Below are 57,671 nucleotides of genomic sequence, written 5' to 3'. Positions count from 1 at the left end.
AGTGGTTGCCGTATCCGAAGTAGGCGAGGCCGGCGAACACGCCGGTGTCGCTGCCGCGCAGGGACTCGGGGTCGATGCCGGCGCGTTCCAGGGACTCCCAGGAGGTCTCGAGGAGCAGCCGCTGCTGCGGGTCGGCGGACAGCGCCTCGCGCGGGCTGATCCCGAAGAACTCGGCGTCGAAGTCGCCCGCGTCGTACAGGAAGCCGCCCTTGCGCGTGTAGCAGGTGCCGGGCCGGTCGGGGTCCGGGTCGTACTCCAGGTCCCAGTTGCGGTCGTCGGGGAAGTCCGACACGACGTCGGCGCCCGCCCGCACCAGTTCCCACAGCTCCTCGGGGGACGCCGCTCCTCCGGGATACCGGCAGGCGACGCCGACGATCGCGATGGGCTCGGCAGCGGCGTCCGTCAGCTCCTGCAGGCGCTTTCGTGTCTCGATCAGCTCGATCGACGTCCGCTTGAGGTAGTCCAGAACGTCGGCGTTGTTGTCGTTGGTCATCGCTCTCCCCTAGCCGAGCTCTTTGTCCAGCAGCGCGAGAAGCTCTCCCGCCGAGGCCGAACTGATCTGGTCGGCGAGGCCGGCCGGTGCCCCGGCGCCCGCCAACGAACGGACTCGGCCCTGCAGTTCGCCGAGCAGACTGGAAATGGTGGCCTGGTCCTCCTCCGCGAGCCCGAGGAAGGCCTCCTCGAGCCGGGCGCCCAGTCCTTCGATCTCCTTGACCAGGTGACCGGCCGGGGACTGCGGGCCGGGACCGGGGTCCGGGGTGATGCGCGCGGCCAGGAACTGGGCGAGGGCGGCCGGGTTCGGGTGGTCGAAGACGAGCGTGGCGGGCAGCTTCAGGCCGGTCACCGCCGCCAGTTTGTTCCTCAGCTCCAGCGCCGTGAGCGAGTCGATCCCCAGCGCCTTGAACGTCGCGGCGGGGCCGATCCGCCCGGTGTCGGCGTGACCGAGGACGATCGCCGTCTGCGTGCGTACGGCATCCAGCAGGGCCGCCTCCGCCTCGTCCGGCGGCAGCGACGCCAGCGCCTTTGCGAGGGCGATGCCGGTGGACTCCCGGCCCTCCGGGCCCTCGGGGCCGGCAGCCGCTCCGGCCAGGGTGCGCAGCAGCGGCGAGGCCATCGGGCCGAGCGCCGTCAGGTTCAGCCGCGCCGGCACAAGCACCGGCTCGTCCACCGAGACCGCCGAGTCGAAGAGCGCGAGCCCCTCCTGCGACGACAGCGGCTGCACGCCCTGCTGTTGCATGCGGACCACGTCCGCGTCGGTGAGGCCGGCGCTCATCTCGCTGCGCTCCGCCCAGAACCCCCAGCCCAGTGCGCGCCCCGCCAGTCCCTCGGCCCGGCGCGCCTGCGCGAGGCCGTTGAGGAAGGCGTTGGCCGCGGCGTAGTTGGCCTGTCCTGCGAAGCCGAGCACGCTCGCGATCGAGGAGAACAGCACGAACGCGGACAGGTCCAGGTGCCGGGTCAGCTCGTGCAGGTGCCAGGCGCCGCGCACCTTCGGCGCGAGGACCGCGTCCAGGCGGTCCTCGGTCAGGGCCTCCACGACGCCGTCGTCCAGCACGCCCGCGCAGTGGATCACCGCGGTCAGCGGGTGCTCGGACGGCACCCCGGCGATCAGTCCGGCGACGGACTCGCGGCTGGTCACGTCGCAGGCCACGAGGTCGACGTGGGCGCCGGCCGCCGTCAGCTCCTCCCGCAGCGCCGCCGCGGCCGGGGCGTCCGGCCCGCGCCGGCTGGTCAGCACCAGCCGGCGCACCCCGTGCCGTGCGACGAGGTGCCGGGCCAGCATGGCGCCGAGGCCGCCGGTGCCGCCGGTGATCAGCACCGAACCGGAGCCGAGTGCGTCCAGTGTCCCGTCGGACGCGCCCGTGGCGTGGACCAGTCGAGGTGTGGTCACGCTGCCGGCCCGGATCTTGAGCTGGGCCTCCCCGGTGGCGGCCGCGGCCGGGACCAGGGCCCACGAGGCGTCCCGGTCGTCCGTGTCCACGAGCGTGAACCGGCCCGGGTTCTCGGTCTGCGCGGTACGCAGGAAGCCCCAGACCGCGGCGGCCGCGGGGTCGGGGTGCGGCACCTGCTCGTCGTGGAACGCCTCCCGCGTCACGACGACCAGGCGGGAGTCGCAGAACCGTTCGCCGGAGAGCCAGGTCTGCGTCCAGCGCAGCACACGGTGCAGGTTCCGCTCGACGTCGGCGGGGGTGTCGGCACCGTCCGCACGGTCGATGCCGACGATGACGACCGGGGGTATCTCCCCGGCCAGAGCGGCGAGTTCGTCGAGGTCGGTGAAGACGGCCCGGTCCTGGCCCAGGAATGCGGTGACCGTGTCGGATCCGCCCACCACCGTGTACCGGTCCGCGGCCGGACCGGACGCGACCGTGAGGGGGGTCCAGTCCACCTGGAACAGCGCGTCCTGGTGTTCGAAGCTCAGCTCGGTCAGCTGCGCGACGTCCGCGGGCCGCAGGCTCAGCGATGCGACGCCCCCGACCCATGCTCCGCCGGCGTCCGCGAAGGTCAGAGACAGGGCGTTCTCGCCGGCGGGGGCGAGCCGGACGCGCAGCGCGGCGGGCCGGCCGGAGCCGATGCGCAGGCCCGTCAGCCGGTACGGCAGCCAGCCTTCGGGCCGGGAGGTGTCGACGAACCGCCCCAGGCCGGCCGGGAGCAACGCGGCGTGCAGCAGCGCCGGGTGGATCCGGAACCGGCCCTGGTCGGCGCCGTCGGCTGCGGGCAGCTCCACCTCGGCGTACAGGGTGTCGTCCTGGCGCCACACCTGCTTGAGTCCTCGCAGCAGGGGGCCGTGGTCGAACCCGAGGGCGGACAGCCTGGTGTACTCGTCCTCGAAGGGCACGCCGGCCGCGCCCGCCGGCGGCCACGAGGCGAAACCTTCCTCCCCGCCGGTCGTCCCGGTGCCGGACGCGACGGCCCCGACGGCGTTCCGCGTCCACCGGGCTTCGCCCGCGCCGCGGGAGTGCACGCTGAGCGCACCCGTGCCGTCGACCATGACGCGGATCTCGCGCTCGGCCGTCCGCGACAGCACCAGCGGTGTTTCCAGGGTGAGTTCCTCGACGGCGTCGCAGCCCGCCTTGTGCGCCGCCCACACCGCCAGCTCCGCCAGCACCGCGGCGGGCACCAGGACGGCGCCGTGGACCACGTGCTCGGCGAGCCACGGGTGGCGCTCCAGGGACAGGCGCCCGCTGCCCACGACTCCGCCGCGCCCGCCGTCACCGGGCAGCTCGATCACGGCGTCGAGCAGCGGGTGGTCGGACGCGCTCGCGGTGGTGGTCTCGGCGGGTGTGTTCAGCCAGTAGCGCTGCCGCTGGAAGGCGTACGTGGGCAGCTCGGCCCACCGGCCGCCGCTGTGCGGGAACGCCGCCTCCCACGACACCGCCAGGCCCGCCACGAAGGCCTCGGCCGCGGACTGGTACAGCCGTGCGAGGCCGCCCTCGTCGCGGCGCAGCGAGCCCACCACGAACCCGGTGGCGCCGGGCGCGGTGTCGAACATCTCCTGGATGTTCATCACGAGCAGCGGGTGCGGGCCGAGTTCGACGACCGCGCTGCCCCGCTCCTGCTCGACCAGGCGCTGCATGGCGGCCGCGAACTGGACCGGTTGCCGCAGGTTGCGGTACCAGTAGCCGGTGTCGAGGTCCGTGGGGTCGATCAGGTCGCCGGTCACCGTCGAGTAGATCTCGACCGGCGTGGACCGCGGGGTGATCCGGCCCAGCTCCTCCTGGAGCCGGCCGTCGAACCGGTCCAGCAGCGGCGAGTGCCCGGGCACGCTGGACTTGATCAGCCGGGCGCGGGCGCCCTCGGCCTGGCAGGCGGCGACGACCTCCTCGACCGCCTTCGTCTCGCCGGAGACCGTCGTCGAGTTCGGGCCGTTCACCGCGGCGATCCCGATCCGGGACCCGTACGGTTCCAGCAGCTCCCGCACGCGCTGTTCGGGCAGCAGGATGCCGGCCATGGTGCCCTGCCCCGTGACGGTGGCCAGCAGCCGGGAACGCAGGGCCACGATCCTGGCCGCGTCCTCCAGGGTCAGGGCGCCCGCGACGTAGGCCGCGGCGATCTCGCCCTGGGAGTGGCCGATCACCACATCCGGGGTCACCCCCAGCGAACGCCAGACCTGGGCCAGCGACACCATCACCGCGAACAGCACCGGCTGGACGACGTCGATGTCCTCCAGGTCCGCCGCGTCCGGCCCGCCGCACACGGTGTCGATCAGCGACCAGGACACCCACGGCTCGAGCGCCTTCGCGCAGGCGCGCAGTTCCTCGGCGAAGACCGGGGAGGTCTCCCACAGCTCCCGGCCCATCGCGGCCCACTGTCCGCCCTGGCCGGGGAAGACGAACACCGTCTTGCCGACCGGCCTCGCGACGCCGGACACCGCACCGGCGACGCCGGCGGTGTCGCCCGCGGCGACGGCGGTCAGGGCGGCGAGGAGCTCGTCCCGGCCGGCGCCGATCACCACCTGGCGGTGTTCGAACAGCGAGCGCGTGGTGACCAGTGCCCGCCCCACGTCCGCGACCGGCAGCTCCGCGTGCGCGGCCACGTGGTCCCGCAGCCGCAGCGCCTGCTCCCGCAGCGCCTGTTCCGACTTCGCCGACAGCACCCACGGCACCGGCCCGGCGGCGTCCCCGGCCGCCGGAGCCGGTGCCTGCTCCTGCTCGGGGATCCCGGGTGCCTCTTCGAGGATCACGTGCGCGTTGGTGCCGCTGATGCCGAAGGACGACACGCCCGCGCGGCGGGGCCGGCCCTGTGCCGTGGTCCACTCCCGGGCCTCGGTCAGCAGCTCCACCGCCCCGGCCGACCAGTCCACGTGGGTGGAGGGACGGTCCACGTGCAGGGTCTGGGGCAGCACCCCGTGCCGCATCGCCATGACCATCTTGATGATGCCGCCGACGCCCGCGGCCGCCTGCGTGTGGCCGATGTTCGACTTCAGCGACCCCAGCCACAGCGGGCTTTTGCCGTCCCGGCCCTGGCCGTAGGTGGCCAGCAGGGCCTCCGCCTCCATGGGGTCGCCCAGCCTGGTGCCGGTGCCGTGCGCCTCCACCGCGTCCACGTCGCCGGCCGACAGCCCGGCGTCGGCCAGCGCCGCCCGGATGACCCGCTGCTGCGCCAGCGGGTTCGGCGCGCTGAGCCCGTTGGACGCGCCGTCCTGGTTGATCGCCGAACCGCGGATCACCGCCCAGATACGGCGCCCGTTGCGCCGCGCGTCCGACAGCCGCTCCAGGACCAGCACGCCCGCGCCCTCGGAGAAGCCGGTGCCGTCCGCCGCGTCCGCGAACGCCTTGCACCGGCCGTCCACCGACAGGCCCCGCTGCCGGGCGAGTTCCACGAGCATTCCCGGAGTCGGCAGCGCCGCCACCCCGCCGGCCAGCGCCAGCGTGCACTCCCCGGACCGCAGGGACCGCACGGCCTGGTGGACGGCGACGAGCGACGCCGAGCACGCGGTGTCGGTCGACACCGCCGGGCCCTCCAGACCCAGCACGTACGCCACCCGGCCGGAGGCCACGCTGAGGTAGTTGCCGGTGAGCTGGAAACCCTCCACTTCGCCGGCCGCGCCGCCGCCCACCCGTGGGCCGTAGTCGACGCCGTAGATCCCGGTGAACACCCCGGTCGCCGAGCCCCGCAGCCCGGCCGGGTCGATACCCGCCCGCTCCAGCGCCTCCCACGACGTCTCCAGCATCAGCCGCTGCTGCGGGTCCATCGCCAGCGCCTCGCGCGGGCTGATGCCGAAGAACTGCGCGTCGAACTCCGCCAGATCGGGCAGGAATCCGCCGGTGCGCGTGTACGTCTTTCCGTGCGCCTCGGGATCCGGGTCGTAGAGGGCCTCCACGTCCCACCCGCGGTCCAGGGGGAAGTCGCCCATCGCGTCCACGCCTTCGGACACGACCGACCACAGTCCTTCGGGGGACGTCACCCCGCCCGGGAAGCGACATCCCACACCCACGACGGCGATGGGTTCGCGCGCGGACTGCTCCAGCTCGCGCACCCGCTCGCGCAGTTCCTGCGCGTCGCCGACGGCGCGTCGCAAGTAGGACCGGAGCTTGTCGACATCCTCCACCAGGGCCTCCCCCAAAGGTTGTTTAGAAGAACGGTGTGGCTATACGTATCCGCGTTCGATCAACGCGTAGAGATCGTCATCGCTGCGGCCTTCCAGGCCTTCCGGACTCGTTTCCTCCGCCGTTTCGGGGGCTTCGGGCGCCTCGGGCTCGAGGAGGGAGAAGAGGTGGCCGGCGAGCGCGTGCGGAGTGGGGTAGGTGAACGCGACGGTGGCCGGGAGCCGTACCGAGGCCACCGCGCCCAGCCGGTTGCGCAGTTCCACCGCCATCGAGGAGTCGAAGCCGAGAGCCTTGAAGGTCTCGGTGGACCGCGCCTCGAGATCGGCGCCGGTCAGACCCGCGCCCTTCGTGCTCAGCAGCGCCGCGGTTTCGGCGCACACGAGGGTGAGGACCGCTGACGGCGAGTCCAGGGCCGCCGCCCTGGTGTGTGCGCCCGTCCCGTCCGCCTGCGCGGCGGGGCCGTTCAGGGTGTCCGGGCCGGCGGGCGCGGTCAGCCAGTACCGCTGCCGCTGGAACGGGTAGGTCGGCAGGCCGATCCGGCGCGGCCGGCCGGCGGCGAAGACCGCCTGCCAGCTCACCGGCACCCCGCGCACGTGCAGCTCGGCCAGGGACGTCAGGACCTTGCCCAGGCCGCCGTCGTGCTTGCTCAGGGTGCTCACCACCAGGGGCGGGCTCGCCAGCGCGTCGGCGGCCTCCTCCATCGCCACCTGGAGCACGGGATGCGGGCTGACCTCGACGAACACGCCACCGCGCTCGCGCATCAGGTTCTCGACGACCTCGCCGAAACGCACCGTCGAACGCAGGTTGTCGTACCAGTACGAGGCGCCGAGCGCGCGCGTGTCGAGCAGCCCGGCGGTGACCGTGGAGTGGAACTCCACCGCCGTCTCCCTGGGCGTGATGCCCGCGGCGGCCTCGAGCACCTGGTCACGGATGCGTTCGACCTGGTGGGAGTGGGAGGCGTACTCGATCCTGACCCGGCGCACCCGGACTCCGTCGCCTGCGGCCAGCGCGGCGAACTCCTCCAGTGCCTGAAGGTCCCCGGCGATCACCACGGAGGCCGGCCCGTTGACCGCGGCCACGGACAGCCGCCCGGGCCACCGGCCCAGCCGGTCCTCGACCCACTCCAGCGGCGCGGCCACCGCGTTCAGCCCGCCCAGGCCCGCCAAGGCGGTCAGTGCCCGGCTGCGCAGGGCGACGACCCGCGCCGCGTCCTCCAGGGAGAGCGCACCCGACGCGCACGCCGCGGCGATCTCACCCTGCGAGTGCCCCACCACCGCGTCGGGGACCACTCCCAGCGACCGCCACAGCCGCGCCAGGGACACCATCATCGCGAACAGCGCGGGCTGGACCACGGCGTCCCCGCGCTCCAGCGACGGCGCCGACTCCGCGCCGGTCACCAGGTCCAGCAGCGACCAGTCCAGCCACGGCTCCAGAGCGCGCGCGCACTCGTCGATCGCGCGCGCGAACACCTCCGACTCCGCGTAGAGCTGCCGGCCCATGCCCAGCCACTGCGACCCCTGGCCGGGGAACACGAAGACGACCGGACCCGCGTTCCCCGTGGCCACGCCGCGCACCACCCGGGCCGCGTCGCCGCCGGCCGCCACCAGGTCGAGGCCGGCCAGCGCCTCTTCACGGTCGCCGCCGAGCACCACCGCCCGGTGCTCGAACGACGACCGCGTCGACACCAGCGAATGTCCCACGTCGGCCGCCGACAGCGAGGGGTCGGCGGCCACGAGGTCCCGCAGCCGCGCCGCCTGCTCCCGCAGGGCCGGCTCCGAGCGCGCCGACAGCACCCACGGCACCACCCCGGTGACGGACGCGGCGGCCGGTTCGGTCCGGGCCCGGGGGGCCTGTTCGAGGATCACGTGCGCGTTGGTGCCGCCCATCCCGACCGACGACACCCCGGCCCGCCGCGGCCGGCCCGGCTCGCCCGGCCAGGGCCGCGCGGCCCGCAGGACGTCGAAGTCCCTCTCGAAGTCCTCGATGGCGGGGTTCGCGGAGCGGAAGTCCGGCTGCGGGACCAGTTCGGCGCGGTCCACGCACAGCGCGGCCTTCACGAAGCCGACGATCCCCGCGGCGGGCTCCAGGTGCCCGACGTTCGCCTTCACCGAGCCGATCGCCAGCGGCCGGCTGCGGCCGGTCTCCCGGAACACCTCGCGCAGCCCGGCTATCTCGGCCGGGTCGCCGAGCCGGGTGCCGGTGCCGTGGGCCTCGACGTAGTCGACGTCGCCGAAGTCGACCGCGGCCCGCTGCAGGGCGGACCGCACGGCCGCCGCCTGCCCGGTGGGGCTGGGGTCCGGCATCCGGGAGGTCGCGCCGCCGCTGCGGACGCCCCAGCCGCGCACCACCGCGTAGATGTGGTCACCGTCGGCGACGGCGAGGTCGAGCCGCTTCAGCAGGACGAACGCCCCGCCCTCTCCGCGGATGAAGCCGTTGGCCCGTGCGTCGAAGGGGAAGCAGCGGCCGTCGGGCGACAGGGCGCCCAGATTCGCCAGGCCGGCCCCCGCTTCCGGATCGACGATCAGGTGCACGCCGCCGGCGATCGCCATGTCGACGGCGCCGGACCGTATCCGGTCGCAGGTCAGCGCCAGGGACACGAGGGAGGAGGACTGGCCCGAGTCCGCGCACAGGCTCATGCCGCGGACGTCGAACAGGCCCGAGATGCGGTTCGCGATCAGCGCACCGCTGGAGCCGAGCACCGTGTAGTGGTCGTCCTGGTCGCTGCCGGACAGCCTGCGCAGCAGCTCGTAGCCGGAGGGCGCGGCGCCGACCACGACGTCGACCTCGCGGCCCGCGAGCGCGCTCGCCGGGATGCGGGCGTCCTCGACGGCCTCCCAGGCGAGCTCGAGTCCCAGCCGCTGCACGGGGTCCATGGCGGCCGCCTCCGCCGGCTTCGTTGCGAAGAAGGCGGCGTCGAAGGCGTCGATGGAGTCGAAGAACGAGCCCGAATTCAAGGTGGCGGCGTCCGGGTGGGACAGGTGCTGCGCGTTCGCGTCGGCCGCCCGCTGTCCGGGGAACGTTCCGATGGTGGACTCCCCCTCGCGCAGCAGGCGCCAGAACGCGGCCAGGTCGTGCACACCGGGAAAGCGGCACGACATCCCGATGACGGCAATATCGGTGGCTGCGCCACTCATGGCATTCCTTCCGGTTCCCTCGGTGTACGGCTCTTCACTGGCGTGAGGTGCGCTCACAGCCAACGGGTCAGCAACTTCCGCAGCTCGTCCGGCGCGTCCATGAAGTCGTAGTGGCCGCCGTCCACCACCCGGAACTCGACGGAGTCCGCGTACCGGCGCCACCCCTGCAGGTCGGCGAGGCTCACGTCCGCGTCGTCCCGCCAGTGCAGTACGACGACGGGGCAGTCCACCGCGACCGGCTCGGCCCGCCGGTACGCGGCCGCGGCCGCGTGATCGCGCAGCAGCACCATGAGGCCGAGGTCGAGCATGTCCGGCCGCGGCTCGATCCCCCGGCTGCGGACGAACGACTCCACCTCCGCGCGCAGTTCGGACTCGGTCATGGTGAGCATCCGGTCACGCGAGGCGTCGTGCGGCGCCGGCTGGCCCGACACGAACAGGCAGTCCGGGGTGGGCAGGCCGCGTTCGGCGAGCCGGAGCACGGTCTCGTACGCGGGCAGCGCGCCAGCGCAGTGCGCGAAGAAGGCGTACGGCCGGTCGAGCAGCGGCGCCAGGGCCTCGGCCAGGTCGGCGGCGAGGTTCTCGTAGGTGCCGTAGTGGGGGTGGCCCAGCCGGTTCTCGCGGCCGGGGAACTGCACCGGGCAGACCTCGACGTCGTCGAGCGCGGCAGGCCAGCCGCTGAAGGCCGACGCCCCGGACCCGGAGAAGGGGAAGCAGAAGAGGCGGGCGGGGTGGTCGGTGGACGGCGGCCGGACGAACCACGGCGACGGGGCGGTGGTGGAGCCGGATGTCATGGCGTCTTTCGTTTCTGGGCGACGATGGGAAGGTGGGTCATCCCGGCGATGAAGTACGACCGCAGGTGCTGCGGTTCGCCGGCGAGTTCGATCGAGCCGAACCGCTGGAGCAGCTCCTCGAAGAAGACGCGCAGGGTCATGCGGGCCAGCGGCGCGCCGATGCAGAAGTGCGGCCCGAACCCGAAGGCGACGTGGCGCTTGGCGTTGCTTCGCGTGATGTCGAACGTGTGCGGGTCGGTGAACTGGGAGGCGTCCCGGTTGGCCGAACCGATCCACGCGACGACCGCCGCGCGGGCCGGGATCGTGCCCCCGGCGATGTGCACGTCGTCCACCGCGTACCGCATGAAGTTGCACGCGGCCGATGTCCAGCGCAGCCCCTCCTCGACCAGGTTCGGGATCAGGGTCGGGTCTGCTTGCGCCTTCTCGAACTGCTCGGGCCGCTCGATGAGGGCCTGCACCGTGCCGGAGACGGTGTGCGGTGTCGTCACGTTGGCGCCCAGGAGGATGCTGTAGCCGTCGAGGGCGATCTCCTCGTCGGTCAGCGGCACGCCGCCCGCGCGGACGCTCATGAGGTGGGCCAGCAGGGTGTCGTCCTCACCGCCGGCCGCCCGGCGCCGTGTGACCCACTCGGTGACGTAGTTGACCAGCTCGTGGTGGGAGATGGCCAGCGTCGCGGGCTCGTTGCCCACCATGAAGTGCGGGTCCGAGGGAGCCGTCACCATCGCGGTCAGCTGGACGAGCTCCGCCCAGTCCTTCTCCGGGATGCCGAGCAGGGGGCCCGTGACCATCGCCGGGAGGAGCAGCGCCCGCTCGGCCAGGTCGAAGGTCTCGCCGTCGAGCGCCGGCTCGAGGAAGCGCTGGATCGTCCCGCGGATCGAGTCCTCCCAGGACTTCACCGCCCGGGCCGTCAGCTTGGACCCGAGCGGCCTGCGCACCTCGGTGTGCCGCGGCGGGTCGGTGGACGTCATCAGCTTGCCCGCCGCGGGGTCGTCCACCCCGACGTGGGTGGGTGTCGTGCCGCGCTCGGAGGTGAACTCCCGGTGGTCGCCGAGCACGCGGCAGACGTCCTCGTGCCGGGTCACCGACCAGAACTCCCGTCCGTCCGGGAGGACTTGGTGGTGCAGGGGGGCCTTCGCCCGCATCACGTCCCAGATCGGGTGCGGATCGCCCGAGGTGTACAGGTCCAGGTCGAACAGGTCGACGCTGTCGAGGTCGACGTCGCGCCCGGGACCCGGCGTCAGCCTCACGCCGCTGCCCTCCCCTGCTCGATCAGCTCGGCGACCCGGGCCGGGGACTGCGCCAGGTAGAAGTCGCGCACGGACAACTGGACGCCGTATTCCTCCGCGATCCGCTCGATGATTTTGATTCCGGCCAGCGAATTGCCGCCGAGCGCGAAGAAGTCGTCGTCCACTCCGACCTCCTGAAGGCCGAAGTGTTCCGCCCACAGCTGAGCTATTTCCTGCGCCGGCGGCACGGGCGTGCGCAAAGGCGCGGCGTGCCGTTCCGACGTCTCGTCCTGTCCACCTCGCTGGGGGACGACCTGCGGCGACGAATCCATTGCCAGTCATTCCTTCCTCCGCCGACCGGGAGTGCCGCGGCGAGACACGTTCTCTGAATGGCCGAATCAAGTGTGGTGTGCATTCGAAGCCGCTCACACCGTGCCGGTGGTGTCCTGTGCGCGCCGGCCGATGGGGTTGAGACATCTCCTGCGGCGATTGTCGGAGACGTTTCCGCCCCGTGGGACCGTCCCGCCGGCGGGACAGGGCACGCCCGCAGCGGCTTGCCCCGCCCCCGCACCGTCGTGTGTCCGACCGGCTCGTCCACGTTCCGTGAACGCGGTGCAACGACGTTAGAGGCGCGGTGGAACGAGACATGAGAGGGGAGCGGCGGGCGGCTGCGGGGGTGGCACGCCGCGCGGGGTCCACGCAGGACGGCGGCCGTCACGACCGGTGCTGGTCGTGACGGCCGCCGTCGTCGTGCCGGGGTGGTTCAGCAGCGACCCCGGGCAGCCGAGTCGGTCGAGGTCAGGCTCGCTTCTTGAACGTGGACAGCGCCCACACGTACCCGAGGACGGCGAACCCGACGCACCAGGCGAGGGCCGCGATCGCGTGGCCGCTCGACACGTGGCCCTCCAGCAGCCCGCGCAGCGTCTCGATGATCGGGGTGAAGGGCTGGTACTCCGCGAACTGCCGCACGCCGGCCCCCATCGTCTTCGCGGGCACGAACGCGCTGCTCAGGAACGGCAGCATGATCAGCGGCACGGTGGCCAGGCCCGCCGACTCCGTGCTCTTCGCGGCCAGGCCCATGGCGACGGTGAGCCAGCTGGTCCCCACGGCGAGCAGCACGAACAGACCGAGCACGCCGAGCCAGTCGAGGGCGCTCGCGTGCGGGTGGAACCCGAGCGCGAAGGCCACCCCGACGATGGCCGCGGCGGCCACCAGGCAGCGCACCGTGGTGACGACGACATGTCCGGTCAGCATGGCTCCGCGGGAGACGTCCATGGTCTTGAACCGGTTGATGATGCCCTTCGTCATGTCGTCGTTCACGGCCGTCGCGGTGGCCCCGAGGCCGTAGCTGACGGCCATCACGAGCAGACCCGGCGTCGCGTAGTCGATGTAGTCCTCGCCGACGCTGAAGGCGCCACCGAACACCTTGACGAACATCAGCATGATGACGATCGGGAACAGGACCGCGTTGAACACCGTGGTCGGGTTCCGCAGGGTGTGCTTCACGTTGCGGCGCAACATGATTCCGGAGTCGGCAAACGCCGTCGAGACCGTGCTCATCGCGCGATCGCCTCCTTGTCCTTGCTCGGGTGCCCGCTCGTGCGCTCGGTCAGGGCGAGGAAGACGTCGTCGAGGTCCGGTGTGTGCACGGAGAATTCCTGGGCGTTGAGCATGTGTTCGTCGAGCCGGTCCAGCAGGGCCCGCAGCGACCTCGACTCGCCGTCGCTGGGCACCCGCAGGGCCAGCTCCTCGTCGTCACGCGTGGAGCCGGCGAAGACCCGGGCGGCCGCGTCGAGTTCGAAGGCGTCGGCGAACCGGAGCTTCACATGGGTGCCGGGGATCTGCCGCTTGAGCTCCTCGGGGGTGCCCTGGGCGACCAGGCGGCCCTGGTTGAGCACCGCGATCCGGTCGGCGAGCTGGTCGGCCTCCTCGAGGTACTGGGTGGTCAGGAAGATGGTGGCGCCGTCGGCCACCAGCTCGCGGACGATCCCCCACATCGTGCGCCTGCTGCGGGGGTCGAGACCCGTCGTCGGCTCGTCGAGGAAGATGACCTGCGGGTTGCCGACCAGCGTCATCGCGAGGTCCAGCTTGCGGCGCATACCGCCGGAGTAGGTCCCCGCCAGCTTGTCCGCCGCCTCCACCAGGTCGAACCGCTCGAGCAGCCGCGCCACCACCTGGTCACCGGAGCGCACGCGCTTCAGGTCCGCCATCAGCTGCAGGTTCTCCCGGCCGGAGAGGAGCTCGTCCACCGCGGCGAACTGGCCGGTCACGCCGATGGCCGCGCGCACCTGCTTCGTCGCGGTCGCCGCGTCGTGCCCGGCGATCCGCACCGTGCCGGCGTCGGCCTTCATCAGCGTCGTCAGGACGTTGACCGTCGTCGTCTTGCCCGCACCGTTCGGGCCGAGCAGGGAGAAGATCGATCCTGCGGCGACATCGAAGTCGATGCCGTCGAGCACGACCTTGTCGCCATATGCCTTGCGCAGCCCTGAAACTGCGATCGCTGAACTTCTCATGCCTCCACTTTCCTCTCCGGGCCTGTCACGCCCCTGTCAGACCCGTGCCGCGGCGCTCAAGCGCCTCCTTCCTTGACGGAAGGCGGCTGATCTGGCCGGATGCGGCCTGGCTAGCGGCCGCGGGCGTACTGCGCCTCGATCACGTCCAGCACCTCCCGGCCGAGATCGACCAGGTACATGTGATCGCCCGGGAATTCCGCATAGCTGAACTCGTCCGTGGTGGCGTCCCGCCACTGCCGGGCCTCTTCCGCGCTGACCAGGCCGTCGGAGTCGCCCCGCAGCGAGCAGATCGGCACCGTGACCAGGTCGTCGGTGCTCGGGACGTAGTTCTCGTGCATCTCGCAGTCGGCCTGCAGCGTGGGCAGGATCAGTTCCCGCATCTCCGGGTGGTCGAGGGCCTCGTGCCGGAACCCCGCGAACTCCTCGACCCGGGCGAGGAACTCCTCGTCCGGCAGGCCGGCCGCCCGCCGCTCGCGCTGGGTCCACGGCCCCGGCGAGCCGCTGACGATCAGCCGCTCGACGTGCACACCGCGCGCGCCGAGCAGATGCACCAGCTCGTAGGCGAGCACCGCACCCAGGCTGTGCCCGAACAGCACGGTCCGCGTGCCCGCACCGAGCTGCGCGACGATGCCGTCGACCTCGCTCTTGGCCGCCTCGACGACGTTGCGGTACGGCGTCTCCAGGATCCGCCGCTCCCTGCCGGGCAGTTCGACCGAGAGCACGCGCCAGCGGTCGCCGGCCAGCTTCTGCCACGGGTGGAAGAAGGACGGACCCGCTCCCGCGAACGGCACGCACAGCAGCGTGGTCCGCTCCCCGTGTACCTCCGACATGCCGGGTGCTGTCACCCCGGCCACCCCCAATCATCCATGAGTCGGTTCGTTGCGCCGGCGCCGCAAAGCGATGCCCGGTCAGACACGGTCCGCCAGCTTGTGGTTGATGACTTCGAAGGCCTCGGCCACGGGTCCGGGCAGGTTCATCTCGTGGTGCGTGGAGTGCACGTCGTGTTCCTCGATGGTGCCGAGGATGTACGGCCGCCACAGGTGGGCGTACAGCTCGTCCTTGTCCACCGCGTTGAAGAACAGCACATCGCCGCGGTACACCGGCGATTCGAACTCCATCATCAGGTTCGTGTTGTTGGCCAGGACCTTCGCCATGGCGTCGATGAAGTCCTGCTGGTTGTCGGTGCCGATGTACTTGCCGAAGTACTCCTCCAGCTCTTCGCGGTAGTCCTCCACGGTCTTGTTGGCGTGGATCTCCGTCCACCCGTGTCCGCCCGGCTGGGCGTCCAGGATGGCCACGAGGCCGATCTCCTTTCCGCGCCGGTCGAGCCCCGCCGCGACGGCCTGCACGACGGTGCCGCCGTAGGACCAGCCGATGAGGTAGTACGGCCCTTCCGGCTGGATCTTCAGGATCTCGTCGATGAAGTCGTCGACCATCTCCTCCACGGACCCCGCCAGCTCGTCCTTGCCGTCGGAGCCGCGGGACTGCAGGGCGTAGGCCTTCCGGTCGCGTACGTGGGTGACGAAGCTGAAGTACGCCCAGCCCAGCCCGCCGCCGCCGTGGAAGAACCACAGGGGCTTCTTCCCGGTGCCGGGATCGGTGTTCAGCGGCAGCACCACCGCGAGCGGGTCGACGACCTCGTCGGGGACGGCGCCGGCCAGCAGCAGCGCGGCCAGCTCGGCCACCGTGGGGAACTTGATGATCGTCCTGAGGGGCATGTCGACGCCGAACTGCTTGCGGATGCGCACGCTGAGCCGGGTGGCCAGCAGCGAGTGCCCGCCGAGCGCGAAGAAGTCCTCGTCGACCCCGACCTTCTCCAGACCGAGCAGCTCGGCGAAGAGGGCGCACAGCTTCTCCTCGTGGGCGTTGCGCGGCTCTCCGCCCGCCTCGGTGCTCGGCTTCTCCGACGGCAGCGCGGCCCGGTCGAGCTTCCCGTTCGGCGTCAGCGGCAGCTCCGCCAGCGGAATCACAGCGGCGGGCACCATGTAGTCCGGCAGCCGCCCCCGCAGGTGTTCGCTCAGCGCGGCGAGCAGCTCACCGCTCGCCGCGTCGTCGTGGGCCTGGCGCTCGACGGGCACCACGTAACTGACGATGCGCTTGTCGCCCTCCTTGTTCTCGTTCACCACGACCGCCGCCTGCGCCACCGCCGGGTGTCCGGCCAGCACATGCTCGATCTCGCCGAGTTCGATCCGGAAGCCGCGGACCTTCACCTGGAAGTCGGTGCGCGCGACGTACTCCAGGTGCCCGTCCTTGTTCCACCGCACCAGGTCTCCGGTGCGGTACATCCGCGCACCGGCAGGGCCGAACGGGCACGGCACGAACCGCTCGGAGGTGAGGTCCGGCCGGCCCTGGTAACCGCGGGCCAGCCCGTCGCCGGCGATGTACAGCTCGCCCTGCACCCCGCTGGGCACCGGGCACAGCCGCGAGTCGAGCACGTACACCTGGGTGTTCCCGACCGGCGTGCCGATCGCCACACCCGCCCCGGCCTTCAGGGGCGCCATGGTCGACCACGTCGTCGTCTCGGTCGGGCCGTACCAGTTGCCCACCTCGGCGGCCTGCTCCGCGAGTGTCTCGGCCAGCCGTACCGGCACGGCCTCCGCGCCGGTCATGATCCGCAGGTCCTTCGCGGCGTCCGGCTCCTGCGTCAGCAGCATCTGCCAGAAGCCGGGCGTGGCCTGCACGGCGGTGACCCCGTGGCGGCGTACCAGCGCCACCACGGCCGACGGGTCGGTGACGGTTTCCTTCCGCGCCATGACCATGGTCGCGCCGCAGACGAACGGCAGGTACAACTCGGTGTTCGCCATGTCGAAGGACACCGTCGTGCTGAACAGCATCCGCTCCGCCGGCGCCAGCGGGAACCGCCGCTGCACGGAGGCCAGGAAGTTCGCCACCGCCCCGCGCGGGATCGCCACACCCTTCGGGGTACCGGTGGAACCCGAGGTGTAGATCACGTACTGGGTGTTCTCCGGGCGGACGGCCACCTCGGGGGCCGTGTCCGGATACCCGGAGCAGTCCGCGCCCGCCAGCGTGTCGGCGTCGAGCACCAGCACCGGATCCGCCTGCTGGAGCACGTAGTCGATCCGGGAGCGCGGGTGGTCCGGGTCGATCGGGACGTAGGCTCCGCCGGCCTTCAGCACGGCCAGCAGCGCCACCATCAGGTTCACGGTCCGCGGCAGGCACACGGCGACCAGCGACTCGGCCCGCACTCCGCGGGCGGCCAGCCAGTGCGCCAGCCGGTTCGACCGCGCGTCCAGCTCCCGGTAGGTGAGCGACTCCTCCTCGCCGATGACGGCGAGCGCCTCCGGCGCCGCCTGCGCCTGCCTGCGCACCGCCTCCACGAGTCCCTGCTCCAGGGTCGGCTCGGCGGTGTCGTTCACCTCCACCAGCAGCCGCTGCCGCTCCGTGGCGAGCAGCACGTCGATGTCCCCGACGCACACCTCCGGATCGGCGGCCACCTGCTCGAGAACGAGCGCGAACCGGGCGGCCATGTCCTCGACCGTGTCCCGGTCGAACAGCTTGGTGCCGTACTGGATGTCGCCGTACAGCGACCCGGCCTCGTCCACGGTCATGCTGAAGAACAGGTCGACCATGGTCTTCTGGGTGAGCGCCTGCTGGAACTCCACGTCGAGGCCGGGGAAGTCGAGGACCGGCTTCTCGAAGTTCTGCCAGCCGCACATCACCTGGAACAGCGGCCGGTACGTCGCGGAGCGGTCGGGGTTGAGCTCCTCGACCAGCACGTCGAAGGGCACGTCCTGGTGCTCGTAGGACGCCAGTGCCTTGTTCCGCACCTGGGTGAGCAGGCCGGCGAACGAGGGGTCGCCGGAGAGGTCCACGCGCAGCACCAGGTTGTTGACGAAGCATCCGACCAGGTCGGCCAGCGCCTCGTCGGTCCGCCCGGCGATCGGGCTGCCGATCGGCACGTCCTCCCCGCCGCCGAGCTTGCACAGCAGGACGGCCAGCGCGGCCTGCACGACCATCGCCATGGACATGCCGCGCTCGCCCGCCAGCTTCTCCAGCCCGGCCGTCACCTCCGGCTTCACGGCGAATCCGACATTGTCGCCGTGCGTGGTCACTTCCGCGGTCCGCGGGCGGTCCAGCGGCAGGCTCAGCGGCTGCGGCACGCCGGCCAGTTCCTCGCGCCAGTACGCGAGCTGGGCCGCGGCGAGGCTGTCCGGGTCGGCCACGTCGCCGAGCACCTCGCGCTGCCACAGCGTGTAGTCCTTGTACTGCACGGGCAGCGGCTCCCACTGCGGCGCATCGCCGTCGCGGCGTGCGGCGTAGGCCGTGGCCAGGTCGCGGGCCAGCGGCGCGCTGGAACTTCCGTCCGTGGCGATGTGGTGAACGGCCAGGACGAGCACGTGGTCCTCGGGCGAGGAACGGATCAGCGTGGCCCGGAAGGGTATTTCGGCCGCGAGGTCGAACCCGTGCGCGACGGCCTCGTCGACCGCCCCGGTCACGTTCTCGGGCGCCACCTCGACCACCGGCAACCGCGCCTGCTCCGCCGCCCGAGCCATCGGCAGGATCCGCTGGTGGGGCTCACCGTCGTCGTTCGTCACGTATGTGGTGCGCAGGATCTCGTGCCGCTCGACCACATCGAGGATCGCCGCGGCGAGGGCGGCCTGGTCCAGTGGCCCGGCCAGCCGCAGCGCCGCCGACATGTTCCAGGTCTCGCCACCCTCCAGTTGGTGCAGATACCAGTAACGACGCTGGGCGAATGACAGCGGGATCATGCTTCACTCCTCTACGAACATCTTGCGCAAACGGGGGCGACGGGGAGCGGCCGGCTCCTGCGACCACGGAGCGAGCGCGGCGACCGTCGGCAGGTCGAAGATCTTGCGGATGGGAATCTCCACCCCGATCTCGGCACGGGCCCGGCTGATCAGCCGGGTGGCGAGCAGAGAGTGTCCGCCGAGCGCGAAGAAGTCGTCGTCGATACCGACCCGGTCCACGCCGAGCACCTCGGCGAACAGCTTGACCAGGGCCTCCTCACGGACGGTGCGGGGCGCGCGGTAGGGGGCGCCGGTGAACTCCGGCTCGGGCAGCGCCGCCCGGTCCAGCTTGCCGTTGGGCATCAGCGGCAGCCGGTCCAGGATCACGAGGGCGGACGGCACCATGAACTCGGGCAGCCGCCCGGCGACGAACCGGCGGATCTCGTCGGCGCCGGTCTCGCCCGACGGCACCACGTACCCGACGAGGTGGCTGCCGGTGCCCGCCGCCTGCCGGGCGATGACGACGGCCTGGGCGACCTCGGGGTGCGCGGTGAGCGCGGCCTCGACCTCGGCGGGCTCGATGCGGAAGCCGCGCACCTTGACCTGCGCGTCCCCGCGGCCGGCGTACTCCAGCTGTCCCTCGCCGTTCAGGCGGGCCAGGTCGCCGGTGCGGTACATGCGCGCGCCGGGCGGGCCGAACGGGTCGGCGACGAAGCGGTCGGCGGTCAGTTCGGCGCGGCCGTGGTAGCCGCGGCCCACGTTCCCGCCGACGTACAGCTCGCCGACCGCGCCCGGCGGCACCGGAGCGAGGTCGGGGCCGAGGACGTAGGCCCGCATGTTGCCGAGCGGGGTGCCGACGGGCGCGCTGCCCGCCCAGCCCCGCGTGCCGCCGCCGACGGTGTGGGCGGTGGCGTAGAACGACTCGCTCTGCCCGTAGGCGTTGACGACGCGTACGCCCGGGAAGGCGTCCCGCACCTTCTCGACGAGCGAGGCGGGCAGGGCCTCGCCGGCGAAGACGACCGTCTCCACGCTGGTGCGGCCGGAGATGTCGTCGACGAGTTCGGCGAAGGCCGACGGCACGGTGGAGACGACGCCGCCGCTCCAGCCCTTCCGCTCGCCCAGAACCAGGACGTCCCGGACCAGTTCCACGACGCCGCCGGCGGCGAGGGTCGTGAAGATCTCGAACACCGAGACGTCGAAGTTGACCGACGTGCCCGCGAGGAGCCGCTTGCCCGGTTCCATGCCCACCTGGGAGGCGAGCCGCAGCACGCCGTTGACCACGTTCGCGTGGGTGATGGCGACGCCCTTGGGCTTGCCGGTGGAGCCGGAGGTGTACATCACGTACGCCAACTGCCCGGGATCCAGCGTGACTTCGGGGCGGGTGTCGTCGCCGGACAGGTCGAGCGTGTCGAGGAGGACGTCCAAGGCGTCGTGCTCCGGCAGCGCCTCGACCGTCGCGGAGTCCGTCAGGACCAGGCGCGGCCGGGCCTCCTGGAAGATGGCGTCCAGGCGGTGGCTGGGGTACTTGGGGTCGACCGGCAGATACGCGCCGCCCGCCTTCAGGACCGCGAGCAGGGCGACCACCAGGTCCGCCGACCGCGGCAGCGACACCGCGACCACCGACTCCGGGCCCACGCCGCGGCCGGCCAGCTCGCGCGCCAGGCGATCGGCCCGGGTGTTCAGCTCCCGGTACGTGAGCGACTCGCCCTCGGCGACGACGGCGGTCGCGTTAGGCGTCCGTGCCGCCTGCGCCTCGACGAGCCCGGTGATCGTGACGTCCGGGGTCGGGACGGCCGTGTCGTTGAACTCGGCCAGCAGGCGGTGGCGTTCGGCCGGTTCCAGGATGTCGAGCTGGGCGACCTTCAGCCCGGGGCCGGCCGCCAGCTGCCGCAGGACGCGCACGAGGCGGGCCGCGAACGCCTCCACCTCCGCCCGGGCGAAGACACCCGGCGCGTACTGGAAGACGAGCTGCAGGTGCGGGTCGGCCGCCGCCATCAGGGCCAGCGGGTAGTTGGTGGCCGTGGACGGGCGCAGGCCGGTGAAGGCGATCCCGCCCGCGGCCTCGGTGGCGGCGCCGAGGGCCTCCCGGTCGACCGGGTACGACTCGAAGACGACCAGGGTGTCGAAGAGGGACTGCAGGCCGATGCACTGCTGGATCCGGGTGAGCCCGAAGTGGTGGTGCTCCAGGAGACCGGCCTGCCGGTTCTGGAGCCGGGTGAGGACCTCGGCGAGGGTGTCGCCGGGCGCGAACTCGACGCGCACGGGAAGGGTGTTGATGAAGATCCCGACCATCGAGTCGACATCCGTCACCGCGGGCGGCCGCCCGGAGACGGTGGCGCCGAACACCACGTCCTGGCGGCCGGTGAGCCGGCCGAGCAGCAGCGCCCAGGCACCCTGGACCAGGGTGTTGACGGTGACGCCCAGCTCGGCGGCCCGGCGGGCCAGTTCGCGCGCCTCGTCGGCCGGGAGCGGGACCTCGACCTCGCCGACGCCCTGCTCCCCCGGGTCCTCGGAGCCGGCGGCGAGCAGGGTCGGCTCCTCGACCCCGTCGAGTTCGGCCGCCCACACCCGGGCGGACTCCTCCTCGTCCTGCTGGGCGCGCCAGGACAGGAACTCGCCGTAGCTGCGCGTGGCGGGCAGGCCGGCCGGGTCGCCGTGGGACGCGTAGAGCAGCAGCAGGTCCCGCATCAGCAGGGGCATGGACCAGCCGTCGAGCAGCACGTGGTGGCAGGTCAGCACGAGTTCGGCGCGGCCGGGCTCGAGGAGGACGAGGGCGAGCCGCATCAGCGGTGGGGCGCCCGTGTCGAAGTGGGCGGCGCGGTCCGCGTCGAGGAACCGCTCGAACGTCTCCGTCCGCTCCGCCTCACCGGCCGCGGTCAGGTCCAGGTGCCGCCAGGGCAGGGTCGTCCCCGCCGCCGGCACCACCTGCGCGACGTCGCCGTCGGCCCGGTCGACGAACGCCGCGCGCAGGTTGGTGTGGCGCTCCAGCAGGGCCTGCCCGGCCCGGCGCATCCGTTCCGGGTCGACCTCGCCGGAGAGGTGGAACACCATCTGCATGTGGTACGGGTCGAACGACGTGTCGGCGAGCATCGTGTGGAACAACATCCCGGACTGCGCCGGGGTCGTCGGCCAGATCTCGGCCAGCCTGCCGAACCGGGCCTCCCAGGTGTCGATCTCCTCCTGGCTCACCCGGACCAGGGGCGCGTCGCTCGGGGTCAGCCCGCCGGCGCCGGGGGTCTCGGCGTGCCGGGCCAGGGCGGTCAGCGCCTGGACCCACAGCCCGGCCAGCTCGGTCACCTCCTCGCGGGAGAGCACACCGGTGGCGAAGCCGAAGGAGGCGGTCAGCTCCTCCCCGCCGGGGGTGGCCGCGGCGACCGCGTTGATCTCCAGCGCCGAGAGCACCGGCATGTCCGCGTCCGGCGCGGCGATCAGGTCCCGGTGCGTGGTGTCCGGGGTCCAGCCCAGGCCGCGCAGCTCCTCGGGGAGGTCCGCGCCAGAGGTCCGGCCGAGGTAGTTGAACCCGATCTGCGGTTCCCGCTCGGCGGCCAGCGCGGCGGCGGTGCCGGGGTTGAGGTGGCGGAGCAGGCCGTAGCCGATGCCGTGGTCCGGCACCGCCCGCAGCTGCTCCTTGACGGCCTTGACCGCCCGGCCGGCGGCCGGCCCGCCGGCGAACGCGTCCGCCACGTCGATGCCGGTCACGTCCAGGCGCACCGGGAACAGCGAGGTGAACCATCCGACCGTCCGCGACAGGTCGGCGCCGGGTATCAGCTGCTCCTCGCGGCCGTGGCCCTCCATCCGCACCAGCGTCGGGGCCCCCGCCTCGCCGCGCGTCTGGCGCCAGCGGGCCAGCGCCAGCGCGAGACCGGCCAGCAGCGCGTCGTCGGCGCCGCCGCGGAACACCGCGGGCACCCGGGTCAGCAGGGTCTCGGTGACATCCGCCGGCAGGGTGACCCGCACCGTGTCCACGGTGGACGAGACATCGCGCGCCGGGTCCAGCTCCCGTGCCCCCAGCACGGGTTCGTCCCCGCGCAGGATCTCCTGCCACAAGGGCAGTTCGCGCGCCACCCGCTCCGGGTCGGCCGCCGCGTCGACGAGGGCGTGCGCCCAGCGGCGGAACGACGTGCCCGCCGGGGCGGGTTCCGCGGTGCGGCCGCCGTGGACCTGCTGCCAGGCCGCGACCAGGTCCGGCAGCAGGATCCGCCACGACACCCCGTCGACGACCAGGTGGTGCAGCACGATCAGCAGCCGGTCGGCGTCCGTGTCCGTGTTCGTGTTCGTGTCGGAGGTGAACCACACGAACTGCGCCATGACGCCGGCGTCCGGGTCCAGCCGGCCGGCGGCCGCGTCCAGTTCGGCGTGCACGTCGGCGCCGGCGCCGGGCACCTCCCGCAGCAACGCGCCGGCGTCCACGCCGCCGGGCGGCGCGATCAGCAGGCCCGGCTTCGTCCGGTCGAGCCGGGAACGCAGCACGTCGTGCCGGTCCAGCACGGCCCGCACCGTGGCGAGCAGCCCCGCACGGTCGACACCCTCGGGCAGGGTCAGCATCCCGGACATGCAGAACCGGCCGACGCCGCCGCCGCGCGCGAGCACGTGCGCGGCCATCGGAGGCAGCGGCGCCCAGCCGGTGCCGCCGCCCGGCAGCTCGGCGAGGGCCGGGAGTTCCTCTTCGCGTCCCGCGACCAGCGCCGCGAGCCGCGCGACCGTGCGGTGCTCGAAGACCTCCCGGGTGCTGACCGCGATGCCGAGCGCCTTCGCCCGTACGACGACCTGGATCGAACGGATGCTGTCTCCGCCGATGGAGAAGAAGTCGTCGTCGATGCCGACCGTCTGCAGGCCGAGCACGTCGGCGAACAGCGCGCAGAGGGCCTCCTCGCGCTGGTCGCGCGGCGCCCGGCCGGCCGACACCTGCGCGTAGTCCGGTGCCGGCAGGGCCCGCCGGTTCACCTTCCCGGCCGGGGACAGCGGTATCTCCGCGAGCGGCACGAGCGCGGTGGGCACCATGTAGTCCGGCAGCCGTCCGCGCAGGTACTCGGGCAGCTCGGCGAGCAGCTCATCCGTCTCCGCGGCGGCGCCGGACTCGGGCACCACATAGCCCACGATGCGCTTGTCCTGCTGGTCCTCCCGGACGACGACCACCGCCTGGGCGACACCGGGATGCCCGGCCAGCACGTGCTCGATCTCGCCCAGCTCGATCCGGAAACCCCGGACCTTCACCTGGAAGTCGGTCCGCCCGACGTACTCCAGCCGGCCGTCCTTGCCCCACCGCACCAGGTCCCCGGTGCGGTACATCCGCGCACCGGCCGGACCGAAGGGGCAGGCGACGAACCGCTCCGAAGTCAGCCCGGGGCGGCCGAAATAGCCCCGGGCCAGCCCGTCGCCGGCGATGTACAGCTCGCCCTGCACCCCGCGCGGGACCGGCCGCAGCCCGGCGTCGAGCACGTACACCTGGGTGTTGCCGATCGGCGCGCCGATCGCCACGCCCTCCCCCGCCCGCACGGGCGCCATGGTCGACCAGATCGTGGTCTCGGTCGGGCCGTACACGTTGAGCACGTCGGCGGCCTGGCCGGCCAGGGTCTCGGCCAGCCGGGCCGGCAGCGCCTCACCGCCGACGAGGACCCGCAGGCCCTTCGCGGCGCTCGGCTCGTGCATCGCGAGGATCTGCCAGAACGCCGGGGTCGCCTGGACGACGGTGACGTCGTGGCGGCGCATCATCGCCACGACGGCCGGCGGATCGGTCACGGTGTCCTTCGTCGCGAGGACCACCGCCGCCCCGGAGATCAGGGGCAGGTACAGCTCGAGCGCGGCGATGTCGAACGAGACCGTCGTCACCGCGAGCCACCGGTCCGCGGGCGACAGCGGGACCCGCCGGCCCATCGTGGCCAGGAAGTTCGCCAGCGCGCCGCGCGGGATCGCGACTCCCTTCGGGTTTCCCGTCGAACCCGAGGTGTAGATGACGTACGCGGTGTTCTCCGGCCGGACGGCCACCTCGGGCGCCGCCTCCGGGTACGGCGAGCAGTCGGCACCGGCCAGGGTCCCGGCGTCCAGTACGACAGCGGGGCGGGCGTCCTGAAGGATGTAGTCGATCCGGGAACTCGGGTGCTCCGGGTCGATCGGGAGATAGGCGGCGCCCGCCTTCAGCACCGCCAGCAGCGCGACGACGAGGTCCGCGGACCGGGGCAGGCGGACGGCCACCAGCGACTCCGGCCGCACCCCCTGGTCGATCAGCCAGTGCGCCAGCCGGTTCGCCCGGGCCTCGAGCTCCCCGTAGGTGAGCGACGTCTCCTCGGCGATGACGGCGAGCGCCTCCGGTGCCGCCTCGGCCCGCCGGGTCACGGTCTCCACCAGGCCCGGCTCCAGCGTCGGCTCGACCGTGTCGTTCGCCGTCCGCAGCAGCCATGTCCGCTCGTCCGCGCCGAGCACGTCGACGTCCGCGACCCGCGCACCCGGATCGGCGGCCATCCGCTCCACGATGCGCACGAACCGGTCGACGACGGCGGCCGCCGTGTCGTGGTCGAACAGGTCCGCCGCGTACTCGAGCCGGCCGTGCGCACGGCCGGAGGCGTCCGGGACGATGTTGACGTACAGGTCGAACTTCGCGGTGTCGGTGCCCACGGCGACGGGGGTGACCCGCAGCCCCGGCATCTCGATCTCGGGCCACACGAACTGCCAGGCCAGCATCACCTGGAACAGCGGTGAGTACGAGGTGGAACGCTCCAGGTCGAGCAGCTCCACCAGCCGCTCGAACGGCACGTCCTGGTTGTCGTACGCGGCGAGGGCCTTGTCCCGCACCTGCTCGACCAGTTCGCCGAACGACGGGTTCCCCGACAGGTCGGCGCGCAGCACCCAGGTGTTGACGAAGAAGCCGATCAGATCGGCCAGGGCCTCGTCGGTGCGCCCCGCGATCGGGCTGCCGATCGTCACGTCCTGGCCGGCGCCCAGCTTGCTCAGCAGCACGGCCAGCGCGGCCTGGGCCACCATCGGCGGCGTGGCACCGTGCTCGGCGGCCAGCTTGCCGAGCCCGGCGACCAGGTCGGGCTCCAGCACGAACTCGACGTGGCCGCCGCGGTGGCTGATCACCTTCGGTCGCGGCCGGTCCAGCGGCAGCTCCACCGGCTGCGGCACCCCGTCCAGCTCCCGCTGCCAGTAGGCGAGCTGAGGCGCGGCGACACCGTCCTCGTCGCCGTCCTCGCCCAGCAGTTGCCGCTGCCACAGCGTGTAGTCCTTGTACTGGACCGGCAGCGGCTCCCACTGCGGCGCGCTCCCGCCCCGGCGGGCCGAGTACGCCGACACCAGGTCCCGCAGGAACGGCGCCATCGACGAACCGTCCGCGGCGATGTGGTGGAACACGAACGCAAGGACGTACTCCCGCGGGGAGAGGCGGAACAGGGTGGTCCGCAGGGGGAGTTCGGTCTCCAGGTCGAAGCCCTGGCCCACCGCCTCCTCCAGGGCGGCGTCCACCGCGCTTGCGGTCACGTCGACGACCCGGAACGGCAGGACCGCTTCCTCGGCGGACAGGATCCGCTGCTCCGGCGTGCCGTCCGCGTTCTCCGCGATCAGGGTGCGCAGGGTGTCGTGCCGGCCGGCGACGTCCGCCACCGCCGCGGCCAGGGCCGCCGTGTCCAGCTGCCCCTCAAGGCGCAGCACGAGCGGGATGTTGTAGGTGGAGGTCGGGCCTTCCAGATGGTGGAGGAACCACATCCGGCGCTGGGCGAAGGACAGCGGGATCATCGGCGCTTCTCCTCAACGGTCATCTGACCCAGCCGGGGGCGCAGCCGGGGGCGGCTCGACGTGGCCAGTTCCTCGATCTGGACGGCCAGCTGGGCGACGGTCGGGTTGCGGAAGACCGTCGTGACCTTCACGTCGACATCGAGTTCGTTGCGTATGCGGCCGGTCAGCCGGGTGGCCAGCAGCGAGTGCCCGCCGTGGTCGAAGAAGTCGACGTCGATGCCGACCTCCTCCACGCCGAGCAGGTCCGCGAAGAGCCGGCACAGGACTTCCTCGGTGGGGTTGCGCGGCCCTCGTCCGGTCGCGGCCTCGGTGTGGTCCGGTGCGGGCAGCGCCTTGCGGTCGAGCTTTCCGCTCGGTGTCGTGGGCAGCGCGGCGAGCGGCACGATCGCCGAGGGGACCATGTACTCCGGCAGGTGCGCGCGGACCTGGTCCGTCAGGGCCGTGAGGTCCAGCCCGGCCGGATCGGTGCCCTTGACCGGCACGACGTACGCGACCAGCCGCTGGTCGTCGGCGTTGTCCTCGCGTACCACGGCCACCGCGCCGTCGACGTCCGGGTGGGCGGTCAGCGCCTGCTCGATCTCGCCGAGTTCGATGCGGAAGCCGCGCACCTTGACCTGGAAGTCGGTCCGGCCGATGTACTCGACCTGGCCGTCGGTGTTCCACCGCACGAGGTCGCCGGTGCGGTACATCCGGGTGCCCGGCTCGCCGAAGGGGCAGGCCACGAACCGGCTCGCGGTCAGCCCGGTCTGTCCGAGGTAGCCCCTGGCGAGTCCGGTGCCGGCCAGGTACAGCTCGCCGGCGACGCCGGGCGCGACCGGGCGCAGCGCCGCGTCCAGCACGTACACCTGGGTGTTCCAGATCGGGGCGCCGATCGGCACCCGGTCCGCACCCGGCACGTGCTGCCACGCCGTGACCTCCACCGATGCCTCGGTGGGCCCGTAGAGGTTGTGCACCCCGCAGGCCGGCAGCACGTCGGCCGCCTTGTTGGCCAGGGCGGCCGGGAAGGCCTCGCCCGCGACCTCGATCCAGCGCAGGCTGGTGCACGCCTTGGCCGCCGGCTCGGCGAGGAACGCCTCCAGCAGGGAGGGTACGAAGTCGGCGCCGGTCACCCGCTCGCGCTGGATCAGGTCGGCGAGGTAGGCCGGGTCCCGGCGCCCGTCCGGACGAGCGATGACCACGGCGGCCCCCACCTGGAGCGGTGCGAACAGCTCCGGCACCGACACGTCGAAGCTCGCCGTCGTACTGAGCAGCACCCGGTCCTCGGCCGTGACGTCGAAGTGCGCCAGACCCCACTTGAGCCGGTTCATGATCGACCGGTGTGCCACCTGCACGCCCTTGGGGCCGCCGGTGGAGCCGGAGGTGAAGATGACGTAGGCGGCGTGGTCCGGGGACAGCGCGCGCTCGGGGTTCGTCTCCGGGTACGCGGAGACGTCCGGAAGCGTCCCGTCGAGGACCAGCAGGGGCTTGGCGCCGTCCAGCACGTGCCGCACCCGGTCCTCGGGCAGGTCCGGGTCCACCGGCACGTAGGCCGCGCCCGCCTTCACCACCGCGTAGAGCGCCACGAGCAGGTCGACGGAGCGCGGGATCCGCACGGCGACCAGCCGCTCGGGGCCCGCGCCCTGCTCCACCAGCCAGTGCGCCAGCCGGTTCGCGCGCCGGTTGAACTCGCCGTAGGTCAGCGTCTGGTGCTCGCCGATCAGCGCCACCCGGTCCGGGGTGCGCTCCGCCTGGGCCTCGAACGCGGCCGGCAGGGTGTCCGCGGCCACCGGGTGCGCCGTGTCGTTGACCCGGCGGACCAGCCAGTCCCGCTCGTCCTCGCCCAGCACCTCCACGGCGCCCACCGGCACCGACGGGTCCTGGAGCACCTGCTCCAGCACCCGGACGAGCCGGGCGGCGATCACCTCGGCCGAGGCGCGGTCGTAGAGGTTCCTCTGGTAGTCGAGGGAGAGCCGCAGGTAGGGGTCGGAGGAGTTGAGGGTGAGCGGGTAGTGCGAGCCCGCGAACGGCCGGATGGCGTCGATCGCGAACCCGGCCGAGGTGTTCGCCTCGACGATGCCCTCGCGGTCGATCGGGTAGTTCTCGAACACCACGATCGTGTCGAACAGGGAGGGCAGCCCGACGGCGCGCTGGATGTCGGCGAGGCCGTAGTAGTGGTGGTCGAGCAGCCTGATCTGCCGGTTCTGCAGGTCGGTGATGACCTCGGCCAGGCTCTGCTCCGACCGGCAGACCGCCCTGGTCGGCAGGGTGTTGATGAACAGGCCGACCATCTCGTCCGAGCCGGTCAGGTCCGCGGGGCGGCCGTTGACGGCGGCGCCGAACACCACGTCCTGCTGCCCGGTCAGCTTCGACAGCAGCACCGCCCACGCGCCCTGCAGGAGCGTGTTCAGGGTGACCCCGAGTTCGGCGGCGCGCCGGGCGAGTTCACGTCCCTTGTCGATCGACAGCGGTACCTCGACCCGCCCGAGGGCGGTCGCCTCCCCCTCGGCGGCAAGGCCCGCGGCGACGAGGGTGGGCTGGTCGAACCCTTCGAGCTCGGCCTGCCACCGGGCCGCCGACGCCTCCCGGTCCTGCCGGGACAGCCAGGCCAGGTAGTCGCCGTAGGAGCGGACCGGGGCCAGCTCGCGGTTCTCGGCGTACAGCCGGATCAGGTCCGTGATCACCAGCGGCGACGACCAGCCGTCGAACAGGGTGTGGTGCGCCGTGATGATGAGCTTCGCCTGCTCGGGGCCGCAGGTGAGCAGGGCCAGGCGGAGCAGCGGCGGCCGGGTGGGGTCGAGCTGGTCGGCCCGGTCGTCGGCGAGGGCCGCCTCGAGCGCCGCGTCCTGCTCGGCCTCGCCGCGCCCGGTCAGATCCAGGTGCCGCCAGGGCAGGGCGACGTGTTCCGCCACGACCTGCACCGGATCGCCGTCGGCCGCGGTGAGGAACGCGGAGCGCAGGTTCGGGTACCGCTCGAGCAGCGCCTGCCCGGCCGCCCGCATGCGTTCGGGGTCCACGTGCCCGGACAGGTGCAGCACGAACTGCATGTGGTAGACGTCGAAGGTGCCGTCGGCGAGCGCCGCCTGGAACTGGATGCCGGACTGCCCGGGGGCCTGCGGCCACACCTCGGTCAGCCGGCCGTAGCGCTCCTCCCAGGCCTCGATGTCGTCCTGCCGCACCGAGACCAGCGGGGCGTCGGAGGGGGTGAGCCCGCCGATGTGCGGGCGTGCGGCGTACGCGGCCATGCCGTGCAGCACCTCGACCCACAGCTCGGCCAGTTCAGCGGCCCGCTCGCGGGACAGCACGCCGGTGGGGAACATGAAGGCCGCCTGCAGCCGGGTGCCGTCGGGGGTGTCCGTGACGACCGAGTTGACCTCGAGCGCGGACAGCGCGGGCAGGTCCGGGTCGGGCGTCGCGATCAGCTCGGCGGACCAGGACGCCGGCCCCCACCCGTGTGCGCGCAGGTGCTCGGGCACGTCGGCGTCGGAGATCCGGCCGAGGTAGTTGAAGCCGATCTGCGGCGCGGGAAGGTCGGCGAGCTGCTCGGCGGTCTCCGGGTTCAGGTAGCGCAGCAGGCCGTAGCCGATGCCCTTGTCCGGGACGGCGCGCAGCTGCTCCTTGACCAGCTTGACGGCCTGTCCGGCCGCGGGGCCGCCCGCCAGTACGTCGGCCAGGTCCACCCCGCGCACATCGACCCGGGCCGGGTACATCGCGGTGAACCAGCCCACGGTCCGGGAGAGGTCGGCGCCGGGCACGACCTGCTCCTCGCGGCCGTGTCCCTCGAGGCGGACCAGGGTCGAGCGGTCCGCACCGCGCCACCGGTTCACCGCGAGGGCGAGGGCGGCGAGCAGCACGTCGGTCCCGGTGCCCCGGAACGCGGCGGGCAGCTTGGTCAGCACGGCCTCGGTGACCTCGGCGGGCAGCTGCACCCGCACGGTGTCGAGCGTCGACCACACGTCCACGGCCGGGTCGAAGGCGCGGGTGCCCAGCGGGGGGTCGGTCGCCTCCAGCAGGTCCCGCCAGTACGGCAGTTCGGCCTCCCGCTCGGGCGAGAGGGCCTCGTCCTGCAGCGCCGACGCCCAGCGGCGGGCGGAGGTGCCGACCGCGGGCAGCTCGGGCGTCTTGCCGGAGCCGACCTGCTGCCAGGCCTCGGCGAGGTCCGACATGAGGATCCGCCAGGAGACGCCGTCCACCGCCAGGTGGTGCAGCACCACCAGCAGCCGGCCGGCGCCCGAGGGTGCGGCGAACCAGACGAAGTCCGCCATGGTCCCGGCTTCCGGGTCGAGCCGGCCGACCGAGGCGTCCAGCTCGGCCCGGGCCGCCTCGAGCGTGGACGGCTCGTCCCACCGCCCGTCGCAGTCGACCCGGTGGATCAGGTCCGCGGCCCGCACCGTGCCGGCCGGGCGCACCAGGAGGGACGGCTCGTCGCCGCGCACGAGTTGGGCGCGCAGCAGGTCGTGCCGGTCGAGCACGGCGTCCAGCGTCGCGGCGAGGCCGGTGGCGTCGATGCCGGTGGGCAGGTCGAGGACGATCGACATGGCGAAACGGTTCGTCCCGCCGCCGTGCTCGAACACCTGCCGGGCCACCGGCTGCAGCGGCATCGGGCCGACGCCGCCGCCCTCCAGCTCGGCGAGCACGGGCACCAGGCCCTCGCGGGCGGCGGCCGCCTCGGCGAGGCGGGCCGCGGTGCGGCACTCGAAGATCTCGCGTGTGCTCAGCTCCAGGCCCCGGGTGCGGGCCCGCGCCACCACCTGGATGGAGCGCAGGCTGTCGCCGCCCACCGCGAAGAAGTCGTCGTCGACGCCGACCCGGTCCACGCCGAGCACGTCCGCGTACGCCGCGGTGATGATCTTCTCGGCCTCGGTGCGCGGCTCCCGGTAGGTCTCGCCGAGGAACTCCGGCTCGGGCAGCGCCTTGCGGTCCAGCTTGCCCGTCGGTCCGAGGGGGAGCCGGCCGAGGGCCACGAAGGCCGAGGGCACCATGTAGTCGGGCAGCCGTGCCGCGACGAACTTGCGCAGCTCGGCGGCCGAGGCGCCGGACTGCACGTCCACGTCGCCGATGCCGCCGGCGCCGTCGTCGCCGACGGCTCCCTCGCCGGTGTGCACCACGTACGCGACGAGCCGCTTGCCGCCCGAGGGCACCTCCCGGCTGATCACCACGGCCTCGCTGATGCCGGGGTGCGCGGTGATCGCGGCCTCGACCTCGGCCGTCTCGATGCGGAAGCCGCGCACCTTCACCTGGCCGTCGGCCCTGCCGACCACCTCCAGCTGCCCCTGCGCGTTCCAGCGGGCCAGGTCGCCCGTGCGGTACATCCGCTCGCCGGCGGGACCGAAGGGGCTGGCCACATAGCGCTCGGCGGTCAGGCCCGGGCGGCCGTGGTAGCCGCGGCCCAGGCAGGTCCCGGTCACGTACAGCTCACCGATCACGCCCTGCGGCACCAGGGCGAGGCCCGGGCCGAGGACGTAGGCGCGCATGGTGCCCAGCGGGGTGCCGATGGGCGCGACATCGCCGTCCGCCCACTCCTCGGACGGGGCGAGACAGAAGGTGGTGGCGTAGAAACTCTCGCTCTGGCCGTAGGAGTTCACGATCCGCGCGCCGGGCAGGGCCTCGCGCACCTGCCGCACCAGCCGGCCCGGGAGCACGTCGCCCGCGAACACGACCGCGCGCACGTCGGGCGCCCTGTGCAGCTGGCCCGCCAGTTCCCCGAGCACCGAGGGGACCCCGCTGATCACATGGCCGTCCCAGCGCTCCCGCTCGCCGAGCGCCAGCGCGTTCGCCACCAGCTCGGCCGTGCCGCCGGTGGTCAGGGTGGTCAGCAGCTCGAAGACCGAGACGTCGAAGTTGACCGAGGTGCCGGCCAGCATCCGCCAGCCGGGCGGCGCGTCGAGGACCCGCACCAGCTCCCGCACGCCGCCCACGACACCGCGGTGGGTGATCGTGGCGCCCTTCGGCTTGCCGGTGGAGCCGGAGGTGTACATCACGTACGCCAGGTTGTCCGGGCCGAGCGGCGCGGTCCGGCCCGCGTCGTCCGGTGCGCCGGCGGGCGTCTGCCACTGCGTGCGCAGATCGACGTTGACGCACGACATGTCGTTGGGGGGCAGGGCCTGCCACGTCCCGGTGTCGGTGACCGCGAACCGCGGCGCCGCTTCGGACAGCACGCTCTCCGCCCGCCCGCTGAGGTACTGCGGGTCCAGCGGCACGTATCCGGCACCGGACTTGAGGATGCCGAGCAGGCCGGCCACCAGGTCCTCGGTGCGCGGCAGCGCGAGGACCACCAGGTCCTCCGGCCCGGCGCCGCGCCGGATCAGCTCCCAGGCGACGGCGTTCGCCCGGTCGTCCAGCTCCCGGTAGGTCAGCGTGCGGTCGTCGCACACGAGCGCCGGGGCGTCGGGCGTCCTGGCCACCTGGCTCTCGAACAGCTCCGGGACCGTCAGCTCGGGCGCCGCCGCGGCGGTGTCGTCGAACCGGGTGAGCAGCCGCTCCCGTTCGGCGGCGTCGAGCACGTCGACGGTGCCGATCGCGCGCCCGGAGTCGGCCACGAGCAGGCCGAGGACGCGGACGAACCGCTGCGCGATGGTCTCGGCGGTGTCCCGGTCGAACAGGCTGGTGGCGTACTCCAGACGGCAGTTCGCGCCGCCGGAGCCGTTGGGGAGCAGATCGAAGAACAGGTCGAACTTGGCGGTCCGGGTCTCCAGCCGCTCGGCCCGGACGTCGAGGCCGGGCAGTTCCATGGGCGGCACGGGCGGCTGCCAGGAGAGCATGACCTGGAAGAACGGGTTGTAGGCGGTGGACCGGTCCGGGTTGAGCAGCTCCACCAGCCGCTCGAACGGCATGTCCTGGTTGTCGTACGCGGCCAGCGACCGGTCCCGCACCTGCTGCAGCAGCCGGCGGAAGGTCGGGTTCCCGGACAGGTCGACGCGCAGCACCCAGGTGTTGACGAAGAACCCGACGAGGTCCCGCAGTTCCTCGTCGGTGCGGTCCGTGATCGGCGCGCCGATGGACAGGTCGTCACCGCAGCCGAGGTGGTGCAGCAGCACCGCGAGCGCCGCGTGCATGACCATCGACACCGTGGTGTCCGCTTCGGCGGCCAGCTTCTCCACGGCCGCGAGCAGATCGGGGCCGATGGCGAACGGGACGCGGTCGCCGGCGGGGTTCATCACCCTCGGCCGGGGGCGGTCCGTCGGCAGGGCCAGCGGCTGCGGCAGATCGGCCAGGGCCTCGCGCCAGTACGCCAGTTGCCTGGCCGCCGTGCTCTCCGGGTCGGACTCGTCACCGAGCACGTCGCGTTGCCACAGCGTGTAGTCCGCGTACTGCACCGGAAGCGGCTCCCACGCCGGGGCGCCGCCCTCCCGGCGGGCCGCGTAGGCCGTGGTGAGATCCCGGAACAGCGGCCCGAAGGACTCCCCGTCCACGGCGATGTGGTGGGCGACGACGACGAGGGTGTGCTCGCTCGGCCCGGACCGCACCAGCCTGGCGCGGATCGGCGCGTCGGCGGCCAGGTCGAAGGTCGCGGTGGCCACCTCGTCGACCGCGGCGGCCCGCTCGTCCTCCCCCGCGACCTCGACGACCGGCAGCTCGAACGGGATGTCCCCCAAGGCCAGCACCTGCTGGTGCGGGACGCCGTCGTCGCCCTCGACGATCACCGTGCGGAGGACTTCGTGCCGGTCGATGACATCGCGGAGCGCCGCCTGAAGCGCGTCCGTGTCCAGCTCACCGGTCAGCCGCAGGGCGAACGCGCCGTTGTAGGTCGGCGACGGGCCTTCGAACCGGTCCACGAACCACAGCCGACGCTGCGCGAACGACAACGGGATCATTGTGTCTCCAAATCGGCAAACCAGGTGAGCAGGTGGTGTCGGTCAGCCCTGGTCGAGCAGGGTCAGGAGTTCGTCGTTGTAGAAGTCGTCGATGGAGCACGCGCCCGACAGCGTCGAGAAGTACCGGTCGATGTGGTCCTGGTGGCCGACCAGCTTGCGCAGCATGTCCGTACGGCCCTCGGGCTTGAGCTCGGCCACGTTGAGCGCGCCCTGGTAGTGGCTGAGGGCCTCGTTGCTCAGGTTGTTCTCGTAGCGCCGCAGCGCCCTCTTCAGCGCGGCGTCGTCGTGCAGCCGGTCCCCGATGTAGTCGGTGAGCGTCTGGGCCTGCACCCAGGCCTCGGTGATGCCGCGGGCGGTGATGGAGTCCTTGTGGTTCACCGCGTCACCGACCAGCACCCACCCGGGTCCGTAGGCCTTGCGGAAGAAGTTCTCCTGGTGCCCCGTGCCGTACATCTGCTCCACGCGCTCGCCGGCCGACATCCGCTCGTACAGGTCGGGGGCCGTCGTGCGGACGGCTTCGAGGTAGTGGGGCTCCACCGCCTTGCGGACCTCGTTGTAGTCGTCCTGCGGGAAGTAGGTCATGATCAGCTTGAGGTCGTCGTTGGTGGGGACGGCGGCGACCCAGCGGCCCGGCCGCTCGTACAGCTCGAAGCTGGACGGAACCCCGGCCCAGTAGCTGTAGTAGACGCAGGTCAGCCGCGCGTGCTCGATGACCTTCTCCGCACCGGCCTTGCGGGCCACCAGCGAGCGCATGCCGTCCGCGCCGACGACCAGCCGCGCCCGGTCCGTCGCCTCCGCGCCGCCGGGCGTGGTGTACCGCACCCCGACGACCCGGTCGTCCTCCCACAGCAGGTCGTTGACCGCGCAGCCCTGCCGGAACTCCACGCCGGCCGCCACGGCGCCCTCGGCGAGGATCGGGTCGAGCACGTACCGCCTGGGCGCGTACGTGGTCGTCAGACCGTCGATCGGCAGGGAGAAGCCGTCGATGCGGACGCCGGGTCCCTCGTAGCTCTCGTGGGTGATCGGCTGGCAGCCCGTGTCACGGACCTTGTCGAGCAGGCCCCACCGGTTGAGCAGCGCCACGCCCTGCATGTGGATGTAGTGGGAGGACAGCGTGTCCTGCGGGAATCGCGCTTTCTCCAGGAGCAGAACGCGATAACCCTGCTGCGCGAATAGCATGGCCGTCGGCGAACCCGCACAACGGGCACCTATGACAATCACGTCGTACATGGCACGCCTCTCTTACCAGGTAGTTTTTCGATCCAACGCGGCTGCAGCCGGAAAAGCCATGGGATGAGGTGATGCTAACCGCCCGGACTACCGCCAGAAATAGCACCGGAAAGAGCACCGGCGGGACGGAAAACAGGTCGGCGCGTGCCGTGCCGTGTCCCGCCGGCGAGACAGGACACGGCATCGACCTGGCCCGACGTTACGGGGTCACCGCCCCCAGGGATTCGATGTACGAGGCGATCGACGCCACCGTCGGATTGAGGAACATCTGGTCCATCGGGACCTCGACGCCCAGCTCCTCCATAAAAGCGCCCTGAATCCTGACCATGATGACGGACTGGCCGCCCAGGGCGAAGAAGTCGTCGTCGGCCGATATGTCATCGCGCTGGAGTTCCCGGCACCAGATGGCGCGCACGCTGTCGGCAATCATCGCTGTCCTTTCCCGTTTCTCAGCAAGGTCCGTCGACTTATGCCGCCGTGCCGCTGCCGGCGTACTGCCTTTTGAGTGCGTCGACCAGCGCCGCGCGGTCGACCTTCCCGTGCGGGCTCAGCGGAAGCCGCAGGACGTTCACGAACCTGGCCGGAACCATGTTCCGCGGCAGCGTCTGCAGCAGACGGCTGCGCACGTCGTCGTCGGTGAGCTCGTCCCGCGTCGGGACGATGAACGCGGTCAGCTCGGCCTCGCCCGCGTCGGTGTAGGTGACCACCACGGCGGCCTCCCGGATCCCGGCCAGCCTGCCGAGCGCGCGCTCGATGTCGGTGGGGTCGATGCGCATGCCCCGCACCTTCACCTGCGCGTCCATCCGGCCGGCGACGACGAGTTCACCGGCCTCGGTCACACGGCCGCGGTCGCCGGTGCGGTACAGCCTGACCGGCGCGCCGTCGACCTCGATCGTCGTGAACTTCGCGTTCTCGGGGCCTTTTCCGTTGAGGTAGCCCGCGCCGACACCGGCCCCGGAGATGCAGATCTCGCCGTACTCCCCCGGTCCGACGCCGCGCAGCCGCTCGTCGAGGAGGTGGATGTCGGTGTTGTACGCCGGCCTGCCGACCGGTGCGATGTCCTGTTCACAGGGGCGGTGTCCGGCGAGGTCGTACGACGTCGCCACATCCGTGCACTCGGCGACGCCGTACTGGTGCAGGAGGGTGCAGGTGTTGCCCTCGCGGCGCATCCAGTCCGCGATCCGTTCGAACTTCAGCGGTTCGCCGCCGAAGAGCACGTAGTCGAGCCTGGTGAGCGCGTCGCCGCCCCGCGCGGTCTCCCAGTCCACCAGCAGATACAGGGTGCTCGAGGCACAGTGCACCACGCGGATGTCGTGCTCGTTCAGGATGCGGTAGGCCATCATGGCGTCGAAGTTCCGGCTCGCCATCAGGTGCTGGGTGGCGCCGCAGAACAACGGCGTCATCAGGGCGCGCTGGGACAGGTCGAACCCGAAGGCGCTGACGACCAGGTTGTGCGACCCGCTGTGCAGGCCGTACTCGAGCTTCAGCCAGTTCATCAGGTTGAACCAGCCCTCGTGCCGTACCGCGGTCAGCTTCGGCGTGCCGGTCGAGCCGGACGTGAACACGGCGTAGCAGATGTCGTCCCCGGTGACCTGGACGTCCGGGGCGGTCGCCGGGAGAGCCGCCAGGTGGCCGGCGAGCTGCTCGAGGTCGATGACGTCGGCGGCCGCCGACTGCACCATCTCGGCCGTCGCCGGGGAGGCCACGATCAGGGCGAGGTCGGGTACCTGGCCGAGCAGCAGCTGCAGCCGCGCCGCCGGGTAGGCCGGGTCGAACGGCACGTAGGCCGCGCCCGCCTTCAGCGTGCCGAGGATGGCGACGAGCAGGTCGACCGAGTAGTCGAGGCAGACGCCGACCTTCGCGCCCCGGCCGTGCCCGCGCGCGGCGAGGAAGTGCGCGAACCGGTTCGCCCTCGCCTCCAGCTCCGCGTACGTCACCTGCCGGCCGGCCCAGGAGACGGCGACGGCGTCCGGGGTGGCGTGCGCGTTCGCCTCGAACTGTCGGTGGACGACGGGCGCCGGGGGCAGGGCGACCCGCTTTCCCTGAAGGATCATCAACTGACTCCGATGTGAGAGGTGTCCGGTCGGACGAGCCGCCGGCACACCACGGGAGAAGGGCTTGCCGGCGCCTTCGGGCGGTGCGCGGCACGGCGGTTGCGCGCACGGCGGTTGCGCGGCACGACGGTCACGCCGCCGGTGGTGTGCTTCCCGGGGTTGCGCCGCTAGGCGGTGTGCTTCTCGGCGATGCGCCGGTCGGCGGTCTCCAGCAGCTTGGTCACCCACTTGTCGACGGGCAGACCGTGCGCGGCGGCGGCCTTCGAGAACTGCTCCAGCTGGCCGGCGGACAGCTCGATGGTGAGCTTGGTGACCTGCTGCCGGCGCTTGTCGGCCGCCGCCGACTCGGCGAGCCGGGGCACCTCCTGCTCCTCGTCGCCGCTGCCCGGGGAGATCTCGGCCGTGTCGTTCTGCACGGCCAGGCTGGCGCGGACCGCCCTGCGCAGTTCGTTGCGCGACCACTTCTGCTGTTCGGCCTTGCGCAGCCAGTAGTCCTGCTCCGGCGGCGACAGGCGGGCCACCTCGGCGTGGTGGGCGAAGCTGAGGCTGTCCCGCCTGCGGTGGTGCTCGAACCGCCGGGCCACCCACGCGTAGTTGCGCAGCGTCTGGTAGTCGAGCCCCGTACGCTCGATCGCCTCCTTGTACCGCCGCCAGCCGTAGGTGGCCTCCCCGTAGATCAGCCAGTCGGCGAGCCACCACGCCGAGGAGTTCACCAGCTCGCGCAGGTTGGTCCCGATCTGCTCCCAGGACCGCTCCGGCAGGTGCTCCGGGAAGATCATCCCCGACTTGCGCACCTTGGCCTGTGTCCCCACGAAGGACAGGACCACATCGCGCTGCGCCGGCTCGCCGCTGCTGTCCACCGGCCTCGCCTTGTACCTGCTCGCGGTTCTCACAGCCCCCGTCACAACCTTCATCTCCCCACTCAGAGTGTCTTCTTGGGCGTAAACCGATCCCGACCGAGCACCCGCACCCGGGCGGCGCTCACTGTCGTCCACTTCGGCCGGCCTGCGCAGCCGCTGCGCGAGCGCCGGCGAGACGGAGGTGTGCGAGCCATCGGGTTGCGCCGCCGACGGCTCGAGGTGAATGCGAGCGGCGCTCAGTCCGCCGCCATGGCCTCCCGCAGGCTCCGGGGGCGCAGGTCGGTCCAGTGCTGCTCAACGTACTCCAGGCAGTCCGCCTTGGCCGCCTCGCCGAAGACCACGCGCCAGCCTGCGGGCACCTCGGCGAACGCCGGCCACAGGGAGTGCTGCTCCTCGTCGTTGACCACAACGTGGAAGCGGCCGTCGGCGTCATCGAAGGGGTTCGTGCTCAACTGGCACCGTCCTTGTCCGTCATGGGTGACTCGCGATGGGAAATTCGCCGGGCCGGGTGTGAGAGGGGCGCTCGGCGCGGATGCGCCGAGCGGCGCGTTTGCCGGCCGTCCGGTCGACAGGACACTTGGCCGTCCGGTCGACAGGACACCCCGTACCGGTGGGGCCCTGGCGATGCCCCGTCACCGTAAGGAACCGGCCGTCGGCGCTACAAGGGCGGCAGGCTCGCCGCCTCCTGCTGTCCCCGCCCGCACCTGCGCCCCGCCGGGTTCCTCTGTACCCCACCGGCTTCCTGTGCCACGATGCCGCGCCGGTCGGCCGGGCGCCTCAGCCCTGCTCGAGAGCCGCCGGACCTTCGGCGGAGCCCGGCCGGTGCCGCGCCCTTTCGGACCGGCGCCGCTCTATGGTGCGAACCCGGGCGGCCCGATCCGAGGGAGAGCGATGGACAGCACCCGACCCGCCTTGCGCCTGTTCGTCCTGCACCACGCGGGGGGCTCCTCCATGCTGTACCGCCGCTGGCCGGCCGAGCTGCCGGACACATGGGACGTGCGGCTGCTCGACGCCCCGGGCCACGGCCTCCTCCTCGACCTGCCGCGGATCAGCGACGCCGGCCGCCTCGCCGACTTCCTGCTGCGCCGCATCGAGCCGGAACTGTCGTGTCCCTACGGCCTTTTCGGGCACAGCATGGGCGCCCTGGTGGCGTACGAGATCACCCGGCGGGCCATCGGCCGGGGCCTGCCGCCGCCGGTGTGGCTCGGTGTCTCCGCGCGCTCCGCACCGCAGCCGGCGGGGCCCGGGCCGCGGTACCACGAGCTGCCCGACGCCGAGCTGCGGACACGTCTGCAACTGCTCGGCGGCACGCCCGACGGGATCTTCGACGACCCCGGCCTGTGGGCCCTGTACGCCCCGGTCATCCGGGCCGACCTGCGCCTGGTGGAGAACTGGCGCCCCGCTCCGGACGCCGGTCCGCTGCCCGTGGCGCTGTCCGCCTACGCGGGGGGCGAGGACCGCTCCGCCACCCGGCGGCGGATGGCCGGCTGGGCGGAGCACACCGAGCACTTCCTGGGGCTGCGGGTCTTCGACGGCGGCCACTTCTACTTCCAGCACGATCGCGGGCCGCTGCTGCGGCAGATCGAACGGGACGCGGCCACGGCGCTCGAGGCGGCGCGCGCACGGCCGGCTGCCCCGCTGCTCCGCTGAGCCGGCGGCCGACTCCGGCGGGACGCGACCCGGGTGACCTACTGTGCCGCCGGCGAACCGCGCAAGTACGGCACCGGCCGTGCTCGGCGCGGACTTTGACGACTTCTCAGGAGCGGGGAATGACGAGACGGAAGAGACCGAAGGCCGGCGTGGTGGGTGTGGCGGCGGTCGCGATCGCGGCCACTGCCTTGACGGGTCCCGCCCAGGCAGCGGAGCGGGACAGGCCTGCCACGGCGGCCGCACACCAGGCGACGCAGCGCGCGATCGACGCGGCCGTCGCGGCCGGTGTCCCCGGCGTCACCATCGAGGTGCGGGACGCCGACGGGGTCTGGAAGTCGGCAGCGGGCGTGGGCGACCTGAAGACGGGTGCGCCGCGCGGCAAGAACGACCGGTTCCGCGTCACCGGCATCACCGACACCTTCGTGGCGACGGTCCTGCTGCAGATGGAGGCGGAGAAGAAGCTCAGCCTCGACGACACCGTGGAGCACTGGCTGCCCGGCGTGGTGACGGGCAACGGCAACGACGGCAGCGCGATCACCGTGCGGCAGCTCCTCAACCACACCAGCGGCCTGTTCGACTACCTCGCCGACGAGGAGTACGGCGCGACGTACCTGAGGGGCGACAGCTACCTCCGGCACCGGTACGACACCGTGACGCCCGAGCAGCGCCTGAAGGTGGCGTTCTCCCACGCGCCGATGTTCACGCCCGGTGCCGGGCACTGGTTCTCCAACACCAACGACGTCCTGGCCGCGCTGATCATCGAGAAGGCCGGCGGCAGGTCGTACGAGGACGAGGTGCGCCGGCGCATCATCGAACCGCTGAAGCTGAGGGCGACGTCCAACCCCGGCACCAGCACCGGCCTGCCCCGGCCGAGCAGCCGCGGCTACTCCAAGCTCTTGGCCGCGCAGCCGGACCGGATCGACGACGTCACCGAGGTGAACGGGTCACAGAACTGGGGCAACGGCGACATCATCTCCAGCGCGGGGGATCTGAACCGGTTCTACGCGGCGCTCATCCACGGGCAGCTGCTGCCGCCGCGGCAGCTGAAGGAGATGGAGACGACCGTCGACGACCCGGCCTTCCCGGGCGCCACCTACGGCCTGAACATCGGACGGCTCACGCTGAGCTGCGGCACCAGCCTCTGGTATCGCGACGGCGGCACGGTGGGGTGGATCTCCTTGTCCGCCATGACCGAGGACGGCCGGCACCAGCTCACCTTCAACTACAACGGCGACTGGGGGGCGGAGACCATGCTCCCCATCCTGGACGCCGAGTTCTGCGGCACGTCGTCCGGCTCGCGCTGACGCCCGGCGGCACCGGGACGCCGGCCCGCACGCTCGCCGCACACGCCGCAGGACCGGATCGCGTGGGAACGACATGTCTGTCAACGGGGAGGCTTCATGACAGTGCGAGCGGCCGTGGCGGGCGCGAGCGGATACGCGGGCGGCGAACTCCTGCGCCTGCTTCTCGCCCACCCTGAAGTGGAGATCGGCGCCCTGACCGGGCATTCCAGCGCGGGCCGGCGTCTTGGCACGCTGCAGCCGCACCTGACTCCACTGGCCGAGCGTGAGGTACGGCCCACCTCCGCCGGCGTCCTCAAGGGCCATGACGTCGTCTTCCTCGCCCTGCCGCACGGCCAGTCCGCCGGCGTCGCGGCGCAGCTGGGCGACGACACGCTCGTCATCGACTGCGGCGCCGACTTCCGCCTCGCGGACGCCGCCGACTGGGCGAGGTTCTACGGCTCGCCGCACGCGGGCACCTGGCCCTACGGCCTGCCCGAACTGCCCGGCGCCCGCGCCGGGTTGGCGGGCGCCCGGCGGATCGCGGTGCCGGGCTGCTACCCGACCGCGGTCCTGCTGGCCCTGTTTCCCGCGTACGCGGCACAGCTGGCCGAGCCGGAGGCGGTGGTCGTCGCGGCGTCCGGCACGTCCGGCGCCGGCAAGGCGCCCCGGGCGGATCTGCTCGGCAGCGAGGTCATGGGCTCCATGCGGCCGTACGGCGTGGGCGGCGGCCACCGGCACACGCCCGAGATGGTGCAGAACCTCAGCGCCGTCGCGGGTCGCCGGGTCGCCGTCTCCTTCACCCCGACCCTGGCCCCCATGCCGCGCGGCATCCTCGCCACCTGTTCGGCCGCGGCACGGCCCGGGGTCGGCGCGCACGACGTACGGGCCGCGTACGAAAAGGCACTGGCCGACGAGCCGTTCGTACGGCTGCTGCCCGAGGGCGAGTGGCCCGCCGTCGGGGCCGTGTACGGGTCGAACGCCGCGCGGATCCAGGTGGCCCTCGACCCGGCGGTCGGCCGGATCATCGCGATCAGCGCGATCGACAACCTCACCAAGGGCACGGCGGGCGGGGCCGTGCAGAGCATGAACGTCGCCCTGGGCCTGCCCGAGGGACTGGGGCTTTCCACGATCGGAGTCGCACCGTGAGCGACGCGAGCGCAAGCGCCGGGCGGCGGACGACGACGAACAAGGAGAGGCAGTGAGCGTCACCGCAGCACGAGGTTTCACGGCGGCGGGCATCGCCGCCGGTATCAAGGACAACGGCAACCGGGACCTGGCTGTCGTCGTCAACAACGGGCCGCGCCGTGCCGCGGCGGGCGTCTTCACCTCCAACCGCGTGCAGGCCGCCCCCGTGCAGTGGTCCCGGCAGGTGCTCGCGGACGGCGAGATCGGCGCGGTCGTGCTCAACTCCGGCGGCGCCAACGCCTGTACCGGGCCGCAGGGGTTCAAGGACACGTGCGCCACCGCCGAGCGGGCCGCCGAGCGGCTCGGCCTGACCGCGACGGACGTGGCGGTCTGTTCCACCGGGCTCATCGGTGTGCCGCTGCCCATGGACCGGCTCCTGGCCGGCGTCGACAGGGCCGTCACCCGGCTGTCGGAGTCCGGTGGCGAGGACGCCGCGGTGGCCGTGATGACCACCGACACGGTGCACAAGACGGCGACCGTCACCCGGGGCGGGTGGACGGTCGGCGGCATGGCCAAGGGCGCCGGGATGCTCGCCCCCGGACTGGCCACCATGCTGGTGGTGCTCACCACGGACGCCGACCTGGACGGCCCGGTCCTGGACCGGGCGCTGCGGGAGGCCACCCGGGTCACCTTCGACCGGGTCGACTCCGACGGCTGCATGTCCACCAACGACACCGTGCTGCTGCTCGCCTCCGGCGCTTCCCGCGTCACCCCGGAGTACGGCGAGTTCGCCGATGCCGTCCGCGCGGTCTGCGCCGATCTGGCCGGGCAGCTCGTCGGGGACGCGGAGGGCGCGAGCAAGGAGATCCGCGTCGAGGTCACGGGCGCCGCGAGCGAGGACGACGCCGTGGAGGTGGGCCGCTCCATCGCCCGCAACAACCTCCTCAAGTGCGCCGTCCACGGGGAGGACCCCAACTGGGGCCGCGTCCTGTCCGCCATCGGCACCACCTCCGCCGTCTTCGAACCCGACCGGCTCGGTGTCGCCATCAACGGCGTGTGGGTGTGCAGGAACGGCTGCGTCGGCGAGGACCGCGAGCTGGTCGACATGACCGGCCGCGACGTCCGGATCACCGTGGACCTCGCCGCGGGCACGGACTCCGCCGTCATCTGGACCAACGACCTGACCGCCGACTACGTCCACGAGAACAGCGAGTACGCCTCATGAGCGCCTCCCCGTCTTCGCCACCCTCCCCCCGGTCGGCCGCCCTGCCCAAGGCGCACGCCCTCGTGGAGGCGCTGCCCTGGCTGGCGCGCCACCACGGCAAGACCGTCGTCATCAAGTTCGGCGGCAACGCCATGGTCGACGACGACCTGAAGGCCGCCTTCGCCATGGACATCCTCTACCTGCGGCACGCGGGCCTGAAGCCGGTCGTGGTGCACGGCGGCGGCCCGCAGATCAGCGCACAGCTCGCCCGCCTGGGCCTTGAGTCCCGGTTCGAGAGCGGGCTGCGGGTCACCACCGACGAGGCCATGGACGTCGTACGCATGGTCCTCGCCGGTCAGGTGCAGCGCGAGCTCGTCGGGCTGCTCAACGCGCACGGCCCGCACGCGGTCGGCCTGACCGGTGAGGACGCCCGCCTGATGACCGCCGTCAAGCGCTACGCGGAGAAGGACGGCAAGCCCGTCGACATCGGCCGCGTCGGCGAGGTCGCCCATGTCGACGCCGGGATCGTGCGGGACCTGCTCGACAGCGGACGCATCCCCGTCGTCTCCTCCATCGCCCGGCCCGAGGACGGCAAGGACGCCGCCGAGGGCGGTGTGTTCAACGTCAACGCCGACACCGCGGCCGCGGCCCTCGCCGCCGCGCTCGGCGCCGAGACGCTGCTCATCCTGACCGACGTGGCGGGCCTGTACGCGAACTGGCCGCACAGCGAGGAGGTGATCCCCCGCCTGACCGCCGGCGAACTGGCCGAGCTGCTGCCCCGGTTGGCCTCCGGGATGGTCCCCAAGATGGAGGCCTGCCTGTACGCCGTGCGCAGCGGTGTGCGCACCGCCCGCGTCGTCGACGGCCGGACCAAGCACTCCATCCTGCTGCAGATCTTCACCGACGACGGCGCCGGCACGGTGGTCGTGCCGGACGGCGACGTCCGCTTCGAGGGAGCGACGGCATGAGCGCGGGCACGGGCGCGGGCGACGGCGCGGACGTCACCGGGGCGGGCAACGCGGCGCTGACCCGCCGCTGGCAGGGCGTCATGATGGACAACTTCGGCACCCCGCGGCTGCCCCTGGTCGAGGGCCGGGGCACCCGGGTCTGGGACGCCGAGGGCAACGAGTACCTGGACTTCCTCGGCGGCATCGCGGTCAACGCGCTCGGTCACGCGCATCCCGCGGTCGTACGCGCCGTCTCTGAGCAGGTGGCCTGCCTGGGACACGTCTCGAACCTGTTCATCGCCGAACCGACCGTGCGCCTCGCCGAGCGCCTGCTGCACCTCGCCGGACGCCGGGGCCGGGTGTACTTCTCCAACTCCGGCGCCGAGGCCAACGAGGCCGCCTTCAAGATCGGCCGGCTCACCGGCCGTCCGCACATGGTGTCGGCCACCGGCGGCTTCCACGGCCGCACCATGGGGGCCCTGGCGCTCACCGGGCAGCCGGCCAAGCAGCGCCCCTTCCTGCCGCTGCCGGGCGAGGTCAGCCATGTGCCGTACGGGGACGTCGAGGCCCTGCGCGCCGCCGTCACCCCGCGCACCGCGCTGCTGGTGCTGGAGCCCGTGCAGGGGGAGAACGGCGTGGTCGTACCGCCGCCCGGCTACCTGCGGGCCGCCCGCGAGATCACCGCGGCGACCGGAACCCTCCTGGTCCTGGACGAGATCCAGACCGGCATCGGGCGCACGGGCCGCTGGTTCGCGGCCGAGGCCGAGGGCGTCGAGGCGGACGTCGTCACCCTCGCCAAGGGCCTGGGCGGCGGTCTGCCCATCGGCGCCACGCTCGCCTTCGGCCCGGCCGCGGAGCTGTTCACGCCCGGCGCGCACGGCTCCACCTTCAGCGGGAACCCCGTGGTGTGCGCGGCCGCCCTCGCCGTACTGGACACCATCGAGCAGGCGGGCCTCCTCGACCACGTGACCTCGGCGGGCCGGCGGCTGCGGCGCGGCCTGGAGGCCCTGGCCCACCCGCTGGTGCGCGACGTACGCGGCGCCGGCCTGCTGGTGGGCGTCGTGCTCGAAGGGGACCTGGCGGCGCGCCTGCAGCAGGCGGCCCAGGACCACGGCCTCCTGGTGAACGCGGTGACGCCGGACGTCATCCGGCTCGCCCCGCCGCTGACCGTGTCGGACCGTGAGGTGGACACCTTCCTCGACCGCTTCCGGGCGGCCCTGTCCACCACGGCGGCCGGTGCGTTCACCGTCAGCGCATTGCAATGAACGCCGGGGCTGTCGTTGCGTTAAAGTCAGGACCGTTGCAATGATTTACCGCATCTGAGCTGCAGTGATGCTGATTATGCGCAACATACTTGTTGCTCGACCCTTGAAAGCAACGTAGCGTTTTCCCCATCGGAAACGACGAACCGAAGGAGCGCACGATGCAGAAGACCGAGCACAAGACGCAGCAGTTCCACACCCCGGCCCCGATCTCCGCCGTCCTCGACATCCCCGCCGGACGCATCCAGCTCATCGCCGCCGACCGGTCCGACACCACGGTCGAGGTCCTGCCCGCCAACGCCGCCAAGAGCCGCGACGTCAAGGCGGCCGAGGAGATGACGGTCGTCTACGGCGACGGCGTCCTGCGGATCGAGGCCCCGGCGGCCAAGAACCAGTACTTCGGCCCCTCCGGAGCCGTCGAGGTGACCGTCAAGCTGCCCGCCGGCTCCCGCGTCGAGGCCAAGGCGGCCAGCGCCGAACTCCGCGGCGTGGGACGGCTCGGCGACGTCGCCTTCGACAGCGCGCACGGCTCGGTCAAGCTGGACGAGACCGCGGGCGCCCGCCTCTCCCTCCAGGCCGGCGACGTCTCGGTCGGCCGCATGGGCGGCACCGGAGAGATCAGGACCCAGAAGGGCGACCTGGACATCGCCGAGGCCGTGCACGGCACCGTCACGCTGCGCACCGAGCACGGCGACATCACGGTCGGCGCCGCCCGCGGCGTCTCCGCCTCCCTGGACGCGGGCACCGGCTACGGCCGCGTCAGCAACACCCTCCGGAACGACGGCAAGACCGAGCTGACCATCCACGCCACCACCTCGTACGGCGACATCACCGCCCGCAGCCTGTGACCACCGCCGCCCCCGAAGGAGCACCCCTCATGCGAACCCTGGCCATCGCGGCGAACGGGCTGCACAAGTCCTACGGCGACAAGGTCGTGCTCGACGGCATCGACCTGGCCGTGCCGGAAGGCACGATCTTCTCCCTGCTCGGCCCGAACGGCGCCGGCAAGACCACCGCCGTCAAGATCCTCTCCACCCTCATCACCGCCGACGCCGGCGACCTGCGCGTCGCCGGCCACGACCTCGCCACCGACGCCCAGGCCGTGCGCGCCGCGATCGGCGTCACCGGGCAGTTCTCCGCCGTCGACGGGCTGATCACCGGCGAGGAGAACATGCTCCTCATGGCGGACCTGCACCACCTGTCCAAGGCCGAGGGCCGGCGGGTCGCCGCCGAACTGCTGGAGCGCTTCGACCTGGTGGAGGCCGCGAAGAAGCCCGCCTCCACCTACTCCGGCGGCATGAAGCGCCGCCTGGACATCGCCATGACCCTGGTCGGCAACCCGCGGATCATCTTCCTGGACGAACCGACCACCGGCCTCGACCCGCGCTCCCGCCACACCATGTGGGGCATCATCCGCGAGCTGGTCTCCGGCGGTACGACCGTCTTCCTCACCACCCAGTACCTGGAGGAGGCCGACCAGCTCGCCGACCGCATCGCCGTCCTGCACGACGGCAGGATCGCCGCGGAGGGCACCGCCGAGGAGCTGAAGCGGCTGGTCCCGGGCGGGCACGTCCGGCTCCGCTTCACCGACCCGGCCGCCTACCGGTCCGCCGCCTCCGCCCTGCGCGAGGTCACCCGGGACGACGAGGCGCTCGCCCTGCAGATCCCCAGCGGCGGCACCCAGCGCGAGCTGCGTTCCCTCCTCGACTGGCTGGACGCGGCCGGCATCGAGGCCGACGAACTGACCGTGCACACCCCCGACCTCGACGACGTGTTCTTCGCGCTGACCGACAGCGCCGCCGTGCCCAGCCAGCCGAACCAGCCCAAGGAGACCCTGCGATGAGCGCACCCCTGGCCCCCGCCCGCCCGGCCCGGTTCTCCCTCGCCGTGCGCGACTCCTCCACCATGCTGCGCCGCAACCTGCTGCACGCCCGGCGCTACCCCTCCCTCACCCTGAACCTGCTGCTCACGCCGATCATGCTGCTGTTGCTGTTCGTCTACATCTTCGGCAACGCGATGAGCGGCGGCGCCGGCCGCTCGGCCTACATCGCCTATCTCGTGCCCGGCATCCTGCTGATGACCATCGGCTCCACCACCATCGGCACCGCGGTGTCCGTCTCCACGGACATGAGCGAGGGCATCATCGCCCGCTTCCGCACCATGGCCATCCACCGCGGTTCCATCCTCATCGGACATGTCATCGGCAGCGTCCTGCAGTCGGTGCTGAGCGTGGTCCTCGTCGGCGCGGTCGGCGTCGCCATCGGCTTCCGCTCCCACGACGCCACCGTCCTGGACTGGCTCGCGGCGCTCGGCCTGATCGTCCTGTTCGCCCTGGCGCTCACCTGGATCGCCGTCGGCATGGGTCTGGTCAGCCCCAACGCGGAGGCCGCCAGCAACAACGCCATGCCCCTGATCCTGCTCCCCCTGCTGTCCAGCGCCTTCGTCCCGCTGCACTCGATGCCCGGCTGGTTCCAGCCCATCGCCCACTACCAGCCCTTCACCCCCACCATCGAGACCCTGCGCGGACTCCTGCTCGGCACCCACATCGGCAACAACTGGTGGATCGCCCTCGCCTGGTGCCTCGGCCTCGCCGTCCTCGGCTACCGCTGGTCGACCGCCAAGTTCAACAGCGACGCGAAGTAACGCCATGCCCAGGCGGGCCGCTTCCCGCACCCCGTCCCACCCAGGGCGGCGTACACCGGCACCACGCCGGAGTACGCCGCCTCGTCCGTGTGCGGCGGCATGCGCGGAAAGGAGACGCCCGGCGTACGGCGGTCCTCGCGGCCGTGGGGTGTCCCGTCGGCGGGACAGCAGCCCGGGCGGGCGTCCGGACGGCCGGGCCGCCGGCGCGCGGGAGTTCGCCGACGATGCCACCGGACGGTCGGCGCCATGCCACGGAGATGTTCGACGCGCAACCGTTCGAGTGCCACTCCGGCCCTGCTCCACCCCTCGCTGCGAGGCTTCTCGCCGGTTATGTGGACCCTTTCCATGGAGGCATGATGACGCGTCAGGCCGGTCAGACCGCAGGGTCGCACGGCGGCCCGGCAACCGCCCTCCCGCAGCCCCCGCCGCGCCAGCCGCGCACCGCGGGGACCGGACCGCGCCGGGGCCAGGTCCTGACGACCAGGGTGGGCCTGCAGATGCCGGCCAAGATGGCCTACGACGAGTGGGAGCGGGCCGGGCGCCAGCTCGCCGACGTCCTCGACTCGTCCTGCTGGTGGCTGGGCGACTGGCTCGTGTACGGCAAGGACCACTACACCGACCGGTACCAGCGGGGGATACGCGCCGCGGGCCTGTCGTACCAGACCCTGCGCAACTACGCCTGGGTCTCACGGCGCTTCGACCTCACCCGGCGCCGGCCCGCCCTGAGCTTCCAGCACCACGCCGAGCTGGCCTCCATGCCGGTCGAGGAACAGGAACTCTGGCTCGACCGCGCCGAGCAGCGGCAGTGGACCACCAAGCAGCTGCGCGGCGCCATCCGCGCCGAGCGCCAGAGCCGGCGGCCGTCCGCTCCGGCCGAGCCGAGCCGCCGCCTGGAGGTCCCCGGCAGCCGCTTCCAGCGGTGGCACAGGGCCGCGGAGCAACTGGGCGTCGACTTCGAGCAGTGGGTGATGACCACGCTGGACAGCGCGGCCGCCAGCGCCCTGGAGGACCTCGGCATGCCGGCGGAGCACGCGGAGATCCCCGAGCTGAGGCGCGTGGAGGGCCTGGCCGCGACGACGGCGGGCGTCCCCGGGGAGAACACGCGGCCCGAGCGGATCCGGCCGGCGGCCGTCAGCGCCTGAGTTCCCGGCGCCGAGGTCCGCGGCCCGTCACGGCAGCCGGTTCATCAGCCCGGCGACCTCGCGCTTGTACGCGCACCCGCTCTGCCCGAACGCGTCCCGCACCCGCTCGCGCACCTCGCCCGGCTGCTCCTGGCTGAGCTTGAACATGCCCTCGGCCCCGGTCACCGTGAACCGGAAGGCCCCCACGTCGGGCACGATCTTGCGGAAGTAGCCGAGGGACTCGGTCATGTCCCAGCCGTCGCCGAAGGCCCCTTCGTAGGCCCGCACGGTGGACTGCACCACGCCCAGCGTCTCCTCGATCGAGTCGATCTTCTCGACCACGCCCCGGACGTGCACCGCGGTGAAGTTCCAGGTGGGGGCGGCCGGAGTCTTCGCGTACACCGTGGGCGACACATAGGAGTGCGGGCCGGTGAACGTCAGCAGCAGGACGCTGCCCGTCTGCAGCGCCGCCCAGTGCGGATTGGCCCGGTTCATGTGCCCGAGCAGCGTGGCCCCCGGCAGCTCGCCGCCGACGTCGCCGGAGGTCTCGGGGTCGAAGATGACCGGCAGATGGGTGGCGAACGGACCCTTCTCGGGGCTGCCATTGGTCACCGCGAGCGCCAACGGGTTACCGCGGATCAGGTCCACCATCCACGAACTGTCGGGTTCGCGATAAAAGCTCGGCACAAACATCCGGATTCACCTTTCGGCAATTGGCTGGGCATGGCTCTGGCTCAGGGCAGGACTGATGCATTACTCCGGACACATAACGCCATAGGCCGCGCCACGCGGAAATCTTGAGAATCCGCGCCGACCCTACCGCCCGTCCCGTCGACGGGACAACGCCTTCGAGCGCCGAGCACCTCATGAAGCCGTCGAACAGTCTTCATGCCGCCCTCGAGTTGCCTTTTAGACACTCTCCGGAGAACACTGCAAGACGGTCTCTCGAGCAACCGGTCGAGTTTTCCAGACGCAAGCGGGAGAATTTTCTATGGACATAGCGGGTAGGCCCAGCCAAGAGATCTACGACGTGGTCGGTATCGGGTTCGGCCCGTCCAACATGTCGCTCGCGATCGCCCTGGAGGAACACGAGGCGAGTTCTCCGCAGCAGCCGATCAGGTGCCATTTCTTCGAGCGTCAGCCCACGTTCGGCTGGCACCGGAACATGCTGCTGCCGTCGACGACCATGCAGATCTCCTTCCTGAAGGACCTGGCGACCTTCAGGAATCCGATGTCCCGGTTCAGCTTCATCTCGTATCTGCACGCCTCGGACCGGCTGGTGCAGTTCGTGAACAACCAGGACTTCTTCCCGACCCGGCAGGAATTCCACCAGTACCTCGAGTGGGCGGCCGCCGACCTGAGCGACCGGGTCACCTACGGCGCCGAGGTCACCTCGATCCGGCCGCGCGCCGCGGCCGGATCCCGCACGCCCGACCTCCTCGAGATCGCGGTCCGCCGCGGCGACGGCACCACCAGTGTCGTCACCGCACGCAACGTGGCCATCTCCACGGGTCTGGTGCCGCGCCTGCCGGAGGGCGTGACGTCCGACGAACGGGTGTGGCACAGCTCGCAGTTCCTGAGCAGGTTCCACGCACAGGACCCGGCCGGCCTGAAGAACGTGGTGGTGGTGGGCGCCGGCCAGAGCGCGGCCGAGATCACCCGGTTCCTCTACGACTCGCTGCCGCACGCGCAGGTCACCGCGGTGATCCCGTCCTACGGCTACTCCGTCGCCGACGACACCCCCTTCGCCAACCAGGTGTTCGACCCGAGCGCGGTCGACGAGTACTACTTCGGCACCGAGCGGGCGCGGGACTCGTTCTGGCGCTACCACCGCAACACCAACTACTCGGTGGTCGACGCGGATGTCATCCGGGCCCTGTACCAGCGCTCGTACGACGAGCAGGTGCGCGGCACCAGCCGGCTCCACTTCCGCAACCTCACCCGGGTCGCCGAGGTCGACCAGGGCGGTGCCGCGACGCGCGTCGTCCTGCACTCGCTGCTCGACGACCGGACGGAGGAAGTGTCCGTCGACGCGCTGGTGTTCGCCACCGGCTACGACGGCCTGGACCCGGCCCGCCTGCTCGGCGACTTCGACCGGTACTTCCTGCGCGACGAGGCGGGCAGGCACCGGGTGACGCGTGACTACCGCCTCGTCACCGCATCGGACCTGACCTGCGGGATCTACCTGCAGGGAGGCACCGAGCACACCCACGGCCTGACGTCGTCCCTGCTGTCGAACATCGCGATACGCAGCGGCGAGATCGCCGACTCGATCGTGCTGCGCCGCACCGAGCGGGAGCTGGGCAGCAGCTGCCCCGTGCAGGCCGCGTCCACCGCCGCCTGACAGGCGGCACAGCATGGGGTGGGCCCCGGTGCTGTCGCTGCAGCACCGGGGCCCACGTACGCGGCGGGACTGTACGCGGGCCGGCCGCACGGTGACGAGGTGATCCCGCGGCTCACGGCCGGTGAGCTGGAGAAGCTCCTGCCGGAGCTGAGCGACGGCATCATCCCGAAGATGACCGGCTGCCTGCAGGCCGTGCGGGGCGGGGTGGGCGCGGCCCGGGTGATCGACGGTCGGATCCCGCACTCGGTGCTCCTTGAGAGGTTCACCGACGACGGGGTGGGCACGGTGATCGTGCCGGACCCGGACGAGGCGGAGGTCCTGCCGTGAACGAGCAGCGCCACCAGCGACCTCGGCAACGCCAACGGCACGTCATCGGCCCGGCGCGGCCCCGCAGCGCCCGGCCCACCGGCACCCGAACGACGACACTCGAGCGAAGGCGAGGGCAGTGCCCGTGACCCACACACCCTGGATCCTTCCCCCGGTCCATGGCCGCGGCGGGGCCGTGCCGCCGTCCGGTCCGGCGGGCCGGCATGCCGGCTCCGGCCACCCGGCGCCCGCGGTGGATGCCGCACCGCGGCCGGCGGCGCCGACGTTCCTGGAGCCCGGGGCGGCCGGGCCGGCCGGTGGTCCCGGGTCCCGGCCGGCGCCCCGGCAGCAGCCGCCCGCCGGTGTCATCCGCCTGCGGTTCGCCGACGAGGCCGCGCTCGAACGCGCCGGCGCCGCCTTCGGCGCCGGATCGGGGCCGGGCTTCGCCGACGCGTGGAGCGACCCCGCGACGCTCACCCTCCAGATCGCTGCCGACGCCGGCACCGAGACCCTGCGGGCCGTGCTCGCGGTCCTCGACGCGGCAGCGGTCGCGGCCGAGTCGCTCACCGTGCACACCCACGAACTCGACGACGTCTTCGCCGCGTTCACCAGCCTGCCCTGAGCTCCCGGAGTCTCCCGGCGGCCGCGCGTGAGCGGGCGGGCCGCCGCCGGACCGATGCCCCGGAGCACCGGCCGGCGGTGGCCGCGGGGCGCCGTGTCAGGACAGCACGAGGGTGCAGCACTTGACGCTGCCGCCCGCCTTGAGCAGCTCCCCCAGACTCACCCCGATCGGGTTGAAGCCCCGTGCCTTGAGCTGTTCGACGAGTCCGGTGGCGGCCTGGGGCAGCAGCACGTTGAGCCCGTCGGAGAAGGCGTTGAGGCCGAAGACCGCGGCGTCCTCGTCCGAGGCGATGATCGCGTCGGGGAACAGCTCCCGCAGCACCGCCCGGCTGCCCGGGGTGAAGGCCGCCGGGTAGTACATGATCTCGTCCGGCGAGAGCACCGCGAGCGCCGTGTCCAGGTGGTAGAAGTCCGGGTTGACCAGGGTCAGGCCCGTCACCGGCAGGCCGAAGAACTCCTGGGCCTCGGCATGCGAGCGGGGGTCGGTGCGAAAGCCGGTGCCGGCCAGCATCCGGCGTCCCACGCGCAGGTAGTCGCCCTCGCCCTCGTTGATGTGCTCCGGCCACAGCAGGTCCTGGAAGCCGTTGCGGGCGAACCAGTCGAGGTAGGCCGGCCCCTCCGCGGTCCGCTCGCGGTGCCGGAACCGGGCGCCGACGACCTTGCCGTCCACCACGGTGGCGCCGTTGGCGGCGAACACCATGTCCGGAAGGCCCTCGATCGGCTCGACCACCTCGACCGTGTGTCCGAGCGAGAGGTACAGCTCGCGCAGCTGCTCCCACTGGAGCAGGGCCGTCGCGGCGTCCGTCGGCTTCTCCGGGTTCATCCACGGGTTGATGCTGTAGGTCACGTCGAAGTACTGCGGGCGGCACATCAGCAGACGGTGCGGAACCGCCTTCCGTGCCGCCCGGGGTGCCCGTTCGCCGACTGCGGGGCCGTTGAGAGCCATGGCGGGTTCCTCCTTGTGTTCTTCGTGGGAGAGGGATGCGTGCTCGGCGCCGCGGGGTGTGCGGCGCCGGCCGCTCGGCCCGCGAACGGGCCGTCGTCAGCCGCTCGCCCGGGGCCGGTGGGGTGCCGGTGCAGCGGTGGCTGCGGGCCGGTCCGGGCGTGGGCATCCGGGTCGGGGGCGGGTGTCCGGCAGGGGTGCTGTGCTGCGGGGCGGGTCCGGCCGGGTGACTTGGACGCGGGTACGGCGCAGGCCCCGCAGCGGCCGCGCACGCATCCCCGGGTACGAAGACTTCCCCTGCGTCGACGCGCCCGCCCTCGTCCGGTGACGGAAGGCGGGCGCGGACAGGGAGGGGATGTGCCCGGCCCACTCTAGGCAGGGGGCGGTCTCACGTCCCGTACCCAGGCCGGAACTTCCAGCTCCGCTGAAGCGGTGTTCCACCGTACGGTCACGTGCTCAGGCCAGATCGTCGCGGGTCACCCGGCGGTGCGCGATGCGCCATGTGCCGCGGGTGCGGACCAGGACGTCCTCCATGACGCAGACATACAGCACAGCAGAACCGCCTCCGCCCGGCGTGACGTGCGCCAGGGCCGAGCAGCGGGTGTGCAGCGACCCGTCCGCCCGGGGCTGTACGTCGAGCATGCCGACCCAGTGGGCGAGACGGTTGCCGGAGCGCCGCTGCCGTGCCGCGCCGGCGCGGACGTAGCGGGCGAGCCCGGCGCGGACCCGCACCGGCTCGGGCAGGGACGGCAGTTCGAGGACGGCGTCCTCGGTGAAGGTGCCCGCCAGGCGCTCGGTGTCGTGCGCGTCCAGGAGCTGCATCTGATGCGTGTAGAACCGCTGCGCCTGCGCGTACAGGGCGGCGAACTTCCGGCTCGGCGGCGTGCGTTCGGCGGTGCCCGCGAGCTCGACGGTCATGATCTCCGCCTCCTCTTCCGTCCGTGTCCAGGGGTGGTGGGGGACGCCGAGGGGATTTCCGGGACACGGCGAGGAATCCGCACTCGGTGCGGACAGTCTTCGGGACTCCGATCGAGCCTCTTTCAAATACGCCTCAAGCGCTTCGGCAGAAGGTGTAGGGCGCGGGGCCCACCATGCCCGCGCACGAACCCGACGACGTCCTCTTCGCCCCCCAACCCCCTGGACGCGACCGGCCACCGGTCCCGGCAGCACCACCCATCCCCTCACAATCCGCGCAAGACCAGGAGTCTGTAACGACCATGGCCACCATCCTGTCCTCAGTGGGCCGCTTCGCCTTCCGGCGACGCGGCCTGGTGACCCTGCTGTGGCTCGCCGTCCTCATCGGCATCGGCGTCGCCGCATCCTCCGCGCCCACGCCGCCCGCCGACACGTTCTCCATGCCGGGCACCGAGTCCCAGAAGGCCTTCGACCTGCTCAAGGAGAAGTTCCCCGCGGCGAACGCGAACGGCGCCACCGCGCGCGTGGTGCTGCGCGCGCCGCAGGGCCACAAGCTCGCCGACCCGGAGGAGAAGGCCAAGGTCGAGGACCTGGTCGCCCGGCTCGGCAAGGCGCCGGAAGTCGCTGCCGTTTCCGACCCGTTCAAGGCGAACGCCGTCAGCAAGGACGGCACCACCGGCTACGCGGTCGCCACCTACAAGGTCGCCGCCACCAAGCTGGACGACACGGCGCACAACGCCCTCACCGACGCCCTCGACCGCTCCCGCAAGAGCGGTCTGACCGTCGAGGCGGGCGGTGACGCGGTCAAGCTGGACGCGGGCGCGGGCAGCGGCGCCGAGGGCATCGGCATCCTGGTCTCCGCCCTCGTCCTGATCCTCACCTTCGGTTCGCTGATCGCCGCGGGCATGCCCCTGCTGACCGCGATCATCGGCGTCGCCATCGGCACCTGCGCGATCACCGCGCTCGGCTCCACCCTGGGCCTGTCGAGCACCACCACCACGCTGGCGATGATGATCGGCCTGGCGGTCGGCATCGACTACGCCCTGTTCGTCATCTCCCGCTACCGCTCCGAGCTGACCGAGGGCCACGAGCGCCGGGACGCCGCCGCGCGCGCCGTCGGCACCGCCGGCACCGCCGTCGTCTTCGCCGGCCTCACCGTGATCATCGCCCTGGCGGGCCTCGCGGTCGTCAACGTGCCGATGCTCACCAAGATGGGCCTCACCGCGGCCGGTACGGTCGCCATCGCGGTCCTCGTCGCCATCACCCTGGTCCCCGCCCTCCTCGGCTTCGCACCGGTCAAGGTCCTGCCGCGCGCCGAGCGCAAGCGGTTCTACGGCAAGCCGCTGAGCGCCCGTCAGCAGCGCAAGGCGGCGAAGCGGGCCGCGCGGCGCAAGCCCAACGTCGGCGCCCGCTGGGCCGGGTTCGTCGTCCGCCGCCCCGTGGCCGTCCTGCTCCTCGGTGTGGTGGGCCTCGGCGCCCTCGCCGTCCCCGCGGCCCACATGCAGCTCGGTCTGCCGAGCGAGGGCTCGTACGCGAAGGACACCACCCAGCGCAAGGCGTACGACATGCTGTCCGAGTCCTTCGGCGCCGGCTTCAACGGCCCCCTGACCGTCACGGTGCAGGGCGAGGACACGGCCGCCGCGGCGAGCCGGGTCGGCCGGCAGCTCGCCAAGATCAAGAACGTGGCGATGGTGAGCCCCGCGGCCACCAACCCCAAGGGTGACACCGCGATCATCACCCTCGTGCCGAAGACCGGCCCGCAGGAGCACGCCACCGAGGAACTGGTCCGCACGATCCGCGGCATGCGGGACGGCTTCAGGTCCTCCGACGGCGCCACGGTCCTGGTCACCGGCCAGACCGCCCTGTTCATCGACTTCTCCAAGACCCTGGACGACGCCCTGCTGCCCTACCTGGGGCTGGTCGTCGGCCTCGCCTTCCTGCTGCTGATGCTGGTCTTCCGCTCGGTCCTCGTCCCGCTCAAGGCGGCCCTGGGCTTCCTGCTCTCGGTCAGCGCGGCGCTCGGCGCGGTCGTCGCGGTCTTCCAGTGGGGCTGGTTCGCCAAGAGCCTGGGCATCCACCAGCAGGGTCCGATCATGAGCACGCTGCCGATCTTCATGATCGGTGTGGTCTTCGGTCTCGCGATGGACTACGAGGTCTTCCTCGTCGCCCGGATGCGGGAGGCGTACGTCCACGGGGCGGACCCCTCCGCTGCCGTGGTCACCGGCTTCCGCTACGGCGGACGCGTCGTCACCGCCGCCGCGATCATCATGACCAGCGTCTTCTCCAGCTTCATCCTGGACACCAACGACTTCGTGAAGATGATGGGCTTCAGCCTCGCCGCCGCCGTCCTCTTCGACGCCTTCGTGGTCCGCATGGCCCTGGTCCCGGCCCTGTTCGCGCTGCTCGGCAGGTCCGCCTGGTGGCTGCCGCGCTGGCTGGACCGGCTGCTGCCTAACATGGACGTCGAGGGCGAGAAGCTGGGCCGCTTCCCGGCCACCGCTCCGATCCCCGGCCCCCGCCGGGAACACGAGCCCACCTACGCCGGCTGACGGCCCCCTGACCCCGGGCCGTGATTCCCCCGTCCGGCCCGGCCCCAACGGCCACCGCCGACCCGCGTGCATCGAGGCACGGGGCCGGCGGTGGCCGATCCGTTCTGCCGCGGCGTTCCGGCGCCGCCGCTACTTCGTGCAGGCCTTGGTCAGTTCGCCCGCCGACGACTTGACCGGACTGAGGTCCGGGCTCTTGTCACCGTTCTCGATGGACCTGCGGACGTTCTCCACGGCCTGGCGGAGGTCGTCGACGGCCTTGTTCACGTCGACGTCGTCGCTCTGGTGGCCGATGCCCTTCAGGTTCTTCTCGATGGGGCGGAAGTAGGTGTCGGCCTTCGACGGGTCGAGCGCCGCGTCCCGCGCCGCCTGCTGCAGGTCGCTGACGTTGTCGGCGATGTCGTTGGCGGTGCGCACGCAGTCCAGCGCCCGGTGGGCGGCGTCGCAGCCGGCGGTGAGTCCGGCGGCGAGCGCGACGGCGGCCACCGCGGCGACGGCGGTGGCACGGCCCCGGCATAAGTGATGGCTGGGCGTCATGGTGGTGTGTGTCCCTTCCCTGGGGGTGAACGGCCGCTGGGGACGCCCCTCGTCGTCAGCCGATGACGGTCCAGGTGTCGCCGCCGGCGAGGAGGGCGGCGAGGTCGCCCTTGCCCTTGTGTTCGATGGCGGTGTCGAGCTGGTC

34 protein-coding genes and 1 pseudogene (1 of these 35 running past the window's edge) are annotated in these 57,671 nt (G+C 72.3%); 14 read left to right on the top strand and 21 right to left on the bottom strand.

Annotated elements, in window-relative coordinates:
• The 17 genes from AB0950_RS32775 to AB0950_RS32695 all read right to left on the bottom strand — a co-directional run.
• A protein-coding gene (locus AB0950_RS32775) for a type I polyketide synthase (protein ID WP_366780052.1) crosses the window boundary here: on the bottom strand, window positions 1-493 show its beginning. Its footprint begins 6,098 nt before the window's first position; only the first 493 of its 6,591 coding nucleotides appear in the window; it begins with the start codon at window positions 491-493; its stop codon lies beyond the left edge, outside the window.
• A gap of 9 nt (window positions 494-502) precedes the next feature.
• Entirely contained in the window at window positions 503-6,046 is a 5,544-nt protein-coding gene (locus tag AB0950_RS32770) for an SDR family NAD(P)-dependent oxidoreductase (protein WP_366780051.1), read from the bottom strand.
• Window positions 6,047-6,085: 39 nt separating this feature from the next.
• Complete coding sequence (locus AB0950_RS32765) at window positions 6,086-9,178, bottom strand: acyltransferase domain-containing protein (protein ID WP_366780050.1); 3,093 nt, start codon at window positions 9,176-9,178, stop codon at window positions 6,086-6,088.
• A gap of 53 nt (window positions 9,179-9,231) precedes the next feature.
• Window positions 9,232-9,969: an alpha/beta fold hydrolase gene (locus AB0950_RS32760; RefSeq protein ID WP_360160255.1), complete on the bottom strand. Its 738-nt coding sequence runs from the start codon at window positions 9,967-9,969 to the stop codon at window positions 9,232-9,234.
• A complete protein-coding gene (locus tag AB0950_RS32755) occupies window positions 9,966-11,216 on the bottom strand; it encodes a cytochrome P450 (protein ID WP_360160254.1) in 1,251 nt (416 codons plus the stop codon). The genes AB0950_RS32760 and AB0950_RS32755 overlap by 4 nt, the downstream gene beginning before the upstream one ends.
• A complete protein-coding gene (locus tag AB0950_RS32750; RefSeq protein WP_360160253.1) occupies window positions 11,213-11,527 on the bottom strand; it encodes a phosphopantetheine-binding protein in 315 nt (104 codons plus the stop codon). The genes AB0950_RS32755 and AB0950_RS32750 overlap by 4 nt, the downstream gene beginning before the upstream one ends.
• 466 nt (window positions 11,528-11,993) lie before the next feature.
• Entirely contained in the window at window positions 11,994-12,755 is a 762-nt protein-coding gene (locus AB0950_RS32745) for an ABC transporter permease (RefSeq protein ID WP_360160252.1), read from the bottom strand.
• Window positions 12,752-13,708, bottom strand: a complete 957-nt coding sequence (locus AB0950_RS32740) for an ATP-binding cassette domain-containing protein (protein WP_360160251.1) — start codon at window positions 13,706-13,708, stop codon at window positions 12,752-12,754. The genes AB0950_RS32745 and AB0950_RS32740 overlap by 4 nt, the downstream gene beginning before the upstream one ends.
• A gap of 110 nt (window positions 13,709-13,818) precedes the next feature.
• Window positions 13,819-14,538: an alpha/beta fold hydrolase gene (locus AB0950_RS32735; RefSeq protein WP_366780049.1), complete on the bottom strand. Its 720-nt coding sequence runs from the start codon at window positions 14,536-14,538 to the stop codon at window positions 13,819-13,821.
• 78 nt (window positions 14,539-14,616) lie between these two features.
• Window positions 14,617-18,438, bottom strand: coding sequence for an amino acid adenylation domain-containing protein (locus AB0950_RS32730; protein WP_360575129.1), 3,822 nt, complete (start codon window positions 18,436-18,438; stop codon window positions 14,617-14,619).
• Window positions 18,439-18,441: 3 nt separating this feature from the next.
• On the bottom strand, window positions 18,442-26,145 hold the full coding sequence (locus tag AB0950_RS32725; RefSeq protein WP_366780048.1) for an amino acid adenylation domain-containing protein: 7,704 nt from the start codon (window positions 26,143-26,145) through the stop codon (window positions 18,442-18,444).
• Window positions 26,142-33,935 (bottom strand): amino acid adenylation domain-containing protein, encoded by a 7,794-nt coding sequence (locus AB0950_RS32720; protein ID WP_366780047.1) that lies wholly within the window; start codon window positions 33,933-33,935, stop codon window positions 26,142-26,144. Before AB0950_RS32720 ends, AB0950_RS32725 begins: the two co-directional genes overlap by 4 nt.
• Before the next feature lie 42 nt (window positions 33,936-33,977).
• Window positions 33,978-35,165 carry an NAD(P)/FAD-dependent oxidoreductase gene (locus tag AB0950_RS32715; RefSeq protein ID WP_360160246.1) on the bottom strand — a complete coding sequence of 396 codons (1,188 nt, stop codon included), beginning with the start codon at window positions 35,163-35,165 and terminating at the stop codon, window positions 33,978-33,980.
• A gap of 199 nt (window positions 35,166-35,364) precedes the next feature.
• Window positions 35,365-35,595, bottom strand: a complete 231-nt coding sequence (locus AB0950_RS32710; protein ID WP_366780046.1) for an acyl carrier protein — start codon at window positions 35,593-35,595, stop codon at window positions 35,365-35,367.
• 37 nt (window positions 35,596-35,632) lie between these two features.
• Window positions 35,633-37,219, bottom strand: a complete 1,587-nt coding sequence (locus AB0950_RS32705) for an amino acid adenylation domain-containing protein (RefSeq protein WP_360160244.1) — start codon at window positions 37,217-37,219, stop codon at window positions 35,633-35,635.
• 167 nt (window positions 37,220-37,386) lie between these two features.
• Entirely contained in the window at window positions 37,387-38,079 is a 693-nt protein-coding gene (locus AB0950_RS32700) for an LmbU family transcriptional regulator (protein WP_360160243.1), read from the bottom strand.
• Window positions 38,080-38,315: 236 nt separating this feature from the next.
• The gene (locus AB0950_RS32695; RefSeq protein ID WP_360160242.1) at window positions 38,316-38,531 is read right to left on the bottom strand and encodes an MbtH family protein; all 216 of its coding nucleotides are present in this window, start codon (window positions 38,529-38,531) and stop codon (window positions 38,316-38,318) included.
• 439 nt (window positions 38,532-38,970) lie between these two features.
• Between AB0950_RS32695 and AB0950_RS32690 the strand changes: the two genes are divergently transcribed.
• The 10 genes from AB0950_RS32690 to AB0950_RS32645 all read left to right on the top strand — a co-directional run bounded on the left by AB0950_RS32690 (window position 38,971) and on the right by AB0950_RS32645 (window position 49,335).
• Window positions 38,971-39,729: a thioesterase domain-containing protein gene (locus AB0950_RS32690; protein ID WP_360160241.1), complete on the top strand. Its 759-nt coding sequence runs from the start codon at window positions 38,971-38,973 to the stop codon at window positions 39,727-39,729.
• 119 nt (window positions 39,730-39,848) lie between these two features.
• A complete protein-coding gene (locus AB0950_RS32685; protein WP_366780045.1) occupies window positions 39,849-41,033 on the top strand; it encodes a serine hydrolase domain-containing protein in 1,185 nt (394 codons plus the stop codon).
• Between the two features lie 96 nt (window positions 41,034-41,129).
• Window positions 41,130-42,158 (top strand): N-acetyl-gamma-glutamyl-phosphate reductase, encoded by a 1,029-nt coding sequence (gene argC / locus AB0950_RS32680; protein WP_360575124.1) that lies wholly within the window; start codon window positions 41,130-41,132, stop codon window positions 42,156-42,158.
• Window positions 42,159-42,210: 52 nt separating this feature from the next.
• The gene (gene argJ / locus AB0950_RS32675) at window positions 42,211-43,362 is read left to right on the top strand and encodes a bifunctional glutamate N-acetyltransferase/amino-acid acetyltransferase ArgJ (RefSeq protein ID WP_366780044.1); all 1,152 of its coding nucleotides are present in this window, start codon (window positions 42,211-42,213) and stop codon (window positions 43,360-43,362) included.
• Window positions 43,359-44,309, top strand: a complete 951-nt coding sequence (argB, locus tag AB0950_RS32670) for an acetylglutamate kinase (RefSeq protein ID WP_366780043.1) — start codon at window positions 43,359-43,361, stop codon at window positions 44,307-44,309. The genes argJ and argB overlap by 4 nt, the downstream gene beginning before the upstream one ends.
• Window positions 44,306-45,553, top strand: coding sequence for an acetylornithine transaminase (locus AB0950_RS32665; RefSeq protein ID WP_366780042.1), 1,248 nt, complete (start codon window positions 44,306-44,308; stop codon window positions 45,551-45,553). The genes argB and AB0950_RS32665 overlap by 4 nt, the downstream gene beginning before the upstream one ends.
• Window positions 45,554-45,711: 158 nt before the next feature.
• A complete protein-coding gene (locus AB0950_RS32660; protein ID WP_360160235.1) occupies window positions 45,712-46,398 on the top strand; it encodes a DUF4097 family beta strand repeat-containing protein in 687 nt (228 codons plus the stop codon).
• A 29-nt stretch (window positions 46,399-46,427) separates the two neighbouring features.
• On the top strand, window positions 46,428-47,393 hold the full coding sequence (locus AB0950_RS32655) for an ATP-binding cassette domain-containing protein (protein WP_360160234.1): 966 nt from the start codon (window positions 46,428-46,430) through the stop codon (window positions 47,391-47,393).
• Window positions 47,390-48,193, top strand: a complete 804-nt coding sequence (locus AB0950_RS32650; RefSeq protein ID WP_366780041.1) for an ABC transporter permease — start codon at window positions 47,390-47,392, stop codon at window positions 48,191-48,193. Before AB0950_RS32655 ends, AB0950_RS32650 begins: the two co-directional genes overlap by 4 nt.
• A 353-nt stretch (window positions 48,194-48,546) precedes the next feature.
• Window positions 48,547-49,335, top strand: a complete 789-nt coding sequence (locus AB0950_RS32645) for an LmbU family transcriptional regulator (protein WP_366780040.1) — start codon at window positions 48,547-48,549, stop codon at window positions 49,333-49,335.
• A 27-nt stretch (window positions 49,336-49,362) separates the two neighbouring features.
• On the opposite strand, the gene AB0950_RS32640 is transcribed toward AB0950_RS32645, so the two are convergent.
• Complete coding sequence (locus tag AB0950_RS32640; RefSeq protein WP_360575119.1) at window positions 49,363-50,007, bottom strand: FMN-binding negative transcriptional regulator; 645 nt, start codon at window positions 50,005-50,007, stop codon at window positions 49,363-49,365.
• A gap of 298 nt (window positions 50,008-50,305) precedes the next feature.
• On the opposite strand from AB0950_RS32640, the gene AB0950_RS32635 reads away from it, so the two are divergent.
• The 3 genes and pseudogenes from AB0950_RS32635 (at window position 50,306) to AB0950_RS32625 (ending at window position 52,586) form a co-directional block, all read left to right on the top strand.
• Entirely contained in the window at window positions 50,306-51,658 is a 1,353-nt protein-coding gene (locus AB0950_RS32635) for a lysine N(6)-hydroxylase/L-ornithine N(5)-oxygenase family protein (RefSeq protein ID WP_366780039.1), read from the top strand.
• A gap of 66 nt (window positions 51,659-51,724) precedes the next feature.
• Window positions 51,725-51,985: pseudogene (locus tag AB0950_RS32630) on the top strand (acetylglutamate kinase); the annotation flags it as partial.
• A gap of 124 nt (window positions 51,986-52,109) precedes the next feature.
• Window positions 52,110-52,586: a hypothetical protein gene (locus AB0950_RS32625; protein WP_360160229.1), complete on the top strand. Its 477-nt coding sequence runs from the start codon at window positions 52,110-52,112 to the stop codon at window positions 52,584-52,586.
• Between the two features lie 96 nt (window positions 52,587-52,682).
• Here AB0950_RS32625 and ddaH read toward each other — a convergent pair whose 3' ends face one another.
• Window positions 52,683-53,531 (bottom strand): dimethylargininase, encoded by an 849-nt coding sequence (gene ddaH / locus AB0950_RS32620; protein WP_366780038.1) that lies wholly within the window; start codon window positions 53,529-53,531, stop codon window positions 52,683-52,685.
• Window positions 53,532-53,984: 453 nt separating this feature from the next.
• Window positions 53,985-54,446 (bottom strand): nuclear transport factor 2 family protein, encoded by a 462-nt coding sequence (locus tag AB0950_RS32615; RefSeq protein WP_360160227.1) that lies wholly within the window; start codon window positions 54,444-54,446, stop codon window positions 53,985-53,987.
• Between the two features lie 299 nt (window positions 54,447-54,745).
• Between AB0950_RS32615 and AB0950_RS32610 the strand changes: the two genes are divergently transcribed.
• A complete protein-coding gene (locus AB0950_RS32610) occupies window positions 54,746-56,992 on the top strand; it encodes an MMPL family transporter (RefSeq protein ID WP_360160226.1) in 2,247 nt (748 codons plus the stop codon).
• A gap of 129 nt (window positions 56,993-57,121) precedes the next feature.
• Here AB0950_RS32610 and AB0950_RS32605 read toward each other — a convergent pair whose 3' ends face one another.
• Window positions 57,122-57,526: a hypothetical protein gene (locus AB0950_RS32605; protein ID WP_366780037.1), complete on the bottom strand. Its 405-nt coding sequence runs from the start codon at window positions 57,524-57,526 to the stop codon at window positions 57,122-57,124.
• Window positions 57,527-57,671 lie beyond the last annotated feature (145 nt).

This window comes from Streptomyces sp. NPDC007189, from assembly GCF_040703635.1.
Taxonomy (GTDB): Bacteria; Actinomycetota; Actinomycetes; order Streptomycetales; family Streptomycetaceae; genus Streptomyces.
The sequence above is the reverse complement of the archived record's forward strand: the minus strand, read 5'-3'. Positions and strand labels throughout refer to the sequence as shown.

What these genes read in the sequence shown, in the direction of transcription:
- AB0950_RS32690 (WP_360160241.1), top strand. Translation starts at nt 38,971, where the DNA reads ATGGACAGCACCCGACCCGCCTTGCGCCTGTTCGTCCTGCACCACGCG.
- AB0950_RS32635 (WP_366780039.1), top strand. Translation starts at nt 50,306, where the DNA reads ATGGACATAGCGGGTAGGCCCAGCCAAGAGATCTACGACGTGGTCGGT.
- AB0950_RS32645 (WP_366780040.1), top strand. Translation starts at nt 48,547, where the DNA reads ATGATGACGCGTCAGGCCGGTCAGACCGCAGGGTCGCACGGCGGCCCG.
- AB0950_RS32745 (WP_360160252.1), bottom strand. Translation starts at nt 12,755, where the DNA reads ATGAGCACGGTCTCGACGGCGTTTGCCGACTCCGGAATCATGTTGCGC.
- AB0950_RS32605 (WP_366780037.1), bottom strand. Translation starts at nt 57,526, where the DNA reads ATGACGCCCAGCCATCACTTATGCCGGGGCCGTGCCACCGCCGTCGCC.
- AB0950_RS32640 (WP_360575119.1), bottom strand. Translation starts at nt 50,007, where the DNA reads ATGTTTGTGCCGAGCTTTTATCGCGAACCCGACAGTTCGTGGATGGTG.
- AB0950_RS32720 (WP_366780047.1), bottom strand. Translation starts at nt 33,935, where the DNA reads ATGATCCCGTTGTCGTTCGCGCAGCGTCGGCTGTGGTTCGTGGACCGG.
- AB0950_RS32660 (WP_360160235.1), top strand. Translation starts at nt 45,712, where the DNA reads ATGCAGAAGACCGAGCACAAGACGCAGCAGTTCCACACCCCGGCCCCG.
- AB0950_RS32610 (WP_360160226.1), top strand. Translation starts at nt 54,746, where the DNA reads ATGGCCACCATCCTGTCCTCAGTGGGCCGCTTCGCCTTCCGGCGACGC.
- AB0950_RS32760 (WP_360160255.1), bottom strand. Translation starts at nt 9,969, where the DNA reads ATGACATCCGGCTCCACCACCGCCCCGTCGCCGTGGTTCGTCCGGCCG.
- AB0950_RS32650 (WP_366780041.1), top strand. Translation starts at nt 47,390, where the DNA reads ATGAGCGCACCCCTGGCCCCCGCCCGCCCGGCCCGGTTCTCCCTCGCC.
- AB0950_RS32725 (WP_366780048.1), bottom strand. Translation starts at nt 26,145, where the DNA reads ATGATCCCGCTGTCCTTCGCCCAGCGCCGGATGTGGTTCCTCCACCAT.
- AB0950_RS32705 (WP_360160244.1), bottom strand. Translation starts at nt 37,219, where the DNA reads ATGATCCTTCAGGGAAAGCGGGTCGCCCTGCCCCCGGCGCCCGTCGTC.
- AB0950_RS32710 (WP_366780046.1), bottom strand. Translation starts at nt 35,595, where the DNA reads ATGATTGCCGACAGCGTGCGCGCCATCTGGTGCCGGGAACTCCAGCGC.
- AB0950_RS32655 (WP_360160234.1), top strand. Translation starts at nt 46,428, where the DNA reads ATGCGAACCCTGGCCATCGCGGCGAACGGGCTGCACAAGTCCTACGGC.
- AB0950_RS32750 (WP_360160253.1), bottom strand. Translation starts at nt 11,527, where the DNA reads ATGGATTCGTCGCCGCAGGTCGTCCCCCAGCGAGGTGGACAGGACGAG.
- AB0950_RS32665 (WP_366780042.1), top strand. Translation starts at nt 44,306, where the DNA reads ATGAGCGCGGGCACGGGCGCGGGCGACGGCGCGGACGTCACCGGGGCG.
- ddaH (WP_366780038.1), bottom strand. Translation starts at nt 53,531, where the DNA reads ATGGCTCTCAACGGCCCCGCAGTCGGCGAACGGGCACCCCGGGCGGCA.
- argC (WP_360575124.1), top strand. Translation starts at nt 41,130, where the DNA reads ATGACAGTGCGAGCGGCCGTGGCGGGCGCGAGCGGATACGCGGGCGGC.
- AB0950_RS32715 (WP_360160246.1), bottom strand. Translation starts at nt 35,165, where the DNA reads ATGTACGACGTGATTGTCATAGGTGCCCGTTGTGCGGGTTCGCCGACG.
- AB0950_RS32740 (WP_360160251.1), bottom strand. Translation starts at nt 13,708, where the DNA reads ATGAGAAGTTCAGCGATCGCAGTTTCAGGGCTGCGCAAGGCATATGGC.
- AB0950_RS32615 (WP_360160227.1), bottom strand. Translation starts at nt 54,446, where the DNA reads ATGACCGTCGAGCTCGCGGGCACCGCCGAACGCACGCCGCCGAGCCGG.
- AB0950_RS32765 (WP_366780050.1), bottom strand. Translation starts at nt 9,178, where the DNA reads ATGAGTGGCGCAGCCACCGATATTGCCGTCATCGGGATGTCGTGCCGC.
- AB0950_RS32730 (WP_360575129.1), bottom strand. Translation starts at nt 18,438, where the DNA reads ATGATCCCGCTGTCATTCGCCCAGCGTCGTTACTGGTATCTGCACCAA.
- AB0950_RS32735 (WP_366780049.1), bottom strand. Translation starts at nt 14,538, where the DNA reads ATGTCGGAGGTACACGGGGAGCGGACCACGCTGCTGTGCGTGCCGTTC.
- AB0950_RS32685 (WP_366780045.1), top strand. Translation starts at nt 39,849, where the DNA reads ATGACGAGACGGAAGAGACCGAAGGCCGGCGTGGTGGGTGTGGCGGCG.
- argB (WP_366780043.1), top strand. Translation starts at nt 43,359, where the DNA reads ATGAGCGCCTCCCCGTCTTCGCCACCCTCCCCCCGGTCGGCCGCCCTG.